This is a genomic window from Gemmiger qucibialis, from assembly GCF_027689445.1.
GTDB lineage: Bacteria > Bacillota > Clostridia > Oscillospirales > Ruminococcaceae > Gemmiger > Gemmiger qucibialis.
This window is the reverse complement of sequence record NZ_JAQFEN010000011.1, coordinates 1-57671: the sequence shown is the minus strand read 5'-3', so window position 1 is coordinate 57671 and position 57671 is coordinate 1. Positions and strand designations below refer to the sequence as shown.

The 57671-nt window shown below is 53.8% G+C and carries 54 protein-coding genes, 1 other RNA gene and 3 riboswitches (1 of these 58 running past the window's edge); of the genes, 11 read left to right on the top strand and 44 right to left on the bottom strand.

Annotated features, from left to right (window positions below; all coding sequences use genetic code 11):
- The 5 genes from PG062_RS12985 to queA form a co-directional block, all read right to left on the bottom strand.
- Nucleotides 1–389, bottom strand: partial view of a hypothetical protein gene (locus PG062_RS12985; protein ID WP_270752574.1) — the 5' portion only. The gene continues 277 nt to the left of window position 1, outside the view; the window shows 389 of its 666 coding nt (coding positions 1–389); it begins with the start codon at nucleotides 387–389; the stop codon falls past the left edge of the window.
- Nucleotides 389–853 (bottom strand): TIGR04086 family membrane protein, encoded by a 465-nt coding sequence (locus PG062_RS12980; protein ID WP_270752573.1) that lies wholly within the window; start codon nucleotides 851–853, stop codon nucleotides 389–391. Before PG062_RS12980 ends, PG062_RS12985 begins: the two co-directional genes overlap by 1 nt.
- 77 nt (nucleotides 854–930) lie before the next feature.
- Nucleotides 931–1293, bottom strand: a complete 363-nt coding sequence (gene yajC / locus PG062_RS12975; RefSeq protein ID WP_113999820.1) for a preprotein translocase subunit YajC — start codon at nucleotides 1291–1293, stop codon at nucleotides 931–933.
- A gap of 101 nt (nucleotides 1294–1394) precedes the next feature.
- Nucleotides 1395–2528 (bottom strand): tRNA guanosine(34) transglycosylase Tgt, encoded by a 1134-nt coding sequence (gene tgt / locus PG062_RS12970; protein ID WP_113999819.1) that lies wholly within the window; start codon nucleotides 2526–2528, stop codon nucleotides 1395–1397.
- Between the two features lie 133 nt (nucleotides 2529–2661).
- Nucleotides 2662–3690, bottom strand: a complete 1029-nt coding sequence (gene queA, locus PG062_RS12965) for a tRNA preQ1(34) S-adenosylmethionine ribosyltransferase-isomerase QueA (protein WP_270752572.1) — start codon at nucleotides 3688–3690, stop codon at nucleotides 2662–2664.
- 89 nt (nucleotides 3691–3779) lie between these two features.
- A riboswitch (Lysine riboswitch) is annotated at nucleotides 3780–3957 on the top strand.
- A gap of 218 nt (nucleotides 3958–4175) precedes the next feature.
- On the opposite strand from queA, the gene asd reads away from it, so the two are divergent.
- From asd to PG062_RS12940, 5 genes are all read left to right on the top strand, one after another.
- Complete coding sequence (asd, locus tag PG062_RS12960) at nucleotides 4176–5255, top strand: aspartate-semialdehyde dehydrogenase (protein ID WP_270752571.1); 1080 nt, start codon at nucleotides 4176–4178, stop codon at nucleotides 5253–5255.
- Nucleotides 5256–5287: 32 nt separating this feature from the next.
- Nucleotides 5288–6178 carry a 4-hydroxy-tetrahydrodipicolinate synthase gene (gene dapA / locus PG062_RS12955; RefSeq protein WP_270752570.1) on the top strand — a complete coding sequence of 297 codons (891 nt, stop codon included), beginning with the start codon at nucleotides 5288–5290 and terminating at the stop codon, nucleotides 6176–6178.
- An 85-nt stretch (nucleotides 6179–6263) separates the two neighbouring features.
- Complete coding sequence (gene dapB / locus PG062_RS12950) at nucleotides 6264–7034, top strand: 4-hydroxy-tetrahydrodipicolinate reductase (protein ID WP_113999815.1); 771 nt, start codon at nucleotides 6264–6266, stop codon at nucleotides 7032–7034.
- A gap of 50 nt (nucleotides 7035–7084) precedes the next feature.
- Nucleotides 7085–8269 carry a CapA family protein gene (locus PG062_RS12945; RefSeq protein WP_270752569.1) on the top strand — a complete coding sequence of 395 codons (1185 nt, stop codon included), beginning with the start codon at nucleotides 7085–7087 and terminating at the stop codon, nucleotides 8267–8269.
- 23 nt (nucleotides 8270–8292) lie between these two features.
- Entirely contained in the window at nucleotides 8293–8748 is a 456-nt protein-coding gene (locus PG062_RS12940; protein WP_113999813.1) for an ACT domain-containing protein, read from the top strand.
- 341 nt (nucleotides 8749–9089) lie between these two features.
- Here the strand turns inward: PG062_RS12940 and PG062_RS12935 are convergent, their stop codons facing one another.
- The 3 genes from PG062_RS12935 to PG062_RS12925 form a co-directional block, all read right to left on the bottom strand.
- Entirely contained in the window at nucleotides 9090–9851 is a 762-nt protein-coding gene (locus PG062_RS12935) for an esterase family protein (protein ID WP_113999812.1), read from the bottom strand.
- A gap of 78 nt (nucleotides 9852–9929) precedes the next feature.
- Nucleotides 9930–10745, bottom strand: a complete 816-nt coding sequence (locus tag PG062_RS12930) for a YdcF family protein (protein WP_270752568.1) — start codon at nucleotides 10743–10745, stop codon at nucleotides 9930–9932.
- 41 nt (nucleotides 10746–10786) lie between these two features.
- On the bottom strand, nucleotides 10787–11962 hold the full coding sequence (locus PG062_RS12925) for a phosphopentomutase (RefSeq protein ID WP_113999810.1): 1176 nt from the start codon (nucleotides 11960–11962) through the stop codon (nucleotides 10787–10789).
- A 416-nt stretch (nucleotides 11963–12378) separates the two neighbouring features.
- Between PG062_RS12925 and pyk the strand changes: the two genes are divergently transcribed.
- Nucleotides 12379–14127 (top strand): pyruvate kinase, encoded by a 1749-nt coding sequence (gene pyk / locus PG062_RS12920; protein WP_270752567.1) that lies wholly within the window; start codon nucleotides 12379–12381, stop codon nucleotides 14125–14127.
- An 11-nt stretch (nucleotides 14128–14138) separates the two neighbouring features.
- The gene (locus tag PG062_RS12915) at nucleotides 14139–14600 is read left to right on the top strand and encodes an S-ribosylhomocysteine lyase (protein WP_113999808.1); all 462 of its coding nucleotides are present in this window, start codon (nucleotides 14139–14141) and stop codon (nucleotides 14598–14600) included.
- A 148-nt stretch (nucleotides 14601–14748) separates the two neighbouring features.
- Here the strand turns inward: PG062_RS12915 and PG062_RS12910 are convergent, their stop codons facing one another.
- The 13 genes from PG062_RS12910 to PG062_RS12850 all read right to left on the bottom strand — a co-directional run bounded on the left by PG062_RS12910 (nucleotide 14749) and on the right by PG062_RS12850 (nucleotide 26778).
- Nucleotides 14749–15237, bottom strand: coding sequence for a hypothetical protein (locus PG062_RS12910; protein ID WP_270752566.1), 489 nt, complete (start codon nucleotides 15235–15237; stop codon nucleotides 14749–14751).
- A 224-nt stretch (nucleotides 15238–15461) separates the two neighbouring features.
- Nucleotides 15462–15983 carry a hypothetical protein gene (locus PG062_RS12905; RefSeq protein ID WP_242979512.1) on the bottom strand — a complete coding sequence of 174 codons (522 nt, stop codon included), beginning with the start codon at nucleotides 15981–15983 and terminating at the stop codon, nucleotides 15462–15464.
- Nucleotides 15984–16070: 87 nt separating this feature from the next.
- Nucleotides 16071–17300: a glutamate-cysteine ligase family protein gene (locus PG062_RS12900; RefSeq protein WP_270752565.1), complete on the bottom strand. Its 1230-nt coding sequence runs from the start codon at nucleotides 17298–17300 to the stop codon at nucleotides 16071–16073.
- Between the two features lie 205 nt (nucleotides 17301–17505).
- On the bottom strand, nucleotides 17506–18471 hold the full coding sequence (locus tag PG062_RS12895) for a P1 family peptidase (protein WP_270752593.1): 966 nt from the start codon (nucleotides 18469–18471) through the stop codon (nucleotides 17506–17508).
- A gap of 147 nt (nucleotides 18472–18618) precedes the next feature.
- Entirely contained in the window at nucleotides 18619–19122 is a 504-nt protein-coding gene (locus tag PG062_RS12890) for a CarD family transcriptional regulator (protein ID WP_270752564.1), read from the bottom strand.
- Nucleotides 19123–19274: 152 nt separating this feature from the next.
- Nucleotides 19275–19961, bottom strand: a complete 687-nt coding sequence (plsY, locus tag PG062_RS12885; protein WP_270752562.1) for a glycerol-3-phosphate 1-O-acyltransferase PlsY — start codon at nucleotides 19959–19961, stop codon at nucleotides 19275–19277.
- Nucleotides 19962–19982: 21 nt separating this feature from the next.
- Complete coding sequence (gene der / locus PG062_RS12880) at nucleotides 19983–21314, bottom strand: ribosome biogenesis GTPase Der (RefSeq protein WP_270752561.1); 1332 nt, start codon at nucleotides 21312–21314, stop codon at nucleotides 19983–19985.
- A gap of 60 nt (nucleotides 21315–21374) precedes the next feature.
- Entirely contained in the window at nucleotides 21375–22727 is a 1353-nt protein-coding gene (locus tag PG062_RS12875) for a DUF512 domain-containing protein (protein ID WP_270752559.1), read from the bottom strand.
- Between the two features lie 83 nt (nucleotides 22728–22810).
- Nucleotides 22811–22999 carry a 50S ribosomal protein L32 gene (gene rpmF / locus PG062_RS12870; RefSeq protein ID WP_113999801.1) on the bottom strand — a complete coding sequence of 63 codons (189 nt, stop codon included), beginning with the start codon at nucleotides 22997–22999 and terminating at the stop codon, nucleotides 22811–22813.
- Nucleotides 23000–23023: 24 nt separating this feature from the next.
- Nucleotides 23024–23524, bottom strand: coding sequence for a YceD family protein (locus PG062_RS12865; protein ID WP_113999800.1), 501 nt, complete (start codon nucleotides 23522–23524; stop codon nucleotides 23024–23026).
- Nucleotides 23525–23735: 211 nt separating this feature from the next.
- Nucleotides 23736–24140: an ATP-binding protein gene (locus PG062_RS12860; protein ID WP_113999799.1), complete on the bottom strand. Its 405-nt coding sequence runs from the start codon at nucleotides 24138–24140 to the stop codon at nucleotides 23736–23738.
- Between the two features lie 38 nt (nucleotides 24141–24178).
- Complete coding sequence (locus tag PG062_RS12855; RefSeq protein ID WP_270752558.1) at nucleotides 24179–25510, bottom strand: glucose-6-phosphate isomerase; 1332 nt, start codon at nucleotides 25508–25510, stop codon at nucleotides 24179–24181.
- 104 nt (nucleotides 25511–25614) lie between these two features.
- A complete protein-coding gene (locus PG062_RS12850) occupies nucleotides 25615–26778 on the bottom strand; it encodes a D-alanyl-D-alanine carboxypeptidase family protein (RefSeq protein ID WP_270752557.1) in 1164 nt (387 codons plus the stop codon).
- 214 nt (nucleotides 26779–26992) lie between these two features.
- On the opposite strand from PG062_RS12850, the gene mtaB reads away from it, so the two are divergent.
- Nucleotides 26993–28291, top strand: a complete 1299-nt coding sequence (gene mtaB, locus PG062_RS12845) for a tRNA (N(6)-L-threonylcarbamoyladenosine(37)-C(2))-methylthiotransferase MtaB (protein ID WP_270752556.1) — start codon at nucleotides 26993–26995, stop codon at nucleotides 28289–28291.
- 421 nt (nucleotides 28292–28712) lie between these two features.
- Nucleotides 28713–30236: a 4Fe-4S dicluster domain-containing protein gene (locus tag PG062_RS12840; protein ID WP_113999880.1), complete on the top strand. Its 1524-nt coding sequence runs from the start codon at nucleotides 28713–28715 to the stop codon at nucleotides 30234–30236.
- Between the two features lie 517 nt (nucleotides 30237–30753).
- Here PG062_RS12840 and rlmH read toward each other — a convergent pair.
- The 5 genes from rlmH to PG062_RS12815 all read right to left on the bottom strand — a co-directional run bounded on the left by rlmH (nucleotide 30754) and on the right by PG062_RS12815 (nucleotide 36577).
- Nucleotides 30754–31239, bottom strand: coding sequence for a 23S rRNA (pseudouridine(1915)-N(3))-methyltransferase RlmH (gene rlmH, locus PG062_RS12835; RefSeq protein WP_113999881.1), 486 nt, complete (start codon nucleotides 31237–31239; stop codon nucleotides 30754–30756).
- Between the two features lie 8 nt (nucleotides 31240–31247).
- The gene (locus PG062_RS12830) at nucleotides 31248–32036 is read right to left on the bottom strand and encodes an MBL fold metallo-hydrolase (RefSeq protein ID WP_270752555.1); all 789 of its coding nucleotides are present in this window, start codon (nucleotides 32034–32036) and stop codon (nucleotides 31248–31250) included.
- Between the two features lie 127 nt (nucleotides 32037–32163).
- Nucleotides 32164–33444 carry a UDP-N-acetylglucosamine 1-carboxyvinyltransferase gene (gene murA / locus PG062_RS12825; RefSeq protein ID WP_113999883.1) on the bottom strand — a complete coding sequence of 427 codons (1281 nt, stop codon included), beginning with the start codon at nucleotides 33442–33444 and terminating at the stop codon, nucleotides 32164–32166.
- A gap of 222 nt (nucleotides 33445–33666) precedes the next feature.
- Nucleotides 33667–35568, bottom strand: a complete 1902-nt coding sequence (locus tag PG062_RS12820; RefSeq protein WP_270752554.1) for a LysM peptidoglycan-binding domain-containing M23 family metallopeptidase — start codon at nucleotides 35566–35568, stop codon at nucleotides 33667–33669.
- Between the two features lie 67 nt (nucleotides 35569–35635).
- Nucleotides 35636–36577, bottom strand: a complete 942-nt coding sequence (locus PG062_RS12815; protein ID WP_270752553.1) for an RluA family pseudouridine synthase — start codon at nucleotides 36575–36577, stop codon at nucleotides 35636–35638.
- A gap of 109 nt (nucleotides 36578–36686) precedes the next feature.
- Here PG062_RS12815 and rnpB point away from each other — a divergent pair.
- An RNA gene (rnpB, locus tag PG062_RS12810) (RNase P RNA component class A) lies at nucleotides 36687–37046 on the top strand.
- Nucleotides 37047–37299: 253 nt separating this feature from the next.
- On the opposite strand, the gene PG062_RS12805 is transcribed toward rnpB, so the two are convergent.
- The 18 genes from PG062_RS12805 to PG062_RS12720 form a co-directional block, all read right to left on the bottom strand.
- Nucleotides 37300–37548 carry a pro-sigmaK processing inhibitor BofA family protein gene (locus PG062_RS12805; protein WP_113999885.1) on the bottom strand — a complete coding sequence of 83 codons (249 nt, stop codon included), beginning with the start codon at nucleotides 37546–37548 and terminating at the stop codon, nucleotides 37300–37302.
- A 224-nt stretch (nucleotides 37549–37772) separates the two neighbouring features.
- Complete coding sequence (gene spoIVA, locus PG062_RS12800) at nucleotides 37773–39248, bottom strand: stage IV sporulation protein A (RefSeq protein WP_270752552.1); 1476 nt, start codon at nucleotides 39246–39248, stop codon at nucleotides 37773–37775.
- A 14-nt stretch (nucleotides 39249–39262) separates the two neighbouring features.
- On the bottom strand, nucleotides 39263–40828 hold the full coding sequence (locus PG062_RS12795; RefSeq protein WP_270752551.1) for a LysM peptidoglycan-binding domain-containing protein: 1566 nt from the start codon (nucleotides 40826–40828) through the stop codon (nucleotides 39263–39265).
- A gap of 261 nt (nucleotides 40829–41089) precedes the next feature.
- Nucleotides 41090–41731: a thiamine diphosphokinase gene (locus PG062_RS12790; RefSeq protein WP_113999889.1), complete on the bottom strand. Its 642-nt coding sequence runs from the start codon at nucleotides 41729–41731 to the stop codon at nucleotides 41090–41092.
- Nucleotides 41731–42594 (bottom strand): ribosome small subunit-dependent GTPase A, encoded by an 864-nt coding sequence (rsgA, locus tag PG062_RS12785; protein ID WP_270752550.1) that lies wholly within the window; start codon nucleotides 42592–42594, stop codon nucleotides 41731–41733. The genes PG062_RS12790 and rsgA overlap by 1 nt, the downstream gene beginning before the upstream one ends.
- Nucleotides 42594–44492: a Stk1 family PASTA domain-containing Ser/Thr kinase gene (gene pknB / locus PG062_RS12780; RefSeq protein WP_270752549.1), complete on the bottom strand. Its 1899-nt coding sequence runs from the start codon at nucleotides 44490–44492 to the stop codon at nucleotides 42594–42596. The genes rsgA and pknB overlap by 1 nt, the downstream gene beginning before the upstream one ends.
- Nucleotides 44485–45234, bottom strand: coding sequence for a Stp1/IreP family PP2C-type Ser/Thr phosphatase (locus PG062_RS12775; RefSeq protein ID WP_113999892.1), 750 nt, complete (start codon nucleotides 45232–45234; stop codon nucleotides 44485–44487). The genes pknB and PG062_RS12775 overlap by 8 nt, the downstream gene beginning before the upstream one ends.
- Entirely contained in the window at nucleotides 45231–46355 is a 1125-nt protein-coding gene (rlmN, locus tag PG062_RS12770) for a dual-specificity RNA methyltransferase RlmN (protein WP_270752548.1), read from the bottom strand. Before rlmN ends, PG062_RS12775 begins: the two co-directional genes overlap by 4 nt.
- Before the next feature lie 70 nt (nucleotides 46356–46425).
- Nucleotides 46426–47748, bottom strand: a complete 1323-nt coding sequence (rsmB, locus tag PG062_RS12765; RefSeq protein ID WP_270752547.1) for a 16S rRNA (cytosine(967)-C(5))-methyltransferase RsmB — start codon at nucleotides 47746–47748, stop codon at nucleotides 46426–46428.
- Nucleotides 47745–48665, bottom strand: a complete 921-nt coding sequence (fmt, locus tag PG062_RS12760) for a methionyl-tRNA formyltransferase (RefSeq protein ID WP_270752546.1) — start codon at nucleotides 48663–48665, stop codon at nucleotides 47745–47747. Before fmt ends, rsmB begins: the two co-directional genes overlap by 4 nt.
- Before the next feature lie 57 nt (nucleotides 48666–48722).
- Nucleotides 48723–49238 (bottom strand): peptide deformylase, encoded by a 516-nt coding sequence (gene def, locus PG062_RS12755; RefSeq protein ID WP_113999895.1) that lies wholly within the window; start codon nucleotides 49236–49238, stop codon nucleotides 48723–48725.
- A gap of 21 nt (nucleotides 49239–49259) precedes the next feature.
- The gene (gene priA / locus PG062_RS12750; protein WP_270752545.1) at nucleotides 49260–51515 is read right to left on the bottom strand and encodes a replication restart helicase PriA; all 2256 of its coding nucleotides are present in this window, start codon (nucleotides 51513–51515) and stop codon (nucleotides 49260–49262) included.
- A 36-nt stretch (nucleotides 51516–51551) separates the two neighbouring features.
- The gene (gmk, locus tag PG062_RS12745; RefSeq protein ID WP_113999897.1) at nucleotides 51552–52130 is read right to left on the bottom strand and encodes a guanylate kinase; all 579 of its coding nucleotides are present in this window, start codon (nucleotides 52128–52130) and stop codon (nucleotides 51552–51554) included.
- Nucleotides 52131–52163: 33 nt separating this feature from the next.
- Nucleotides 52164–52418 (bottom strand): DUF370 domain-containing protein, encoded by a 255-nt coding sequence (locus tag PG062_RS12740; RefSeq protein ID WP_113999898.1) that lies wholly within the window; start codon nucleotides 52416–52418, stop codon nucleotides 52164–52166.
- Between the two features lie 9 nt (nucleotides 52419–52427).
- The gene (locus tag PG062_RS12735; RefSeq protein ID WP_270752544.1) at nucleotides 52428–53306 is read right to left on the bottom strand and encodes a YicC/YloC family endoribonuclease; all 879 of its coding nucleotides are present in this window, start codon (nucleotides 53304–53306) and stop codon (nucleotides 52428–52430) included.
- A 17-nt stretch (nucleotides 53307–53323) separates the two neighbouring features.
- A complete protein-coding gene (locus tag PG062_RS12730; RefSeq protein WP_158538848.1) occupies nucleotides 53324–53470 on the bottom strand; it encodes a hypothetical protein in 147 nt (48 codons plus the stop codon).
- 108 nt (nucleotides 53471–53578) lie between these two features.
- Nucleotides 53579–54730 carry a methionine adenosyltransferase gene (gene metK, locus PG062_RS12725; protein ID WP_270752543.1) on the bottom strand — a complete coding sequence of 384 codons (1152 nt, stop codon included), beginning with the start codon at nucleotides 54728–54730 and terminating at the stop codon, nucleotides 53579–53581.
- Between the two features lie 94 nt (nucleotides 54731–54824).
- A riboswitch (SAM riboswitch) is annotated at nucleotides 54825–54923 on the bottom strand.
- Nucleotides 54924–55074: 151 nt separating this feature from the next.
- Entirely contained in the window at nucleotides 55075–55692 is a 618-nt protein-coding gene (locus tag PG062_RS12720) for an ECF transporter S component (RefSeq protein ID WP_113999901.1), read from the bottom strand.
- 143 nt (nucleotides 55693–55835) lie between these two features.
- A riboswitch (FMN riboswitch) is annotated at nucleotides 55836–55973 on the bottom strand.
- Nucleotides 55974–56284: 311 nt separating this feature from the next.
- Here PG062_RS12720 and PG062_RS12715 point away from each other — a divergent pair.
- Nucleotides 56285–57367: a mechanosensitive ion channel family protein gene (locus PG062_RS12715; RefSeq protein WP_270752542.1), complete on the top strand. Its 1083-nt coding sequence runs from the start codon at nucleotides 56285–56287 to the stop codon at nucleotides 57365–57367.
- Nucleotides 57368–57671: the final 304 nt, after the last annotated feature.

Genomic DNA, 57671 nt, shown 5'->3' with positions numbered 1-57671 from the left:
GCGGAAGCGCACACACCTAATACAGTGCCCTTGAACGCAAAATAAGCCCCCATAAAAATGCTGCCCCACAAATGAAAACCGCAGAGATAAATCAGCGATGCCTGCAAAAATGCCGCGGCAAACCAACTGCACCAGACAGACCAGAATGCCGTATAACTTTGTGCGGCCATGACATGCTCTGTAAGCGAAGTGAAAGCACCGTGGAGCTCAAACCGGCCGAGCGGAATGCCGGCGAGATACCCGGTCAGAAACGCAGAAGAGAAAGCGAATAGATCGTTTTTGCCCGCAAGTTTTTGTGTGCCCAGGGCAGCAGCCGCACCGGCGGATGAACCGCTGTTAAGAGCCCTTTTGGGCGTGTAAGGGGCCGGTGCTGGTCGCGGGGCGCGCATCAGCGTTCGGGCGCAGTGTTCCCTACTGCGCCCAATGCACTCAGCACGCCGCCTGCGGTGCCGCCGAACAGCAGCGCTGCAAGTAAGGCGAGGTTCACATGATCAAATACAAGCGGTTTGCCGCTCAAAGCGGTGGTGAGGCTCAAACACAGCGCATAAAAGACGCCCACGGAAACACCGCATAAGAGCCGTTTTTGAGCAATACCGTTCGCAAGAACGAGACCGGAAAGAACAGCCCCCACCGCCACGCTGGCACAGGTTGCCGGTTTGACAAGTTCCAGCGAGAGTGCAGTATGGGCAAAAATCTGTGCGGCCAAAGCGAAAAGCAGGATGGCGGTACCCACGCCGCAGCCGAAACTTTTGATCAGCAGCCAAGATAAATGGCCGCTGGATTTACTGCGGACTTTGCAGATATGACTTGATCGAAGTTTGGCAGATGAAGCCCTTGAATTAGCAGCAAACATAAAGAAAACGCCCCCTTTGCATGGTACAAACTATGCAAAAGGGGCGTTTGTTATTCAGGTAATACAGTCAGAACCAATCAGTTCTTCTTGGCAGGAGCATCTTTCTTGGCGGTATCTTTTGCAGTGTTGCCCATGTCCAGCTTCTCAACGGAGGAAATAGCGGAACGGCGGAAGCGAATCTTCACACGGTCGCTGGTGGTTTCCAGAACAAAGGTATCATCCTTATCATTGATAGCAGCAACGCGGCCAACAACACCACCAATGGTAATAACGGTATCGCCTACTTCGATGGAAGCGCGCATGGCAGCATCTTTCTTGTCCTGCTTTTTCTGGGGCAGGTACAGGATGATGTACATGAACACAAGGATCAGAACCATCGGCAGGAAAGTGACAAGCAGGCTGGCGGTGCTGGAAGTATCAGCGGTCAAAAATTCGATCATAATGTGGAACTCCTTAAATTTTGATTTTACAGTATTTCTATTATTATATAGGCTTTCGCCATAAACCGCAAGAGGGTAAAGCAAGGAAACACGGAATCCGCTTAAATTCTGGAATCCAGAAGATGCACATACTTATCATGGAACTGCTGGAATGTGCCGTTATCCAACGCTTCACGAATCCGCTCCATCAAATGATTGTAGAAATACAGGTTGTGCATAACAGCCAAACGCATACCCAGCATTTCATCTGCCTTTTGCAGGTGGCGGATGTAAGCGCGGCTGTAATTGCGGCAGACCGGGCAATCGCACTGCGGGTCAATGGGCTGTTCGTCACGCTCATATTTCAGGTTTTTAATGTTGATGATGCCGTTCCATGTGAACAGGTGGCCATGGCGGGCGTTGCGGCTGGGCATAACGCAGTCAAACAAATCCACACCGCGGTACACACCCTCAATGATGTTGCCGGGGGTGCCAACGCCCATCAGGTAGCGGATCTTATCCGCCGGGGCGTAAGGTTCTACCGCGCTGATCACATCATACATCACTTCGGCAGGTTCGCCAACAGCAAGGCCGCCGATTGCATAACCGTCCAGATCATATTCAGCAATCTGCTTCATGTGCTCAACGCGCAGGTCTTTGTAGGTGCAGCCCTGATTGATGCCAAACAGCAGCTGGTCCGGGTTCACGGCCTTGCCCTCGTGCTTCAGGCGGGCCATTTCCGCCTTGCAGCGCAGCAGCCAGCGTGCGGTACGCGCGCAGCTGTTTTTGGCGTAATCATATTCAGCGGGGTTTTCCACGCATTCATCAAAGGCCATGGCAATGGTGGAGCCAAGGTTTGCCTGAATCTGCATGCTCTGTTCCGGCCCCATAAAAATGCGGTGGCCGTCCAGATGAGAGTTGAACGTTACGCCTTCCTCGGTAATGTGGCGCAGCTTGGCAAGGCTGAACACCTGAAATCCGCCGCTGTCGGTCAGGATCGGGCCGTCCCAGCGGGTAAACTTGTGCAGGCCGCCCATATCGGCAACGACCTGATCACCGGGACGCAGGTGGAGATGATAGGTGTTGCACAGCATGACCTGTGCGCGGATTTCTTTCAAATCATGTGCCGAAAGCCCGCCTTTGATCGCGGCAGCAGTGGCAACGTTTTGGAAAGCAGGTGTCTGAACCGTGCCGTGCACAGTCTGGAACTCGCCGCGGCGGGCTGCACCCTCTTTTTTAATCAGACGGTATGGCATAAATGATGGTCTCCCCTGTTTTGCTGTTTCATTTTGTTCAAAAACATGCGGCGCCAGAGTGTTTTCCTGCGCCGCTTTGTGATTTTATTATACTGGAAGCAGTAGGATAAGTCAACTGTTCTGCGAGGCAGGCTTATTGGATGAACATGGCATCGCCAAAGGAGAAAAAGCGATATTTTTCCTGTACGGCAACCTTATATGCAGCCATGGTTTTCTCATACCCGTAAAACGCAGAGATCAGCATAATCAGAGTGCTTTCCGGCAGGTGGAAGTTTGTCACCAGGCCGTCAATAGCGTGCAGCTCTACACCGGGGTACAGGAAAATATCGGTAGTACCGCTGCAAGGGACAATCTTGCCGTACTTGGCCCAGACGGCTTCCAGCGTGCGGCAGCTGGTGGTACCGACAGCAATTACGCGATGGCCGCTGGCGCGTGCTGCGTTGATGGCCTCGGCTGCAGCATCATCCACGCAGTACCATTCGGTGTGCATCTGGTGCTCCTGAATATTATCTTCGCTGACAGGGCGGAAGGTGCCAAGGCCAACGTGCAGGGTCACTTCCACAATGTTGACCCCCTTGGCACGGATGGTATCCAGCAGTTCCGGGGTAAAATGCAGCCCGGCTGTGGGGGCAGCCGCGCTGCCAAGCTCTTTGGCGTATACGGTCTGGTACTGGCTCTGATCCTCTAGCTGGCGGGTGATGTACGGCGGCAGCGGCATTTTGCCGAACTCATCCAGCTTTTCGTACAAAGTCTGGGTATCGTATTGGAAGGTTACATATTTGTTGCCATCCGGCAGGGTCTCGTCTACTGTGGCCGTCAGGGAGCCGTCGCCAAAGCTCAGCTTGGTGCCAGCCTGCATCCGGCGGCCGGGGCGGGCCAGGCATTCCCAGGTGTCACCGTGGGCCTGGCGGAGCAGCAGGACCTCGCACACGGCGCCGGTGGGCACTTTAACACCCATCAAGCGGGCAGGCAGAACCTTAGAATTGTTGACGACCAGCACATCTCCGGCGTTCAGGTATTCCGGCAGGTCATGGAAGATGCGGTGTTCAATCGTATCATTCTTGCGGTCAAGCACCATCAGGCGGGCGCTGTCACGCGGGTCAGCGGGCTCCTGGGCAATCAGTTCTTTGGGCAGGTCATACCAAAAATCTTTCTTTAACATTGTTTTGCTTCCTTTTTGCGTTGACAAGTTGGCCGCGCAATGCTATTATTGAGGCATGCAGGCGGCGATTGTATCTTACAGCAGCCGCCATGCGGCACAGAGGCGCGGATTTCATCAGTATATTCCCTTTTATGCCAGCCAAAGGCTTGTGGGGAATGGAAAGGGACGTCCGCCGAAGGCGGTGCACGGCACGCATCGTTCCTGGGCCCGCAGCCGAACAGGGGCGGGACTGTCACGTTAGGATTAACGTGTTGCGCTGTGCTCATGCAATGTATCATTATATTGCATTTTGTGCCGGTTTTCAAGCCGGTTTTTTTATTATCTCGTGTTTGGCAGCAAAATGGCTTGAATGCGGCGGCAGGTTTGTGTTTACCCCCTGCAAACCTGCGGCGGTAGCTGCATATAGGTAATGGTATGGGGCTGGGAACAGAAGCAGAATCCCCAAATGTGCGTTGGGGTTCTGGAGGAAAGGACGGCAGTTTAAGATGAAACAGTACAAAGTTGGTGTTGTTGGTGCAACTGGCATGGTGGGCCAGCGTTTTATTACCCTGCTGGAAAATCATCCCTGGTTTAAGCTTACGGCTCTGGCTGCATCGGCACGCTCCGCAGGCAAGACCTATGAGGATGCTGTCGGCAGCCGCTGGCTGATGAAAACACCGATGCCGGAAGCAGTCAAAAAGATGGTGGTTCTGGATGCTTCCAAGGTGGAAGAAGTTGCTGCACAGGTGGATTTTGTGTTCTGTGCAGTCAACATGAAAAAGGACGAAATCAAAGCGCTGGAAGAAGCTTACGCCAAGGCAGAATGCCCTGTGGTTTCCAACAACAGCGCACACCGCATGACACCGGATGTTCCGATGGTAGTGCCTGAAATCAATGCAGACCACCTGGAAATCATCCCCGCACAGCGCAAGCGCCTGGGCACCAAGCGTGGCTTTATTGCCGTCAAGTCCAACTGCAGCCTGCAGAGCTATGTGCCTGCCCTGCACCCGCTGATGAAGGATTACGGCGTAACCAAGTGCCTGGTCTGCACCTATCAGGCAATCTCCGGTGCTGGCAAAACGTTTGAGACTTTCCCCGATATCCTGGATAACGTGATTCCCTACATCGGTGGTGAAGAAGAAAAGAGTGAGCAGGAGCCGCTGAAGCTGTGGGGCCACATTGATGGCGATAAGATTGTGCCCGCAACTGCACCTTCCATTACGGCCCAGTGCCTGCGCGTACCGGTATCCGATGGCCACATGGGCGCGGTGTTCGTAAGCTTTGATAAAAAGCCCACCAAAGAAGAAATCCTGAAAACCTGGAAAGAATTTCATGGCCCGGCGCAGGATCTGAACCTGCCCAGCGCACCCAAACAGTTCCTGCATTACTTTGAAGAAGATGACCGCCCCCAGCCCAAGCTGGACCGCATGATTGAAAACGGCATGGCTGTCAGCATTGGTCGCCTGCGTGAGGATACCCAGTACGATTACAAGTTTGTCTGCCTGTCCCACAACACGCTGCGCGGCGCAGCAGGCGGTGCAGTTCTGCTGGCAGAACTGTTGGCCGTTAAGGGCTATTTTGACTAATCATCCCCTAGATTGAAGGAGAAACATTCCCTATGAAACAACCTGTATTTACCGGTGCTGCTGTTGCCATCATTACCCCCATGCACGCAGACGGAACCGTCAACTTTGAGGAACTGGGCCGCATTATTGATGATCAGATTGCACACGGCACGGATGCCATTGTGATCTGCGGCACCACGGGTGAATCCGCAGCGCTCAGCCACGAAGAGCATGTGGAGTGCATCCGTTTTGCTGTGAAGCATACCGCAAAGCGCGTTCCTGTTATTGCGGGCACGGGCTCCAACGATACGGCCTTTGCCATTGAAATCTCCAAAGAGGCCGAGGAAGCCGGTGCAGATGCCCTGCTGCTGGTTACCCCTTATTACAACAAAACCAGCCAGGCGGGCCTGATTGCCCACTATACGGCCATTGCAAATGCCGTTACCCTGCCCTGCATCATTTACAATGTTCCGTCCCGTACCGGTGTGAATCTGCAGCCCGCCACACTGGCGGAGCTTGCCAAGCTGCCCAATGTAAACGCTGTAAAGGAAGCCAGCGGCAATATCTCCCAGGTTGCGGATGTTGCAGCCCTGTGTGGCGAGGAACTGAACATTTATTCTGGCAACGATGACCAGATTGTGCCGATCTTGTCCTTGGGCGGTAAGGGCGTCATCAGCGTGCTTTCCAATGTTGCGCCGCAGCAGGCACACGATATCTGTGCCGCATGGTTTTCCGGTGACACGGCAAAGAGCCTGGAACTGCAGCTGAAAGCGCTGCCGCTGTGCCATGCCCTGTTTGCTGATGTAAACCCCATCCCGGTCAAATGGGCAATGAACCGCCTGGGCTGGAATGCGGGTCCATTGCGCCTGCCTCTGGTGGAGCCTTCGGCTGCCGTGCAGCAGTCCCTGGAAAATGAGATGAAGGCTTACGGCGTTCTGAAATAAAATAATCACGACCAGGCCCGCAGTACCGCGGATTTGTTGCGGCGCCGCGGGCCTGTGCTTTGGAAAAGGAAGGAACCAAATTAAGATGACGGATTTGATTATTCAGGGCATTAACGGCCGTATGGGCCATACCCTTGTGGAAAAGATCTCTGCCCGCAGCGATTGCCGCATTGTTGCCGGTGTGGACCAGAAAGCCGGTCAGATCGGGGATATCCCGGTTTACGCTTCGCTGGAAGATTTGCCGGAGGCAAAGGGAATCGTAATTGATTTTACTTCCCCTGCCGGTACGGTGCACGCGGCACAGTTCTGCGCGGCACATGGTATGCCTTGCGTGCTTTGCTCGACCGGTTTGAGCAAAGAAGACGAGGCTGTGGTGGAACAGGCCAGCGAGAAGGTGCCGGTGTTCCGCAGCGCCAATATGTCGGTTGGCATCAATGTGTTGATCGAGCTGGCCCGCCGTGCTACCAAGCTGTTTGATGGCGAGTTTGATATCGAAATTGTGGAGAAGCATCATCACAACAAGCTGGATGCCCCCAGCGGAACCGCTTTGATGATCGCAAATGCCATCAACGAGGAAGCTGGCGGCAAATATGAGTATGTCTATGACCGCCACGCTGTGCGCCAGAAGCGCGGCGCGCAGGAATTGGGCATCAGCTCCGTGCGCGGCGGCGGCATTGTGGGCGACCATGATGTGCTGTTCTGCGGCCCGGAAGAGGTTGTGACCATCAGCCATGTGGCCCAGAGCCGCGGTGTGTTTGCCGATGGCGCTGTACAGGCAGCACTCTTCCTGGATGGGTGTGAGCCGGGTTACTACACCATGACGGATATGCTCAAGGGTAAAATGCAATGTCTTTAAGGTCCCATGAAGCTGCTGCGTGCGCAGTAATTGCAATTGGCGTGTGCGGTGTGTTGGTTGGTTCCCTGCTGGTAGAATCCATGCGGAACGGTCAAAGCAGTGCAAAAGCCACGGTAAGCACAGCACAAAGCACCGAAGAAGTCCAGGCACAGACAGAACCGACACAGACGCCCGCGCCAACACCTGAACCGGAACCGGTCGTACAGACAGTACACTTTTCTGCAACCGGGGATAACCTGATCCACGAGGGCATTTACAACCAGGCCAGGGCGCGCGGCAGTGATGGCCACTATGACTTTATCCCTGCCTATGAAAATCTGCGGGATTTTTACGCCGGGTTTGATGTGAACTGGCTCAACCAGGAAACGCTGGTCAATGATGATTATGAACCTTCCGGTTACCCGATGTTCTCTACGCCTGGGGATATTACCAATGCGCTGTATAATGTTGGCTTCCGGGTGTTCAGCCTTTCCAACAACCACAGCTATGATAAAGGCGCTGGCGGCATTGCCTCTTCGATGGCACACTGGGCGGCTATGCCGGATGATGTGGTGTCCATGGGGTTTTATAATCTGGAAACCTATGATGACTATGTGTACCAGACAGTAAACGGCGTTACCATCGGCTATCTTTCTTATACGGAGATGACCAACGGCCTGCCAACGCCGTCCGGCAGTGAATACGGCGTGGTTTATCTGGACCAGAGGGATGTGATTGAAAAGCAGATCACGGATATGCGCCCCAACTGTGACGTTCTGGTCGTCAGCTGCCACTGGGGTGTTGAAGGCAACCATACAGTTACGGATGCACAGCGCGAAACAGCCCAATGGCTGGCTGACCAGGGTGCAGACCTAATCATTGGCACCCACCCGCATGTGACGCAGACGGCGCAGTGGCTGACAGGAACGAATGAGAATAAGTCGTTTGTTGCCTATTCGCTGGGGAACTTTATCAATGCGCAGGATATGCCGGACAATATGATCGGTGCCATTCTGGATGTGACGTTCCAGAAAACAACCGCAGCAGATGGTACCGTTACCGTGGAAATTCAAAACCCGGTACTGCACCCGGTGATCACCCAGTATGAGCCGCATTATGCAAACATTCGGGTTTGCCTGTATAAAGACTATACGGATGAACTGGGCGCTGCACATGGCAACTTTGCATTGAGCAGGGCTTCCATTGAACAGGTTTTGAATGGTTCAATCGATTCTGAGTTTTTATCGTTAGAATAAAACAAAACGAAAGGGGTATTTTTATGTACGGTGTCAGCAAAATCAGCAGCGAGCAGAATATTATGCTTACCACCTTCCCCGCTGCCCAATACAGCGCACAGAGCCTGGCAGAGCATTTGGAGGTGTTTGCCAAGGCAGGTATTGTGGTGGATATGATCTGCCAGAGTGCCCCGCGCGGTACGGCGGTGGATTTCAGTTTTACCACCAGCTACAGCAATTTTGCCGCAGTCATGCAGGCCATCCCGGCGGCTGCCAAGGCCAATCCCCCGCTGATTTCTGGTGGCTATACCAAGATCAACCTGTTTGGTGAGGATATGGTTACCAGTTGCGGCGTTGCAGCACGCGCTTTGGCCGCGCTGGCAAAAGTGAACGCAGAAGTTGTTCTGATCACCACCAGTGACCTTGACATTTCCCTGTTGATCCATCAGGAAGATGAAGATGTGGCACTGAATGCGTTGAATAAGGCGTTTGAGCTGTAAGCGCGTATACAGGGCAAAAATCTCATATAAAATTAGAACAGCACCCCGGCGGTTTTATCCCTTTTTGTTGGGATATCCGCCGGGGTGCTGTTTTATTTAGGTTGAAAATGACTTATGACAACACCGCACAATTCCCGCCTTACGGCTTAAGCACCGCTTCGGCGGCTGCGGCACGGCATCTGCGTTGCCAAAATGCTCGATAAGACATCCAGTATTATCTGCGCTTTTGGCTTAGCAGCTGCCGCACCTCGCTCGCCGTATCGGTACTTAGAATTATGCGGTATTGCCTTATATTGAGTTTTGCTTGAAACGATTCGCATGCGGAGATACAACGATGTGCTTCAGGCTTTACCAAGAGTCATTTCCAGGAAATAAACCCACTGTTTTTCCCACCAATACCAGTCGTGGGAAACATCCTGGCCCCAGATGTCAACAATGGGATGGATATCCTTGCTTTCCAGAATATCCCGCAGCTGCAAGGTGGAACGCAGTAGTTCTTCTTCCCACTGGCCCTGGCCGCAGCACATAATGAACTTGTCCGCTTTGGCATACAGTTCTTTGTATGGGTGGTTATCCGGGAAATTGCGCATGTAATCACAGGGACTGTTGCGGTAAACAAGGTCATCCATATAGCCCTTAAAGAACATATCCGCCTGGTATAGGCCGCTCAAGGCAATGGTGCCGTTATACAGGTCGGGACGGCGCAAAAATAGGTTGACGGCATGCCCGGCACCCATGCTGGCACCACCCACAAGAACTTTGCCCATGTGGTCCGGCCCCTGCTCCCGATTGATTTCCAGCGCACGGGGGGTCAATTCCTCGCAGACATAATTATACCAGCGCTCCTGCATTTCAATGCGGGGGCGCGCGGGGCCGTCATTGTCCCAGCTTTCGCGGTCAATGCTGTCTGCCGCGATGATCTGCAGCTTTCCGGCATCAATCCAGGGCGCTGCAAGGTTGCACATGTTGCGGTCTTCCCAGTCAAAAAAGCGGCCGCTCTGGCAGGGAAAAATCAAAATGGGCCGCCCGGCGTGGCCGTATACCTTGAATTCCATATCGCGGTTCAGGTAGCGGCTGTATTCTTTGTAATAACGGATCTGCATGATACTCTCCCGTCTTGTACGGCAAAGCCGCACATTGTATTTTTCGGCAGCGCTGGAATAGCAGCAAACTGCTTTACATCATTTGTAAAAGAACTTTTTATTTAGGCTTAACAACCCCACAAGCGGTTGCATAAACCCTGTGCGTGAGGATTTGAAAAGCCAGTAATAGATAACGGCAGCAGCTTCCCGCAGGTAACAGGTGAGCACACTGCGTAAAGGAATCCCGGCGGGCAGTGCGTGGGCTATGGTAAAACCAGCCATAGCCGCGTATACCCCGCCGCGGTAGCAGTGGAATGCGTTGGTTACATAGACGACCGGCTCCTGAGCACTGATGCCCTGCTGGACAAGAATCTCTTTGGCAAAGAGAAAATTTTCCTCGGTGGAAGTGGATTTGCATTCCGCGAGAACGCGCTGGGAATCCAGTCCTTTTTCAATCAGATAATTCCGCATAGCCTGGCCTTCCGGCACCCATTCATCCCTGCCTTGTCCGCCGGTGGTGATGACCAAGGCATCTGGATGGGCAACGGCGTATTCATAGGCTTTGTTGAGCCGGTAACGCAGCAATAGGCTGGGGCGGTCCTTGCGCAGACCAGCACCTAGGACGATCACAACTTTTTCTTGTCCGGTGGCGAGGTTGGCATAGCCGCTGAACGCTACAAAGCCGAGCAGCGCAGCATACAAAATGCCAAACACAAGCAAAAAGACGAACACAATTTTGCCGGGTATGGTACCGTGCAGCCAATGATGGATGGGCTGCTGCCAGATGGCATAGACATCTACTGCTGCGGTAAGCAGCCACACCAACAGGTTGCCCATGTTAAAGTTGGAAGTGAAAACCAGAGAAACGGAATAAATAAACAGCGCCAAGGCCAGCAGGCGGAGCAGAAATAACATGAAATGGCTCAATCCTTTTGTGGTGGTAACGTGTTTCGACATCATGCCTTGATTTCATTCCATACGCTGCACCCGGCCAGGCAGGCTTTTACATCCAGGGCATCGCATACGGTGTTGGCAATGGTGCCAAAGCAGTACCGGGTGCCAAGGTCAACACCGTGGCGCAGGTTCTTGCCGTAAATCAGGAACGGAACATATTCGCGGGTGTGGTCGGTTGTTTTGGTGTAAGAAGGATCACATCCATGGTCGGCCGTTACCATCAGAATGTCATCGGGGCGCATCTTGTCCATAAATGTGGGCAGCCAATCATTGAATTCGGCTGCTGCTGCGGCATAACCGGCCACATCCCGGCGGTGACCGTACAGCATGTCGAAATCAACCAGATTCACAAAAGCAAGGCCGTCAAAATCACGGTCAGCCAATTCCATGGTCACTTTCAGGCCCTCCGTATTGCCGGAGGTGCGGATGGTTTCGCTCACACCCTTGCCAGCGAAAATATCGTGGATCTTGCCAACGCCGATGGTGGATTTACCAGCCTGCTGCAAAACATCCAGCATGGTATCTGCGGGCGGCACCAGGCTGAAATCATGGCGGCGCGGGGTGCGGGTGAAGTTGGCGGCACAATCCCCGACAAAGGGACGGGCAATCACGCGGCCAACGCCGTATTTGCCAACCAGCATGCGGCGGGCTTCGGCACAGATTTCATACAGCTTTTCTACCGGGACGATCGCCTCGTTGGCGGCAATCTGGAACACGCTGTCTGCGGAGGTGTATACGATCAATGCGCCGGTTTTCATATGTTCCTCACCATAGTCTTTGATGACTTCGGTGCCGGAGTAAGGCTTGTTGCACAGTACCTGATACCCGGTGCGGGCGGTAAACTCATCCAGAACTTCTTTCGGGAATCCATTCGGGAAAGTTGGCAGTGGCTCCGGGCTGAGCAGACCGGCAATCTCCCAGTGACCGATGGTGGTATCTTTCCCGGCGCTGGCTTCCCGCAGGCGGGCATAGCAGCCGACAGGGGCATCCAGCTTTGTGCCACAGGTTACACCGTCCAGATTAAACATGCCAAGGCGGGCCAGTTGGTCCCACTTGAAATTGGGGTGTCCGGCAATAGCGCCCAAAGTGTTGGTACCGGCATCGCCAAAAGCAGGGGCATCAGGCTCGGCACCAATGCCAAAGCTGTCGAGAACGATTAAAAAAATACGTTTTGCCATAGTGTTCAAGCTCCTTGTATTGTACTATGTTCCGCGGGAAAACAAAACGAGAACACGGATTTGTGTAAAAAAGCATGATCCTTTACGCCGTTCGCAGGGATAAGAAACTCAAATGGCTGATTTTTTGCATTGATTTTATTATACCCTATTCCCAACCAAAAGTAAAACAAAACCTTTTATTGTGCTTTGCAGTGTAAATTGAAGAGAAATACAGGATGACAAAACCGCAAGACGTACGTTGTGAAATCTGCGCAAAAAATGTTTGCGCAAAGGAATGCGCGGCTTGTACTGGCTTGACCTTTGTATTATAATGTTTGTGTTAAGATGTTGTATGGAAAGTACCTGCTGGAATACTGGACTTAAAACTCTGGCAGATAAAAATCCTGTACAATAGCATATTTTCAGGAGGGGTATTTATGCGCAAAACTAAAATTGTATGTACTTTGGGGCCGTCTACCGACCAACCCGGCATTCTGCGCCAGCTGCTGGAAAACGGGATGAATGTTGCACGCTTCAATTTTTCGCATGGCGATTACGCGGAACACAAAGGCCGTTTGGATCAGCTGCGCGCACTGAGCAAAGAGCTTGACGTTTCCATTCCGGCAATGCTGGATACCAAAGGCCCGGAAATCCGCCTGGGCGAATTCGAGAACGGCAAGGAGCAGCTGACCGCTGGGCAGAAATTCATCCTGACCTCCCGCAATGTTAAGGGCACGAAGGAAATCAGCTCCATCACTTACAAGGACCTGCCGCATGATGTCAGTGTTGGTGGCCGCATTATGCTGGATGATGGCCTGATTTCCCTGCGCATCGAAAGCATTACCGATACGGATATCGTCTGCACCGTGGAAAATGATGGTGTGATCAAGACTAAGAAGGGTGTCAACGTTCCCGGTGTGCACCTGTCCATGCCGTATATGAGCCAGCGTGACCGCGATGATATCCTGTTTGGTATTGAACAGGGGTATGATCTGATCTCCGCCAGTTTTACCCGCAGCGCACAGGATATTATGGATATCCGCCACCTGCTGGATGAGCATAATGCCAATATCCGCATCATTGCCAAAATTGAGAACCAGGAAGGCATTGATAATATTGATGAGATCCTGAGCGTTGCCGATGGCATTATGGTTGCCCGCGGCGATATGGGCGTTGAAATTGACTATGCCGAAATCCCGTCCATCCAGAAGCACCTGATTGACCATGCCATGCAGATGGGCAAAATCTGCATTACGGCAACCCAGATGCTGGATTCCATGATAGTGAACCCCCGCCCCACCCGTGCAGAAATTACCGACGTTGCCAACGCCATTTATGACGGCACCGGTGCTGTTATGCTGTCCGGCGAAACTGCCGCAGGCAAGTATCCAGTAGAGGCCCTGAAAGCCATGGCAATGATTGCCAAAACCACCGAGAGCGATACCAACTATGAATCCCTGTGCCACCATGTCGGTATGGATTCTACCCGCCTGACCATCAGCGCCGCTGTCAGCCATGCGGCCTGCACCACGGCTTCGGATATCGGAGCTTCTGCCATCATTACGGCATCCAAGAGCGGTGAAACTGCCCGTCTGCTGAGCCGTTTCCGTCCGGATGCCCCCATTATTGCCTGCGTACTGGATGAAACGACATGCCGCCAGATGAACGTTTACCGCGGCGTGACTCCCCTGCTGATGGATTATGCCCATTCGACCGATGAGCTCATCAGCATGTCCGTCAAGGCGGCGGAGGATGCTGGCTTGATTCATTCCGGCGACCGTGTTGTGGTTACGGCCGGTGTTCCCGTTGGCGTTTCCGGAACCACGAATATGATTAAGGTACACTTGGTTGGGGATACCCTGCTGACCGGCATCGGCATCAATCCGGGCCTGAATGCCAAGGGTGAAGTTTGCGTTTGCCGCAATGCCGAGGAAGCCGCCAAGAAGTTCAAGGCAGGTCAGATTTTGGTGGTCCCGTTCACCACCAACGATACACTGCCGTATATGCGCCAGGCTGCCGGTATTATTGCCGAGGAAGCCGGTGCAAATAGCCATTCCGCCATTGTTGGTCTGACATTGGGTAAGCCGGTTATCATTGGTGCAACCCACGCAACCCGTACCCTGAAGGATGGCATGAAAATTTCGATGGACTGTGCCCGCGGTGTTGCACAGGCAATGTCTGAATAAGGAGTAAAAACATGGAACGCATTGCAAGCTTTTGTGTTGACCATAATACCTTGGTTCCGGGCATGTACCTTTCCCGCAAGGATGGAGATGTGCTGACCTGGGATATCCGCATGAAAACGCCGAACAAGGGCAGTTATCTGTCCCCTGCCTGCGCCCATACGATAGAGCATCTGTTTGCCACCTATGCCCGCAACAGTAAATGGAGCGAGCATGTGATTTATGTTGGGCCGATGGGCTGCCTGACCGGTTTCTATCTGTTGACCCGCGGCCTGACGGACGCCGAAGCGCTGGCGCTGACCCAGGAAAGCTTTGCCTGGATGGCAGAGTATGATGGTGATATTCCGGGCGCTTCCGCCGTTGAATGTGGCAACTACCTGATGATGGACCCGGTGGCAGCACGACTGGAATGCAAGGCTATGAGCGAAGTTCTGCAAAAACTGGATGCCGACCATATGCGCTACCAGGAGAAGTAAGGCTCCGATAGCGAAACAGCGTAAAAGGCCAAAAGAATAAAGAAACAAAAAGCACATCCTGACAGGATATGTCACTGGCCAAATGCCGGCAGCAAAACCCTGTTGGGATGTGCTTTTTTGTATGATTTTCTATGAATGGAATGGCAAATTATTCGACCGAACCATATCCGTTCCGGGCACAGATAATCAAGAACTGGTCAATCTGGTCGCCGCTGGTAACCGTGACGATAAAATTATAAATGGTATCAAAGCGGACACGCGTGCTGTTATCTTCCGGTTGGGTCAGGAATACCATATCGACCTGCTCGACCGGCAGCGCCAGATCATAAGCGGCCATGCCGCCTGCCACCGGCTGTACGAACTGGATATCGACCTGCGCCTTTGGTGCGGCAATTTCAAGCAGCGGAGCACTGTCGGTAGCGTATAACTCCATGATAGACTGCGGTTCCCCTGCTGCGCCGGGATTGGCCCAGTAAGAGGCAGTTTTCTCTTCCAGTGTGCAGCCGGATACCTGTACCGTGATGCCAGTATTTGGCAGTTCAGCCTGCCAAACAGGTTCGGTCGTTGATGTGCTGCCGCCGCATGCGGTCAATAGCAGAAAAAGGCATGCGGCAATAAAAGCCCAGAAACGTTTCATAGGATTTACCTGTTATGTGTTATGAAAGAAAATCAAAGGCAATACCGCATAATTCTAAGTGCCGATACGGCGAGCGAGGTGCGGCAGATGCTAAGCCAAAAGCGCAGATAATACTGGATGTCTTATCGAGCATTTTGGCAACGCAGATGCCGTACCGCAGCCGCCGGAGCGGTGCTTAAGCCGTAAGGCGGGAATTATGCGGTGCTGCCCAAAGAATAACGGCGCTATTCATATGGATCATACGGCCCGGTTGGAATATCAGTGCTCGGTGGTAACGTGCGGGGGCACAAACCGGTGTCCGCCTGTACAAAACCCATCAGCATCCCCAAATGCAGGTGCCAATGCCGGAACTGTGCCAAAATCAAGGTGAAGCGGGTCCAGGTACAGTTTTCCGGCCGCTGCAAAAGATCCTCGTCATGCAAGGAAGTCAGATACAATGAAAGCTTGGCCTTAATGGTATAAAAGTAGTCATCAATCTGGCGGCGGTCCAGGTGGGCTGCGGGGTAAATCGATAGATTCTGCAAATGTGGGTGGTGCACGGGCGGTTCCACAAAATCAGGGTCATCGGGGTTAATGAACCACTGATCCAGCTCATGCAGCATATGGTAAATATGCTGCCAGACGGGCGCCCCGCCAAACCGGATGTCCCACAGAGCATCTGGGATGCAGTCCAGAACATTCTGCGTTTCCCAAAGGGCACGCACGGTCATTTCTGTAATTACTACATGGTACGATGTTTCCCGCATGGCTGACACCCCGCTTTTGCTGCTTTGCGTTAGTATACCGCAAAAACGATGGCTTGATACATGGCGGAACTGATGGAAAAGTACGGCTTAAACGCAGCCGGAAATCTCGCGCGGGGTGCGCTTTTTTGCGGCCAACTCTGCCAACGGCTCCAAAAGGCGGCGGTCATCCGGGGCGGCGGCATGGCTTTTGGCCTGGGCCAGCAGCCAGCTGACTTCGCCAGCGGCGGCGCGGCCATATACCTGGGCCTGGTAGCCGTTGCAGCAGATACCAACCTTAGCGGCTTCGATCTGGGCGGAATTTGCCCCGGCATACCGGCGCAGAATGCCCTCCTGCGCGGCATGGCTGGAGAACAGAGTCTTGATCAGTTGTGCATAAGATGCTGCATAACGCGGCGCAAGGCTGTCTGCAGTGCGAAGTTCAATGCCGTTATGGTTCAGGCAGACATCGTAATAGAACATCGAAAGGATCTGCTCAATATCGCCATGTCCCAAAAAGGAAGGATATACTTCAAAGGCGGATTTGCGCCCAACGCCGACAATGCGCGCCCCATGCCGTGCCACGACAAGCGGCTGCTGTAAAATATAGGCGGCGTAACTTTCAAAGCCAAAATTGGAATCCATCACGTTGGGGTAAATGCCGCAGCGGTCGGGGTCCACATTGTTCCAAATGTGGGTATGAATGCTGTAGTTATGGTTGGATTCCCCCTGGTACAGTGGGACATTGTCCGTCAGCAACGCCAGCAGCGGGGTGATCAGGCAGGCCACACGGAACTTACGGACAAAGTCAGCTTCGCTGGTGTAGCGGATAGTAACGCGGGTGGAAGCGGTGGCCCGCAGCATGACTCCACCCTGATTGCCGGTATTGCGGAAATAGCGGTCCATGATCATATAGCCGCTCTGCGGTACCAACGGCAGAAGCTCCGCCCGGCGGGATGGATGAACCCCTACGGTGCGGGCATACATGTTATTGGCCGCAAGGGCGTTGCACAGGCGGGTAAAGCAGCCCTCGTACACTGCCATAGCCTGCAACACAGTGGGATATGGTGCCAAAGAAATGGTAACCTGGCAGCCGGCCTGGATGGTAATGGTATAACTTGGGCAGCGGAACCCGAGATACACGTTATCCTCCCGCAGGGGCTCATCATGCCCCTGCATGGAGTAAATGACCTGTGCCAGCTGGGCATAGTCAACGGGGGTTCCGTCCAAACGGGTAATGAAATGCTCTATCGTAAGCGCAATGGGCAACACACCAGGACGGACGCAATCCGCCTGGAAATATGCTGTAAGTGCATCAATTTGTTTTTGAAGATTTGCCAATGGGGCCTCCTATACCAGTAAAACAGCGGCGATGAAACAGGATGATATGGTAAATTGAAATCAGCTTTTAAAATAAACATAAAACACCATTATAAATTATTCTACACCATAATGCCCGCAAAATCAACAATCGCTGCGCGAGGTTAAAAGCGGCTGGCAAAGCAAAAACCGCTATCCCGGCGGAATAGCGGCTGAATGTGGACCTTTATTGGAAATCTTTCGCGCAGGGCAGGCCATAAGCGGCATCAGCACTTTGTACGGCACGCAGGATCGCTTCGCTCATAACGCGAGCTCCCAATGCGCCGACAACATCCTGGTCCGCGGCAAGCTTGCCAAGGGATACGGCATAAATGCTGTCACCGTCTGCCGAGGTGTGTACCGGGCGGATGGAACGGGCGTAACCATCGTGCGCCATACCAGCCAGTTTGCAGAGCTGGGTTTTCTGGAACGCTGCATTGGTGAGCACAACGCCGATGGTGGTGTTGCCGACAAACTTGTTTTCTACTACCTCATAGTCTGCGAAAACAACATCCTCGCTGTCCACAAAATGCTTGCAGTCAGGGGTTAGCATACCGGCGACTTTGTGCCCATCACGCCAGTTATAAATATCCCCCAGCGAGTTAACGGCAACAATGGCACCGACTTTCAAATCGCCCAGCTGCACGGCATAGGAACCGATGCCGGATTTCATGCAGGTGCCCATACCGGTCATTTTGCCAACGGAAGCACCTGTTCCTGCACCATAGTTGCCATCGCGGTAATTGTTGTGCTCAGCACCCAGGCAGGCGGCGTAACCCATGGCGGCATCAGGGCGCACATCCATGCGGCCGACCGTCAAATCAAACAGGTCGGACTGGCAGACAAGCGGCACCTTGGTAACGCCGACATCAAAACCAATGCCGCGTTCTTCCAGATACTTCTGTACACCCCCGGCAGCATCCAGACCGAAAGCACTTCCGCCGCTGAGCAGAATGGCATGGATGATCTGTGCTGCTGCCATGGGTTTCAGCAGCTCACTTTCGCGGGAGGCTGGTCCCCCGCCGCGTACATCCAGCCCGGCGGGCGCGCCATCTTTGCCAAACAGCAGTACCGTGCAGCCGGTGGCGGCTTCCGTGTTTTCAGCATTGCCGATCTGCAACCCCTCGAAATCGGTAATTTTAATTTCTTTCATAGCCATAGGTATAAGCCCCTTTCAAAGTGGCAGAATCTTATTTATATTGTAACGCAGCTGCCGCACCTCGTTCGCCGTATCGGCACTTAGAATTATGCGGTATTGCCATAAGCGTTGATGTTTCCTGCCCGATATGATTGCCAGACGTTAAGCAAGGGCGATGCGCTGGGCAATATAATCGGGAACGGCATCTTCCTCTATGCCAAGGGCATAAGCAAGCTCACTGTACAGCCGTTCCTGCGCCTGGCGGAAATAGCGTTCATCAGCGGCAGTATCATGCTTTTTGTGCTGTACACGGATTTCGTGGCGGTCATGCAGACCTTTTATCATCTTGGCAATCTCGCGGCAGTCACAAGTTTGCAGGGCCTCGCGGCAGCGGCTTTCCCGCTCTTTGGCATCCATGATGGGGACAACTGCATATTGGGGCATTTCCGAAATCAAAGTCTCCGCCTGCGCCCTGTTCAGCGGCTGACGCATCACAACGGTCTGGTTGTCAACGGGGGCATAAATTGTCATGCTTGGCTGTTTGCAGGTGTGCAGCGTGTAATAGCGTTTGCTTTTGTCCGCAAATTTCATGGGCAGTGGGCCGATCCCATCCACTTTGCATAAACCATGTGCGCCGTAAACGACAATATCACCAACACAAAACATAAAACAAACCTCCCATTCACACTTTTTAACGTCTTACAATACTATTATAGCACAAAACCCAAGGCCTGGGTAAGGCCTTGGGTTTGAAAACATCAATTTTGTGCGTTTTGGCAAGGCTGAGGCAATGGAAAAGAAGAGAAAATGCAGCAAAATTACTGGTTTTCTTTCTTTTTCTCGCCAAAGCGATATTCTGTGCCGTTCTTCAGGCGCTGGATGTTGGAACGGTGCAGCCAGATGACATAAGCGCCCATTAACACGCAACATACCGTGATGAACACAAGGGATGCAGCATCGGTGCCCTTCCAGAGCCAGTAGCAGAGCGTGAGCACAGGATACAGTGCAGCAATAATAATGCTGCCCAGGCTGACAATGTGGGTGATAGCAACTTCAACCAGAAAGATTACCAAAAGCACCAGGCAGGCAATCGGTTCGGTGGCTAACGCAGCACCGGCACCAACCAGCACGCCTTTGCCGCCGCGCAGGCCAAAAAAGACAGGCTTGCTGTGGCCCAGCATGCAGAAGATGGCGGCAAGGTAAGCGCCGCAGATCGGCTGCAAAAGCGGCTGGAAATCAGCCCCGGTGCCGGACAGCAACGAAGCAAAGATAAACTGCCCCAGCTTGACGGCAACCACACTTTTGCCCACATCGCCGATGGTAGTGATCACTGCGGGCAGCTTGCCATAGGTGCGCAGCACGTTGGTCATGCCGGCGTTGCCGCTGCCATGCAGGCGGACATCATCGTGGTAAAAAAGTTTGGAAACCAAAACGCCAAACAGCAGGCTTCCCAACAGATAGGCCTGCAATGCTGTAAGCAGGCAGGCTTCCATCAAATGAACCATCTGTTCTCCCCCTCGTGGTCCTCAGCGTGCCGAACCATCGCCGTGCTCACGAATCAGCAGGCGTATCGGTGTACCGGTCAGGCCAAAGTTTTCCCGAATCTGGTTTTCAATATAGCGCTGGTAAGAAAAATGGAACAACGCTTTCTGGTTGACGAACGCAACAAATGTTGGCGGGCGGGTGGAGCTTTGGGTGATATAGAAAATCTTGAGGCGCTTGCCCTTATCAGAGGGCGGCTGCACACGCGCGGTAGAGCGCGCCAGCATCTCGTTCAATGCGCCGGTCGGGATGCGGGTGCCGTTCTGCACGTCCACATACTGGATGGTTTCAAACAGTTTGTCCAGCCGCTGGCCGGTTTTTGCGCTGATGAACAGGATGGGCGCATAAGACATAAAGCTGAAATCCTCTTCCAGCTGCTTGCGCATCTTGTCCATGGTGTAGCTGTCTTTTTCAACGGCATCCCACTTGTTTACAGCAATAATGCAGGCCTTGCCCTGGTCATGGGCATAACCGGCAACCTTGGAATCCTGCTCCGTAAAGCCGACGGTTGCATCAATCATGATAACGCACACGCGGCTGCGTTCCACAGCAGCCAGGCTGCGCAGCACGCTGTAGCGCTCCACACCGCTTTCCACCTTGCCGCGCTTGCGCAGACCGGCGGTATCGGTAAAGATAAACTTGCCGTACTGGTTTTCCACCATGGTATCAATGGCATCACGGGTGGTACCTGCCTCATTGGCAACAATCAGGCGGTTTTCGCCCAAAATATGGTTGATCAGGCTGGATTTGCCCACGTTGGGGCGGCCAATGACGGCAACAGGAATGCGGTCCTCTTCTTCCTCATCGTTGTCATCAAAGTGCAGGTTCTCACACACGGTATCTAACAGGTCGCCGGTACCATGGCCATGAACGCTGGAAATCGGCACGATATCGCCAATGCCAAGACTGTAAAAGTCATACAGCTCCATCGGCGGTTCGCCGACTTTATCACACTTGTTGACTGCCAGAACCACAGGCTTGCCGCTGCGCATCAGCATACCGGCAATATCCTGGTCCTGGGCGGTAACGCCAGCGCCAATTTCGCCCACCATGATAATACAATCTGCGGAATCAATGGCGATCTGGGCCTGTTCCCGCATATGGGCCAGCAGGCCGTCGTCAATGTTGGGCTCAATGCCGCCGGTATCAACCAGCAGGAACTTATGGCCGCACCATTCGCAATCACAGAAAATACGGTCGCGGGTAACGCCGGGCGTATCTTCCACAATGGCAAGGCGCTGGCCGGTCAGCTTGTTAAAAAGCGTTGACTTGCCCACATTGGGGCGGCCAACGATGGCTACGATCGGTTTTGCCATAGTCAAATGCCTCCTTACATAATAAAGTTTATGCGGTTTACACCGCAAATACGGGCGGGATTACCGCCCACCAAAAGAAAAATGCAGCTTTTTGCGTTTGGGTTTTGGCTTCAGTTCCCCAAGGTAAGCTTTGCACCCACCGGCACCATCGGTTGGGATAACCTCAATCTCACAGCCAAGGGCCTCCCCCAGCTGCTTGACGGTGAGATCATCCAAAAAGCGGTCTTTTTCGTCCCGGAGCATCACTTCGGGAACACAAAGAATATTGCTGCTCAAATTGCCCTTGCATTGCTTGATGATATCCGTTCCCGTCACAAGGCCCGCAACGCTGACAGTGCCGCCAAAATAATCGTTCTGGATGGCGTGTACGGTAACGGAGATCTGCGGGTATTTGGCATGGGTGGCTTCTGCCATTTCGCGGATAAGCGGCGCGGCAAGGGTTCCGGTCACAACATCAATGCTGCGCGGTTCCACATTGCTGCGTGGGATCTGCAACTCATCCCGGAAGGAATCATGATACATCCGCCACATGCCAACGCCGTCTTCCAGCTGGTCATAGTTGTCATAGAATTCAGCAGGGGGAACTTCCCTCCCCGCCAGCAGATACCATTCATCACTGGGGTAAACAACACTGCGGCCGTACTGTTTCCGGCAGCGGGCACAATATTCCTCCATGATGTCCAGCGTTTCGGCGGCGGACTGCTGGTCGTAAGGCGTCAGCTTAAACAGCCCCTTACGGTAGGCTGTTACACCGGCGGGCACGGCAGCAATACTTTCCACCTGCGGCCGTAGCCGCAACAGGTCGTCCAGCGTGCGGCGTAGCTCGTCTCCATCATTGATGCCGCGGCATAACACCAGCTGGCAGTTCATATCAATGCCGCCTTTGGCAAACACGTCCAGATAGCGCAGGGTTTCGGCTGCGCGCTTGTTTGCCATCATGCGTACCCGCAGCTGGGGGTTGGTGGTGTGCACCGAGATGAAAATAGGGCTGATATGCAGCTTGATAATGCGCTCAACCTCACGGTCCGTCAGGTTGGTCATCGTGATATAATTGCCATACAAAAAGGAAAGACGTTCATCGTCATCCTTAAAGTAAAGCGGTTCCCGCATACCAGGGGGCAGCTGGTCAATAAAACAGAACATGCAATGGTTAGCACAACTGTGCTTTTCATCACCAAGGTATGTTTTGAAATTGCAGCCGAAAGGCTCATATTCCCCTTTTTCAACAGAAATTTGCTGCTGTGCACCATTCTGGCAGATCGTCAGAGTGAAATGCGGCGCAGAGGTATAGAACTGATAGTCCAATGCATCGTTCAGGGGGTTACCATCAATGGCCAACAGCGTACAGCCAGGTTCCAAGCCCAAACGCTGTGCGGGGGAATGTTCATCAACACTGACAAGATGTAGCGGCATGGTGGCAGCTCCTTTCCGGCAGAATAAAAAATGGGGATAAACAAGAAAAAGGGAGAGGCACAGCCCCTCCCTTTAAGAAGCAATTAAGCCTCTTTGCTAACCTTGACAACTTCGACGCCCTTGTAGTAGCCACACTTGCCACAAACCTGATGGGGCACCTTGAGTTCGCCACACTGAGGACATTTCACCAGCGTAGGAGCCTCCAGCTTCCAAACGTTAGAACGGCGTTTATCGCGACGGGCTTTGGATTGTTTTCTCTTGGGTACTGCCATTTTTAAGCACCTCCTTGGTGAAATTCAACTAAGCAGTTGTTTTAATATGCTAAGCCGGGCATCTGCAGGGGCAGCTTCGTCTGCCGGTTGGCAGTTACATCCTGCCGCCTTCCTTTTGCCACAGATGGGGCATAGGCCTTGACAATCGGGGCTGCATAAAAGTACCCGCGGAATTTTGAAAATCAATTCCTGGTACACGAGCTCCCGTATATCCAAGCAGCCTTTTTCATCCAGCGGTAACTCAAAGTCCGGGTCATCAAGCTCACGCTCTTTGACGAAATAATCCACACTAAAATTGTAACTCTGGTGAATGGGTGTAAGGCAACGTGCACATTCGGCATCGGTTTCAGCGGCAATCGTCAGCTGCATGACCACACCATCAGCAGTGGGCACAGCCTGAAAAGAACCTGTGACCGGTTCACGGATCACACTTCCATCAAAATTTTCTGTGGAGAAATCTTCAGAAAATTGCGCTGTATAGGGCGTTTTGCCCGTTTTGAAATAGTTCCGAATATCAAAGCGCATAGTTACACCTCAAAAGGTTGCTTATCTAGTATACACAAGTCGACCCATCTTGTCAACAAAAAAACAGAAAAAAGTAAAAGAATTTGATTTTCCCACTCTTTTCAATCGGATGGGCAGCTGTATTGCAGCAAAAGCCACTGCTTTTGCACGGCATACCAAAGGGGCAGGCTCTTGCAGCGCCTGCCCCCCAGTTACTTAAAGGACAATGCTTTTACAGGTACTTCTTGATGCCTTCCGGCAGAGAAGCCTGATCAGCGGATACGGTCACAACAACCTCAACACTATTGCCTGCAATCTTATCAATCTCAGCCAGGACCTTGGCGGCTGCATCCATGTTGTGGTCAACGATTTTCAGGATGCCGTCAATGAACAGTTCGGTGATATCATAGTTACCAGCCAGAACACCAGCAACAAAACCGTACAGCATATCAGCGCCGTTGATGTCGTATTCATCGGCGTCCAGCAGGCGGGCTGCGTGGTTAATCTCGGTGGTAAGTTTCATGGACTTCTCAATAACAACGATGTTGCCGGAAGTGGTCTTGGTTGCGTTGTTGATCATATCGATCATGGTCTTGGTTTTGCCGGAGCCTTTGGCGCCAACGATCAGTTTAATCATAAGAAGTGACCTCCTTTATATTGAAGCGGAAACAGGCATTAGCCAAGCTTTGCCTCCAGCTCCGCTTTGCGATCCTCATAACCAGGTTTGCCAAGCAGGGCAAACATGTTCTTTTTGTAGCTTTCCACGCCGGGCTGGTCAAACGGATTGACGCTCAGCAGATAACCGGAAACAGCGCATGCTTTCCAGAAGAAGTAAATCAGGTAGCCAACATTATAAGCATCCAGAGAATCTACTTCAATCACGCCGATCGGCACGCCGCCATCATTATGGGCCAGAATGGTGCCTTCCATGGCCTTGCGGTTTACAACGCTCATGTTCTGGTCAGCTAGGAAATTCAGACCATCAAAGTTGCCTTCCAGCGGTTCAATGTAAAAATCCTCACGGGTATTCTTGATATCGACATAAGTCTCGAACATCGTGCGGCTACCATCCTGCAGGAACTGACCCATGGAGTGCAGGTCAGTCGAGAAGACGCAGGAAGTCGGCATCAGACCTTTCTGGTCTTTGCCTTCGCTTTCGCCAAACAGCTGCTTGTACCATTCGTTCATCATGGTAAAGTCGGGCTCAAAAGCGGCCAGGGTTTCCACAACCTTGCCCTTGCGGTACAGGATGTTGCGGGTCATCGCATAACGATAAGCATCGTTATCCTTGCTGCAAACGCTGTAAGCTTCGCGGGCATCAGCAGCACCTTTCATCAGGGCATCAATGTCGATACCGGCACAGGCGATGGGCAACAGACCAACGGCAGTCAGAACAGAGTAACGGCCGCCAACATCATCAGGAACAACAAAGGTCGGCCAGCCCTGTGCATCAGCCAGCTGCTTCAGGGTGCCTTTGGCACGGTCAGTGGTGGCATAAATGCGCTTGTTCGCCTCTTCCGGGCCAACGGAATCTTCCAGCAACTTGCGCAGAACGCGGAACGCCAGAGCGGTTTCGGTGGTGGTACCGGATTTAGAAATAACATTGATGGAGAAACGCTTACCCTTGGTCACCTTAATGATGTCGTTCAGGTAAGTGGGAGAAATTGTGTTACCGCAGAAATAAATCTTCAGGCCGTCCTCGGTATCGTTGTGATACAGACCCTTGACTGCTTCGACAACAGCGCGTGCGCCCAGGTAAGAGCCGCCGATACCGGCGACCAGCAGCACATCGGAATCTTCACGGATCTTTTTGGCTGCTTCCTTGATACGGGCAAACTCTTCCTTGTCATAATTAACAGGCAGGTCCAGCCAGCCCAAAAAATCATTGCCAGCACCGGAACGGGATTCCAACTGCTGGTGGGCAAGCTCGACCTGCGGGAAGATCGTATCATATTCTTCGGGACGGATAAACTTTGCAAGATGTTTGCCATTGTATTTGACACTCATCGCTTAAATCCTCCTCATCCATAATTTAGTAACTTCATGATACAGTTTTTACGCTTGATTGTCAAGCCAAAACCTGGCGTTTTTCATCCGTTTTGCACAAAACCTTACGCTGTAAGCCATAAAGCATTGACAACACGCCGGAAACAACCGCTAAAACTGCGCGCGTCAACAGGTTTTGCCGCAATAATTGGGCAGCTTTGCAAAATGCCCTGGCTGTTTTTGATGTTTAGGCTGCCGATAACCGAACCTTCCCGGATGGGAGCCTCCAGCGTTTGCGGAAGCTCAACTTCAGCTTGCAGGGCGCTGCCCTGCCCTTTTACGGCCAGGCAGCGCTCCGGCGCGGTGTAACATAGTTCCAGCGTGGGCTCTTCACCCTTCTGCACGGGCAGTGTTTTGGGGGCGTCTGCCGGGATGGGAACCAACGCACTTTCAAACATAGCGAAGCCATAATCCAGCAGGCTGGTGGCAGCGGCAAAGCGCTCCTTGCCGCTGGAAGAACCCAGCACAACAGCAATCAGCCGCAAATCATCCCGCGATGCACTGGCGGAGATGCACACACCGGCCTTGCCGGTTGTTCCCGTTTTCAGCCCGGTGATGCCATTATAGCTTTTCAGCAGTTTGTTGGTGTTCACCAGTTGGGTTGTACCGCCGCGCAGGGTATCCATCCATACAGTGCAGTAATTTTCAATTTCCGGGTGGTTCAGCAGCATTTCCCGGCTCATGATGGCGACATCGCGCGCGGTGGAAAGGTGGCCGTCTTCATCCAGCCCGCAGGCGTTGCGGAACGTGGTGCTCTGCATACCCAGCTCTTTGGCGCGGGCGTTCATGCGCTCCACAAATACCGGCTCGCTGCCACCAATAAATTCGGCAACGGCTACTGCGGCATCGTTGGCGGAGGAAATACAGATGGCTTTCAGCATTTCATCTAATGTCAGCTGTTCGCCGGGTTCCAGCCAAATCTGGCTTCCACCCATATGATAGGCGTGTTCGGATACGGGGACGATATCACTCAGGCTGACCTTCCCTGCTTCCAGTGCTTCAAAGGTCAACAGCAGCGTCATAATCTTGGTGATGGAGGCGATAGGGCGGGACTCGTCGGCGTTCTTTTCATATAAGACTGTGCCGGAATCTTCATCAATCAGGATAGCCGCCTGGCAGGGAACATCAAAATCCCGATCGGTGGCCGGGTTAATATCCAGCGCTGCACAGGGCAGCGCATTCAAGATAAAAAATAATCCCAAAATCAGGGCTGCAACCCGCTTTTTCATGACCAAAGCCTCCCCTGCCATCGTCTTTGGCCGGGCGCTGCCCGGCAAGAATGTTTTTTGCTTTGGTGATATTGTATGCGGTATAAGGGATGTTTATTGCAGCCGCATGGTATTACCACTCATCTTTTTCTGTGTGGGCGGTGGAGCCTTGTCAGAATGGGCAGATTCTATTATAATACTAATAGAGCGTTAACCAATAGAAGGACGGAATACGATGAGAGTTTGTTTTTATACCCTCGGCTGTAAAGTCAACCAGAACGAAACGGGTGCGTTGGCCCAGCTGTTTGAGCAAAATGGGTTTACCGTAGTGGAAGAAAAAGACGGTGCGGATGTTTATGTGGTCAACAGCTGCACCGTGACGAACTTTGGCGACCAGAAAAGCCGCAAATGGCTGCGCCGCGCCAAACGCGAAAACCCCGGCGCGGTGACAGTTCTGACGGGCTGTTACCCGCAGGCGTTCCCGGAAGAAGCCGCTAAAATTGAAGAAGCCGATGTGGTAACGGGTTCCGGCAACCGCCACGCCATTTTGCAGGATGTGCAAAAAGTGTTGAACGGCGAGGAAACCAAGGTGGTGGACATTCGCCCGCACCAGAAGGGCGAAAGCTTTGAAGAACTGCCGATGGACCGCTTTGCAGATCACACCCGCGCATTTGTGAAGGTAGAAGATGGCTGCAACCGCCGCTGCGCTTATTGCGTGATTCCCCGCGCCCGCGGCCCGGTGCGCAGCCGCAGCGAAATAAGCATTCTGGAAGAACTGCGCCGCTTGGCGGCATCCGGTTACTGTGAAGTTGTGCTGACGGCAATCAGCCTGCCCAGCTATGGCAAAGATACCGGAACGGGCCTGGCGGAGCTGGTGGAACATGCGGCGGCTGTGGCGGGCATTGAGCGCATCCGCTTGGGCAGCCTTGACCCGGATATGCTGACGGATGACGATATCCGCCGCCTGGCTGCTGTGCCGAAGCTTTGCCCGCAGTTCCATCTGAGCCTGCAAAGCGGCAGCAGCAAGACTCTGCGCGCCATGCGCCGCCCTTATACCACGGAACAATATGCCGCCGTTGCCGCAAAGCTGCGAGAAGCTTTTGGCGAGGAAAACGTGAGCATTACGACCGATGTGATTGTGGGCTTTCCCGGCGAGACGGAGCAGGATTTTGAGGACAGCATGGCATTTGTGGCAGGACAGCGCTTTTTGAAAGTACATGTTTTCCCCTATTCTCGCCGCGAAGGAACGCCCGCGTTCGATTTTCCGAATCAGGTTCCGGAGCATGAAAAGGAATCCCGCAGCCGTCGCATGACCGCCGCTGTGGAGAAGGTACGCGCAGAACTGGCCCATGCAGCACAGGGGCGCACGGCACAGGTGCTGCTGGAAACCCCACTGTCCTCCACCTTGTTCACCGGATACACCAAACAGTATCTGCCAGTTGTGGTCAATGCGCCGGGGCACAAAAGCGGTGAAATCGTGACCGTAACACTGGGTGAATGGGACGGCAAGCGTTGCCGCGCCCAGGCACAGTGATGGACAAGGCGGGAAAACATAAAATTTGCGCGGTTTTTTCTTGAATTTCCGGGTTTTCCTCTTGTAATAAAGGCGGTTTCTTGGTAAAATCTTAACAGGAGCCGTATCGTTATTATTTTAACTTAGGGCAATACCGCATAATTCTAAGTGCCGATACGGCGAGCGAGGTGCGGCAGATGCTAAGCCAAAAGCGCAGATAATACTGGATGTCTTATCGAGCATTTTGGCAACGCAGATGCCGTGCCGCAGCTGCCGGAGCGGTGCTTAAGCCGCAAGGCGGGAATTGTGCGGTGTTGCCTTAGAGCATGGAAAACAGCAATTTCCATTGCGGCGCACATCCAGCGAATGTGCGTGTGCGGGGCCGAACCGCGGCTTTGCACATACGGCCAATTAGAAGTTTTGTGTAAGGAGCATAAGCACAATGAGAGGCATTTATACCCCTGTAACCGACATTCGGCGCAAGGTATTTACCGAAGTTGCCCGCATGTCCTATGAGAGCAATGAAATGGCAGATTACGCGAAGGAAATCCGGGACCTGCCCTTTAAGATCATGCCCGGCGAGGACTCTTCGCTGCGCAGCAGCATCTTCCTGGAGAGAGCGATTGTTTCTGAACGCATCCGTCTGGCTATGGGCCTTTCTCTGCGCCCGGTTACCGAGAGCGTTTCTGCTACCGAAGACCTGGAGCACAGCGTAATTGCTGACAAGTACTATGAGCCACCGCTGATCAACGTTATCAAGTTTGCCTGTAACAAGTGCCCGGAAAAGATCATAAAGGTTACCAGCATGTGCCAGGGCTGCCTGGCTCACCCCTGCCAGGAGGTCTGCCCCAAAAAGGCAATCAGCTTCCGCAATGGCCGCAGTCACATTGATCAGGATCTCTGCATCAAGTGCGGCCGCTGCGTAACCACCTGCCCGTACAACGCCATCGTCAAGGTGGAGCGCCCCTGCGCCAAGGCTTGCGGCGTTGGTGCTATTCGTTCTGACGAGCATGGCCGCGCAGATATTGATTACAACAAGTGCGTATCCTGCGGTATGTGCCTGGTCAACTGCCCGTTCGGCGCTATCGTGGATAAGGGACAGATCTTCCAGCTGATCCAGTCCATCAAGCGCGGAGATGAAGTCATCGCCATCGTGGCACCTGCCTTTGTCAACCAGTTCCCCAACATGACCCCCGCCAAACTGCGCGAGGCCATGAAGCGCCTGGGCTTTGCCAACACTGCAGAAGTTGCCATCGGTGCTGACCTGTGCACCATTGATGAAGCGCATGACTTCCTGGAGGAAGTTCCCTCCAAGCACCCGTTCATGGGAACCTCCTGCTGCCCGGCGTGGAGCGTTATGGCCAAGAAGAACTTCCCCAAGTTTGCTGACTGCATCAGCATGGCCATGACCCCCATGGTGCTGACTGCCCGCCTGCTGAAGCAGGATCACCCCGCAGCCCGTATCTGCTTTGTCGGCCCCTGCGCCGCAAAGAAGCTGGAAGCCAGCCGCCACAGTGTGCGCAGCGAGGTTGACTTTGTCCTGACATTTGAAGAACTGATGGGCATGTTTGAAGCCAAGCAGATCAACTTTGATGACCTGCCGGATGACCCGAATGATAACTTCAACAATGCCAGTGCCGACGGCCGCGGCTTTGCCGTCAGCGGCGGTGTTGCACAGGCGGTCGTCAATGTCATCAAGAAGGAAGACCCGACCCGCGAAGTGAAGGTCGTTTCCGCACAGGGCCTGGCAGAATGCAAGAAGATGATGCAGCTGGCTGCTGCCGGCAAGTACAACGGCTATCTGCTGGAAGGTATGGCCTGCCCCGGCGGCTGCATTGCCGGTGCCGGCACTTTGGCTGATCCTGCCCGCAGCGCAATGATGCTGAACAAGTACAAGGCACAGGCAACGATGAAGACCGCTGCCGATACCCCGTACAAGGATACCCTGGATAAGCTGAAGTACTAATTTTTGCGGCGTAGCGGAAGTCGAGCCGATAGGCTGACCCGGTAAGCCAAAACAAAATATAATATAACGTTCCCCGGAACTGGTTTGCTGTTAGGGCAGAATGGTTCCGGGGAACATTTTTGTTTTTTACATGCAGTTGTTAAAGCACTGCCCTGTGGATGACTTGTCTCTATCCACAAAAAGGAGTGTTAAGGAAAGCAGCACGCCCGGTAGATCAGGTTTTGGCTGTTTGATAATATAAGAGAGCTGACCGTCCATTTTCGCACAAAAAAATATAAGGCAATACCGCATAATTCTAAGTGCCGATACGGCGAGCGAGGTGCGGCAGATGCCAAGCCAAAAGCGCAGATAATACTGGATGTCTTATCGAGCATTTTGGCAACGCAGATGCCGTGCCGCAGCCGCCGGAGCGGTGCTTAAGCCGTAAGGCGGGAATTATGCGGTGTTGCCATAAGGCATAAAAACAGCAAGGCCAGACAGAACATTGGCGTTGTCCATCTGGCTTTGCTGTTTTATATTATTTGTGATATTTCATGCCATTGTTGATGGTGCAGGCGCGGTAGATCTGTTCCGTCAGTACAAGGCGGGCCAGTTGGTGCGGCATCGTGATGCGTCCCATGGACAGCTTTGCGTTGGCGGCCTTTTTTACAGAATCCGCCAGCCCGTGGGATGAGCCAATTACAAATGCAATATCCCCCGCCCCGCTATTGGCGCGGTCTGCAATCAGTTTTGCCAGCTCTTCACTGGAAAATTGTTTACCTTCCACGCAAAGCGCGGCGAGATATTCCCCTTTGCGCAGGCTGGAAAGAATGGCGGTGGCCTCTTTGTCCAGAGCTTTGCTGATTTGGGCGTCACTGGCGTTTTTATCTGCAATCGCAGCTTCTGGCAGCTCAATAATGCGGAAATTGCAGAAAGCGCCAAGACGCTTTTGATATTCGGCAACGCCTGCCGCAAAATAGGGCGCGTTCAACTTTCCAACACAAATCAAATCAATATTCTGCATGGGGTACCTCAGAACTCTATGTAGGGGCTTACTTCATTGCGGGACTGTGCCTGAATCAGCACATCCCGCCCTGGCTGGATGCCAGCGGCAAGCAAGACATTGTATACTGTGGTTAGTGCCAGCTCTGGCGAATTGTTAGTTTGGCTGAGATGGCACAGCGCAAACTTTTTGCAGCCGTCCTGAATCAGGTCCAGCAGCTCGGCCGCACAGGCGCGGTTGTCCAGGTGGCCGCGGTCGCTGGCAATACGCACTTTGAGATAATAAGGATACGGCCCACCGTGCAGGCTGAACGAGTCGTAGTTGGCTTCCAGCGCAACCAGGCTGCAACCGGCAAGGTTTTCCTGCACGACAGGAGTTAATACACCAAGGTCCGTGGCAAGCGCCATAATGTGGCCGTCCGGCGTTGTGACGCGGTAGCCACAGCACGGTACATCGTGGCTGGTGGGAAAGCTGGAAACACGGAATGTGCCAATATCCTCAGTGCGGCCATCCATGGCAATCGCGTCCAGTGCGGGCGGAATGGTTCCGCGGGAATAAAGCGTATCCAATGTGTCAGCACAGCCATAGACTGGCACCGAATAATGCTTGAAAAAAGTATCCAACCCGCTGACATGGTCTGAGTGTTCGTGCGTAATGAGAATGCCCTCACAGTCTGATACAGCAAGCCCCAGGCTGCGGAGCGCATTCAAGGTTGTACGGCAGCTTTTGCCCATATCGATCAGAAGGTACTTTCCCTCGTGCAAAATCAGGGCGCAGTTGCCGGAGGAACCGGAATACAGTGTGGTAAATAATGCCATAAAGAATGATATCCTTTTGAATTGCGGCTGCACGGGCGCATCAATGCAAAATACAGCCTTTGATGAAACGCTTTTGCCAACGGCCATAAAAAACAGGCCGCATTGCTGCGGCCCGTAAAAGCCAGTGTTACATTGCGCGAGTCATGCGTACAGGGACTTCTACACGGCGGATATCCGCGCCAAGTGCCTGCAGCTTTTCTACAATGTTTTCGTAACCACGCTCAATGTGTGCGGTCTCGTCAATTTCGCTGACACCATCCGCGGCAAGGGCAGCCATGACCATCGCCGCGCCGGCACGCAGATCCAGCGCACGCAGCGGGGCGGGATACAGCTTTTTCACACCCTCAATAACGGCGACCTGGCCATCGACCTGGATGTTAGCACCCATACGGATCAGCTCGTCCACATAGCGGAAGCGGTTTTCCCAGATGCCTTCCGTTACAATGGAAGTGCCATCGGCCAGCGTCAGTAGCACTGTCATCAATGGCTGCATATCCGTCGGAAATCCGGGGTGCGGCATGGTCTTGATTTTAACCGGATGGATGGCACCGTGGCGCACAATGCGCATGGCATCATCGTATTCGGTCACTTCGCAACCAGCGGCGCGGAGCTTTGCGGTAATGGGCTCCATATGTTTAGGAATCACATTGTGCAGGGTCACATCGCCGCCGGTAATAGCTGCACCAACCATATAGCTCCCCGCTTCAATCTGGTCCGGAATGATGGAATAAGAGCAACCATGCAGCTGCTTGACGCCACGAATCTTGATAACATCCGTACCGGCACCGTGCACATCAGCACCCATCATGTTCAGGCAGTTGGCAAGGTCTACAACATGCGGCTCACGGGCAACGTTTTCCAGAATGGTCAGGCCCTCCGCTTTCACAGCGGCCAGCATGGCGTTCATGGTGGCGCCAACGGAAACCGTATCAAAAAAGATATGGCTCCCAGTCAGGTGCTCTGCACGAACACGGATCATGCCGTATTCAACGGAATCATCGGCACCCATAGCGGTAAAGGCTTTCAGGTGCTGGTCAATCGGGCGCGGTCCCAGATTGCAGCCACCGGGCATGGCAACCTGACCGGCACCAAAGCGGCCCAGCAGCGCGCCCAAAAAATAATAACTGGCACGCATCTGGCGGGAAAGCTCGTTCGATACCTCGGTGCAGTTCAAATGGGTCGTATCAATTTCATATGTGCTTTTGCTAATCATGCGGATGCTGGCCCCCAGCTCGCTCAGGATCTGGAGGGAGGCCATAACATCGCTGATACAGGGAAGGTTTTCGATGGTACATTTATCTGCCGCGAGAATGGTGGCCGGCAAAATTGCCACAGCGGCATTCTTGGCGCCGCCGATAACGACATCGCCGTTCAGGGGCTTGCCCCCATGAATCACAAACTTTTCCAAGCAGCTACTCTCCTTTTAGGGTAAAACGTGCGAAACAGCCCACAGCAATCAGGAGCCACCGCACACATATATTGTATTATACACCATCCAGTGTACTTTGAAAAGCGCTGACCCTATTATTTGTAAAAAAATAGATAAATTGTAACCTGAATGAAATCTTTTTGCGCCAAATCTACAGGAAAATACCGGTATAACAGGGATGACTTGCATCATTCCCGCCGCTTAGCGGGAAGCACGCATGCCGCCAAAGTAGGTCTGGGCGCTGAAACGAGCACCATTATAATACATCTCAAAGTGGCAGTGGTTGCCGGTAGAGTCACCCGTGGAGCCAACCAGGCCGATGACATCGCCCTGGTTCACGGCCTGGCCTGCTGTGCATTTCAGCTGCGACATATGCGCATACAGCGTGCGGTAGCCGTTGCCGTGGTCGATAATAACATAATTGCCATAGCTGTAATGCCAACCGGCAGTAACGACCTTGCCGGAATCCGATGCAATGATGGGGGTACCGTAAGCGGCACAGATATCGGCACCCTTATGGTAAGAGCTCATCCAGCGGCTGACATAGGTATAGTTCGGAACAGGCCATACAAATGTGCCGCTGCCAATGCGGGCAACCATGCCGCTGGCAAGCTTAGTACCTTTAACAATCAGCTGTGTGGTAGGGTTCTGCAAAACTTTATAATTGACAACTTCGCTGGAGCTTTCAACGCCGTCAATATAGGTGGTTTCGCGGGTAATCTCCTCGGTGCCGTCGGCACCTTCCTGCACAACAACCGTCTTGCCGAAATCATATTCGTCCGATTCACTTGTCTGGGTGTCAAACGGGATCGGCTCGGTATAGGTGCTGCGCAAGACCTCTTTGATCTGCAGCATATCCGGGTGCGAAACACCAGTCATAACAGCGGTTCCCTCATCCAGAACTTCATCGGTCCCGGTCAGATCGGGGTTTAATGCGGCCAGCGTATCCCAGGATACACCGGTATTATCCACAACTGTCTGAACAGTATCCCCTGCTGCTGCGGTGTAATAGGTGGGGCCGCCGCCCTGGTTCAGGGTACTGATCACATTGTTGTAATCCAAAATGGAAGAAAGCAGATAAATGCCGTCAACCAGCTTGATGTCATGTACAAAGCTGACGCGCTTGTTCTGGTCCATTGCGTTGACGTAAGGCGCTTTAATACTTTCCAGATAGGTGCGCAGATGGTCGCCTTCCGTGGTGACAAAACGCAGGGAATCATCCACATAGACAGCGGTTGCTTCGCCGATCTGGTCACTGGAAGCGCACAGAATGGCGTCCGCAGCTTCGGTTTCCGTCATGGTGCTGCTGCCGGATTCCAGCGTGTAGGTAGGGGTAACATCCCAGCTGTCATCCGAAACCTGTGCGCCGGTGGAAGCCATAACAGCTTCCGCATTGGTGATACGGGAACGCACATCTTCACGGGCGCTTTCAAATACCTGTTCGCTGGCTACCGTGCCGACAGACGTTCCATTAACCTGAACATTTAGAACAAAGTTCTGGTTCAGCCCGCTCTGCACCACATACAAAAAGCCTGCCGCCGCAGCAACCGGCATAATGTAAGAAAGCGCGTTCAGCAGCAGCGGCAAAAATTGCCGTGCGGCATGGGCGAAATAACGGAGTTTTTCCTTGCGGATGGTATGGGCGCTTTCGTCAGAAAGTTCATCCGAAATTGCGCGGAAATGGCGTATGCCGGAGCCAACCACCTGGAACGGCTCGACGATATCCTCGCACAGGGTAATGATACCGAGAGCAAACGGGCGGATGATTGTGACAAGCAAACGGGCTGCGTTCATGCCAATGGTAGAAGCAACTTTGTAAGTGCCGCGCACAGCGCAAACCACGGCATACTCGACCCAAAAGCCGATCATGTACAAGGCATCGCCAATCAGGTTCGCGTGTGGAACACGCGCCAGTACCTGACGGAAGCTGTGATGGCGGCGGGCTTTTTTTGTTCTGCGCCGCCAGGCGTGTACGGTCAGCTTGCAGCGCAGGCCGTCCAACCAGAGGGTAAAACCGCTGTGAGTACGGATAGAAGATACAGGTGCTTTATTTTGTTGTTCAGTTTGATTCTGTTGTTCCAAATGGGTAGGATTTGTGCTCAAAAGGGGCTCCTTTCCGCGCGTAAAGGCGCGTGCATGGGGTTATAGGGCGCAATGTAGGCATTTTGTGCTACTCAGCGCAGGGCAGCACGGATTGTAACATTGTTTGAATCTCTTCTTTGTCTGGCAGATAGGCTGCGCAGCAGGCGGCCAGAAAATCCTCCGGCAAAGGGCTCTGCACCCGGCGGGGCTCATGGTCCGCGGGGCGGTTGAACCGCAACACTGCGCAATGCAGGGCGTGACGCGCAATGATATCCGTATGGCCGCCGTACAAACTATCCCCCGCCAGCGGGTGGCCGAGCCAGGAAAAGTGAACGCGGATCTGATGGGTACGGCCCGTTACCGGAAAACAGGAAACCAATGCATGGGAAGCGCTGGTGGCCAGCACGGTGTATTCCGTCACGCTGGGCTTGCCGTCTTCCCTTACACAGCGGCCAATGATGGAATCGCCGCGGCGTGCAATCGGGACGTCAATGCGGCCCGACCCAACGGGCAGCGGGCCTTCCACCAGGGCAAGATAACACTTTTGTGCAGTCTTGGCGAGTTCCGGCGCGGCAAAGGCATTCTGCGCACACAGCACAAGGCCGCTGGTGTTTTTATCAATGCGGTTGACCGGGCGGAATACGCCATCCTCGCCGCGGCATTTCAGGCGGTACAGCCAGCCGTTCGCAAGGGTCCCGCTGGTATGGTTTAATGTGGGGTGTACCGCAATGCCGGCAGGTTTGTTCAATACAGCCGCAAACTCATCCTCATAGATAACATCAATAGGCAGCGGCTCCGGCTGAACAGCGGTGGGAGGCTCAGGAGGCAGAGCGAACGAAACAATCTGCGCTGTTGCAACGCGGTAATCTGTATGGACGGGGATGACCTCATCCCCCAGCCGCACACAGAAGCCGGTGCCCTGATATTTGACCGCCTTGATGCAGGCGGAGCTGACACCCATGGTGCGCAGAAAAATATTCAGGCGCATGCCATTGCAGGATGTGGGCACGCGGAAATGCAGCATCTGCATCAGTTTGACCTCCGTTCGGAACCACCGGAGCGGCTCATACGCAATGTATTATAACACAAAAAAACAGCAGTTGCAAATGATGCAAAAATATGGTATGATAATACACAAACGAGTGGAACATACGACGGCGGGGCGGCTTGACCGCCCTGAGGAAAGTCCGGGCTTCACAGAGGCATGGCAACTGCTAACGGCAGCCGGGGGTGACCCTAGGGATAGTGCAACAGAAATAGACCGCCGCCCCCAACAGGCGGTAAGGATGGAAAGGCGAGGTAAGAGCTCACCAGCGCACTGGCGACTTTGCGGCTATGTAAACCCTGTCAGAAGCAACAACCGTATGGGACATATGTGGAAGCCTCGCACGTCCCGGAGTTGGCGTGACGGCCCTTTGGGGCCGCGGAGTTTTGCGGCAACGTAAAACCAAGATAGATCGTCGTTTAATACAGAACCCGGCTTACGGTCCAGTCGTTTTTTATAACAAATCAGCCCCGCACGCAGTAAAAATACTGTGCGCGGGGCTTTTTCGTGTTCTGAACTTAAGGCAACACCGCATAATTCCCGCCTTACGGCTTAAGCACCGCTCCGGCGGCTGCGGCACGGCATCTGCGTTGCCAAAATACTCGATAAGACATCCAGTATTATCTGCGCTTTTGGCTTAGCATCTGCCGCACCTCGCTCGCCGTATCGGCACTTGGAATTATGCGGTATTGCCTTAAAAAGTAACACTATAACAGGTTTAGCACCATCAATAGAATTACACCCGGCAGCCCTAAGATAACGGCGGTTCCCGCAGTCAGGGCGTTCAGCGGCAGAGCGACGCCCGTTAAAGGGCCAAGCAGTGCCACTGCCCCCAGCCCGGCCAGACCGCATGCTGCCCCACCAAAAATGCCAAGCAGCGGCCAGCGGCGGCAGGCAGCCGCGCGGGCAGTGACCAGCAGACAGAAAATACCCACAGCGATTATAGATGCAGGCATGTGCCACTCCCCCTCAGTTCTCGCAAGATTGCCCGGCAGTGGCACATTAAGGCAGCGTGCTCATAAATGGTGCGTTCGATGGCAAAGTCTTCCTGCGCCTGTTGGAAGGCGGCTTCGTTCTGGCGTAGTTGCTGCAAAGAGAGATGGAACGCCCGGCGGGTGTTCTCACACCGGATTTGTGCAGCTCTGGCCAGCCTTTTTTGCCTGAACAATGCGGCACCTCCTTACAGCAAAATGCAGATCAGCCCATCGCAGCCATCATTGATAATGCGTTCCAGTGTCTGCTGCAGGCGGGTGCGGGCTTCGGCGGGCATATGCATAAGTTTGGCCTGTAAACCCTCATTCACCAGTTCGTTCAGACTTTTGCCAAAAATATTGGTGCTCCACAACTTGCTGGGGTCGCTCTCAAAGTCTTTCAAAAGCCCCTGGATCAGTGTTTCTCCCTGCTCCTCGCTGCCAACGGTTGGCGAAAGCTCGGTGTGGATGGTCGCGCGCATCAGGTGCAGGCTGGGGGCACTGGCGGAAAGCCGTACCCCATACTGCCCGCCTTGGCGGACGATTTCGGGCTCTTCCAGGTGCAGTTCCTCAATACCGGGCATAACAATGCCGTACCCAGTGGCCTGAACCTGCTCCAAGGCGCTTTTGATTTTGTCATACGCCGCTTTGGCTTTAGCCAGCTCCAGCATACAGGGCAAAAGGCTGGCTTCATCTGTGATGGGAAGGTCGGTTTCCTCGCCCAAAATCTTGAAAAAGATGTCAGGCTCAATACCAACCCGCAGCTGCACCTGGCCGCAGGCAAGGTCCATGCCGGTCAGGGTAACGCCGGTTGTGTTGGCACAGTTCAGCTGGGGCTTGCCGCGGGTCATATCTCCCATTTTGTGCACGCTGCCGGCCAGTTCCAGCAGGGCCTGGTAGACAGAACTTTGCAGCCAGTGCCCCGGTTCCAGCATGGTGACCCAGGACGGCATCGAAACGGCAATTTCCCGCAGTGGGAACTCATAAAGCAGCTCTTGCAGGATATTGTTTAGTTGTTCCGCTGTCAGGTTGACGGCATTGATGGGGCAAACCGGGTGATGATAGGCTTCTTCCATCTGGGCAGCAAGCGCATGGGCAGGTTCGCTGTCCGGTTCTGTGCAGTTCAGCAAAATCAGATACGGCTTGCCGATTTCATCCAGTTCGGCAATGATGCGGCGTTCCGCGGGCAGATACTTTTCACGTGGGAGTTCCGCCACACTGCCGTCCGTTGTTACAACAAGACCGATGGTGGCGTGCTCGCGGATGACCCGGCGGGTGCCGGTTTCAGCTGCCTGGTCAAAGGGAACCGCTTGGTCAAACCAAGGGCTTTTGACCAACCGCGGGGCGTTGTTTTCTTCGTGCCCAAGGGCACCATCCACCATATATCCCACGCAGTCGATTAGCCGTGCGCGGAAGCTTCCGCCGGCTTTCAGGTCAATGCTGACCGCTTTTTCCGGGATAAACTTTGGTTCGGTTGTCATGATCGTCCGCCCGGCGGCGGATTGGGGCAGTTCGTCCTTGGCGCGGGCGCGCTGTGCTTCGTTTTTGATGCGGGGCAGCAGCATCAGCTCCGCAAAGCGCTTGATGAAACTGCTTTTGCCGCTGCGCACGGGACCGACCACGCCGATATAAATATCGCCGCCAGTACGCTGTGCAATGTTCTGATAAATTTGATCCTGTGTCATTGCAGCATCCCCTTTCACAAAGCTGCCGGTATCAGCAGACAGGTTGCGTCAGCAGTAAGCTCCTGGGCGCTCTGCCCTTCCGGGATGGTCAGGTGGTTAGCCGTGGCGAGGTCGCTGGCGCGGGCATGGTAACGGCGGGCAATATCAAAAATGGCCTCCCCTTTTTGGGCATAGTACAGGTAGAGCGCAGGCCCATCCTTACTGTCAGGGTATTCTTCTCCCGGCGTGGCGGAGAAAACGACCTCGTGCGGAATCCCCTGCAGCAGAATGCCGCTTACCTGCAGTTCCAGCTCGACCCGCGCTTTGCTTCCGGCGCGGCTGCTGGCAATATGCCGTACCGCTGCGTGCAAGTGCGGGATGCTTTGCCCGATAGAACCGTGGAAGGTCTCCGCCAGGGCCCAGGGGAAGATTTTATCATAGCAGGTCAGTTCGCCGCGGTCATCCGCACAAATCAGGTGCGCAGTACCGCGCCCGGCAACTTGGATGACATCACCCTTTTCTGCGGCGGTCAGCTGTGGGGCTCCAATCGTGACAAAACAGCCCAGAATGGAAACATTGGCATCCGGCATGTCATCTTCGATCATAACCGGGATAGTGGTATCTACACTGGCAAGAGGCATGAACTGGTTGAAAGTCCGCTTTTCAAGCGTCATGTTACAGATCGTGGAATAAGCATCCGAAACCGCCATGTACACTGTCGGGCGCCAGAGTTCAGCGTGCAGCTTCCATGTGATGCTCAAAAGCGGCTCTTCTTCCTGCTTTGTCGCAGTCAGGGTGCAGGCCAATACTTCGCCCCAAAGTACCGCACTGTCGCCTTCTGCGGCGTTGGGCAGGTCAAGCGTCTGGGTGACGGGAACATCTTTGGTTTGAATTGTAAGCTGTTCTGTACCGGCAGCGCGGGAGCAAAGCTGCATGGCAAGGGTTCCGGCTGCATCCAGCTGGCCGGTATGAACGCTGGATGTGCCGGGCAAAAAACTGCCCGTAATGTCCAGGACTGTTTCACCTTCACCGGGCAACGGAAACGGCGTTTCTGCAGTAAAGGTGCGTTCCTCGCACGCAGCGCAGATGATGCCGTTAAGCTGTTGGCTCCACTGCTCAACGCCGCAGCCGGTCAGGTTGGTGATAAACTCTACCGGCTCAACCATGCCAATAGCAGCATTTAAGGTATAAGCGCCGCGGATGTCAATGCGGTGCTCGCTGACAGAGCGGCAGTTGCAGTATTCAAGTTCGCCCCACAGGCGGGCGGCGCCGGGCAGATAATTGCCTTCCGGCAGGTCAATGGTTTTTTCAAAAGCGTATTTCTGCTCAGTGCGGTACAGGCGAGTTCCGGCTTCATCGGACTGATAGTACACAGTGCAGCGCAGGTAGCCGCTGCACTGCCAGCGGCGGTCAGCCACGCTGTTTTGCATGATAACGGGTTCCAACAGGCACTTTACAATTTTGAACACTGCGGGCAGGTAATCCGGAATCAGAATCTCGGTTTCAACAGGCAGCTCCTGCCGGGTTTCCCAGCGGCCAGTATTGGCAAGGGCCTGGCCGGTTTCAATGGTAAGCGGTTGGTTGGCGGCTTTGCTTTGCATGGCGGTATACCCCTTTCCTTGCCCCGATACGGGGAAAGTTTTTGATTGCCTCTTGTGTACTATATGCGCGGGGGTAAAAAAATAGCCCTGTCGGAACCGTACAAACATACGGCCCGGCAGGGCTACAATGGAAAAATTAAACCTTAAATACAGCGCGCAGCAGCCAGCGCAGGGCATGCGGACATTTTACCACAACAATCTGCATGGCATATTCCCCCTTCCAGGTTTGTAAGCCATACTATGCAGCAGGTGCAGGCAATGTTACCCGTCAGCGCGGGTCAAAATCACAAGACCATGGCCGCTTTGGCAGCAAAGTTCAGCTTCAGGTGCAGTAAATTCATTGCTGATGCCAAGGGGGTAATCCGGTGTCAGCGTTGCATCTTTCAATGGATAAAACACGCCGTGAATCGATACACCGCCCAGCGGCCCATCCAGCGGGAACACGGAAAGATACATCCAGTCTTTCTTTTGCAATGTTAGCGGCTTGCCTGGACACAAAATATGCAGCTCGCTGTGCTCGTCTGCAAGGGTGACATCAACGCCGTTGCTTGCCAAGTACAACGCGGTGGATACGTTGGAAAACGTGTGTTCCATCCGCTTGCCGCCAAGGGCACCCAGCATGACGATATGACGGTACCCCCGTTCACACAGCCATTTTGCAGCATAGTGGGTATCAGTATCGTCCTTTACATGGGGCAGAATGATCATATCACCGGTGGTTTCCGGCTTGGGGGCAGAATCAAAATCCCCCACGATCAGATCCGGCTGAATGCCCAGCACAGCCGCATTGCGGTACCCGGCATCACAGGCAACAACGGTATCCCCCGGCTGCAGGTACGCGGACAAAGCGGGCGTAACCGGCATGGCCGAAAGAATAACGGCACGTTTGGTAAGATCCTGCATCAGCGTTCCCACTCCTTTAACTGGCTGGCTTCCTCGTACATGGTCAGGTAGCTCTGATAGCGTGTATCCGAAAGCTTGCCCTCTTCCAAAGCCGCGCGCACCGCACAGCCTTTTTCACTGCGGTGGGAGCAGCCGGTAAAACGGCATTGCCCAAAATACGGCTCAAATTCCGGGAAAGCATGCTGCAGCTCTTCCGGCGGAATGCGGCAAATCTTGTTGGCATCCAGGCTGGCAAAACCGGGGGTATCGGCAAGCAGACCACCACATACCTCAAAAATCTCCACTTCACGGGTAGTATGACGGCCACGGCCCAATTTTTGGCTGATACCGCCGGTCTGGCGTTCCAGCTGGGGAGCCAGCGCGTTCAACAGTGTAGACTTGCCCACACCGGAGTTGCCGCAGAATGCACACAAGTTCCCTGCAATGCGCGCACGAATTTGATCCAGACCTTCGCCGGTATCGTAATCCAGCCGGATCAAAGGAATCGTGCTGTCCGCATAAGCTTTCTCCAAGGCATCCGCAGCGGCAAGGTCGGCTTTTGTGATGACAATAACCGGCTGCACGTCTTTATAAACGGCGGCAGCAGTCAGTTCATCCAGAATCAATGTGCTGGGCACCGGCTGGGTGGTGCTTGCCACAATAAACAGCACATCAAGGTTAGCAACCGGAGGGCGGATAAAAACATTTTTGCGCGGTAGAATTTCGTCAATCGTGGTGCGGTCGGCGCTTAATACAACCTGATCTCCCGCTACCGGCGTAATACCGCGTTTGCGGAAAATGCCGCGGGCGCGGCACTCCACAATGCCGGTTTCGGTTTTAACATAGTAAAAACCGCCAATGCCCTTTGTGATATAATTTGTCATTACCACAGCATTTCACCAGTATCCACGCGGTAAACATGGCCATCGCGCTGTTCTACATCGACCCACCATGTATTACCGTTATCGTCAGTAATTTCCTGAGACCAACGTGCACCATCACCAGAGGACGGAGAATCCGAGGTGCTGGGGTCTTGCACAACTACCGGCATTGCGGTAGCCACATACAGGCGCACCGTGCTGCGGATGCGTACCTGGGTGCCTGCAGCGGGTTCCTGGTTCAGAATAGTGCCCTCGGCCTCGCTGCTGGGCTGTTCCACAACGCTGACCACCAGGTTCTGGCGCTGCAGGTCGGCGGTGCCTTCGCTGACCTGCAAACCTGTCACGGAGGTAACGGAAACCATGTTGTCTCGCTTGGAGCGCGCAATATACATGTTTACGGTGCTGCCGCCCTCTACCGTTTCGCCGCCGGCGGGTTCGGTATACACAACGGTGCCTGCGGCAACGCTCTCGTCCTCCACATATTTGCTTACAACCTGAAGGCCGCTATCCTGTAAGGTCTTTTTGGCATCATCGCTTACATATGTTTTTACATCCGGCACAGTGACCCACTGGGTGCCAAGGCTTACCTTCAGGGTCACTTTCTGGCCTGCCTTTACAGTGCGGCCCTGCTTAGGGTTTTGCTGAAAAATCGTTCCTTCCGGTGCATCGTTGTATTCGTACACCCACTTGGCGAGCAGGCTGGAATTATAATCCGATGCACGGAACTCATCCTCCGTCATGCCGACAAAATTGATGAGCTGTACGTCAGCATGCTTGGAGAAGAAAGAGTTTGTGGAGTTGGTGAAAATAAGATAGACCAGAATGGCAGCACCGATCACAAAGGCGACCGCCATACCAAAGAAGATGGGCAGCATGCTGAACCCCTTGGCTGCCTTGGCTTTCTGCTTTTTCACGTTTTTGCCTTTCCCACTGTTCATGGTGCCGGCACGGCGTGCCTGGCTGGTGCTGACAGCGGCTTTGCCCGCTGTTTTGGCTGTGCTGCTGACAACACGGTTAATGGTTTTATCCGGGTTGTCCTGCGTGTTATATTCGTATTCAAAGCTGATGCTGGGGTCGCGGCGGAACGCAGCAATGGCATCCAGCATTTCCTGCGCGGATTGGTAACGGTCGGCGGGATCCTTTTCCATGGCCTTCTCGGTGATTTGGCGCAGCCCAACCGGGATATTGGGGGCAACCTCAGCCAGCGGCTTCGGCTTTTCACTGATCTGCATGATGGCGATGGAAACTGCCCCAGTACCATCAAACGGCAGCTTGCCGGACAGCATCTCGTACATCATAACGCCAACAGAATAAATATCAGTGCGGGCATCGGTATGGTCGCCTTTGGCCTGTTCCGGGCTGATGTAATGAACCGAGCCGATGGCCTTGTCGCTGACAGTCTGGCTCTGTGCACGGGAAAAGCGTGCAATGCCAAAGTCCATCATTTTGATGGAGCCATCCGCCTGCAGCATAATATTCTGCGGCTTCACATCGCGGTGAACAATGCCCTTGGAGTGTGCATGATCCAACGCGCTGAGCACCTGTGTGGCAAAGTGGACAACCTCTTTCCAGGTTAGGGCACCGTTGCGTTGCTTCAGGTATTCTTTCAGCGTAATGCCGTCAATATATTCCATCACGATGTACTGCAATTGATCTGTTACAGAGACATCATACACCTTGACAATGTTGGGATGGTTCAAAATCGAGATAGCTTTGGATTCGTTCTTGAAGCGGCGGACCAGCTCTTCGTTATCAAGAAACTCTTCTTTCAGCACCTTGACGGCGATTTGGTTGCCGGTGCGGACATCGCGGCCTTTATAAACATTGGCCATGCCGCCAACGCCGATCAGACTTTCAATCAGATAGCGGCCATCCAGCTTTTTGCCGATCAGATTATCCATTTGTTTCCTCCGTAGTTTCAACGCCCAGCAAAAGGACGGTGATGTTATCCTGCCCGCCGCCTTTCAGGGCACGGTCAACCAGTACCCCCGGCGCGTCAAAAAAGGCGGACTCCTGCAAAAGCAGCGCAAGCTCTGCATCGGGTACCATGTTGGTTAATCCATCGGTACAAAGCAGCAAAAGGTCACCGGGAACCACCTCGCAGCGGTTATATTCCGGCACAATATTGGCCGAAACGCCAAGGGCACGTGTAATCAGATTTTTCTGCGGATGCAGGGCGGCCTGTTCGCGGGTGATCTGCCCGCTGTCCACCAGCTGCTGCACCATGGAATGATCCCGCGTCAGCTGGCGGATTGCTCCGCCATGCCACAGGTATGCGCGGGAATCCCCTGCGTGTACAATATGCGCCAGGTTGCCGCGCTGTAAAGCACATACCCCCGTGGTGCCCATACCGAGCACTTCAGGATCAGAGGTCGCTTTTTCATATACGGCGCGGTTGGCATTATCAAATGCGCGCATCATAAAGGCTTTTTCTTCGCCGTTTTCAATCGTGCGCAGGGAATGGTCAAAATAGCGCAGCATGGTTTGGGTGGCAAGGGTGGAAGCGACCCGCCCGCCGTTGGCCCCGCCCATGCCGTCACAGACAAGGCCCCAGCCAGTACCATCGACCAACTGACGGGCACAATAATTATCCTGGTTTTCCTGGCGGCAGCTGCCAATATCTGTTAGAGCTGCAATTTTCATTGTGCGTTGGTCCTTTCGCTCGTCGTTTGCCGTGTTGCTTGTTCGGCCTGTTTGGCATCTTCGCGCCGGAGCTGGCCGCAGGCAGCGCTGATATCGGTACCAAGGCGGCGGCGGATGGTGGCATTTACACCCAAATCTTCCAGCATTTTCTGGAACCGGCGCACATTGGCTTCATCCGTTGCCGAGTAAGGGCTGCCATCGACCGGGTTAATGGGAATCAGGTTGACATGGGCCCCCATGCCACGGATCAGATCGGCCAGTTTTTTTGCCATTTGGGGCGAATCATTGACACCATTGACCATGGAATATTCAAAGCTGATGCGCCGCCCGGTCGTTTTCTGGTAGCGGCGGCAGGCCGGGATCAGCTTTTCCAGCGGGAACGCATCGTTAACCGGCATCATGGAGCTGCGGGTCACATTGTCCGGCGCGTGCAGGGATACCGAAAGGGTCAGCTGCAATTTGCGCTCTGCCAGCTTATCAATTCCCGGCACAAGGCCGCAGGTGGAAAGGCTGATGTTGCGCATCCCGATATTGACGCCTTCCGGGCAGGAGATAATGTCCAGAAAGTCCATCACGTTATCAAAATTGTGCAGCGGCTCACCAATGCCCATCAGGACGATATGGGAAACGCGCTCCCCGGTATCCTTTTGCGCGGTATAAATTTCCGCAGCAATCTCGCCGGAGGTCAAGTCCCGCACGCGGCCCGCCTGGGTGGAGGCGCAAAAGCGGCACCCCATAGCGCAGCCCACCTGTGTGGATACACATACAGTGTTGCCGTAATGGTAGCGCATCAAAACCGTTTCAATGCAGTTGCCGTCCGCAAGCTGAAGCAGATATTTGACCGTACCGTCTTTGGACTGCTGGCGGCGGCGGATGGTGGGCACAGCCAGGGTGCAGTTTTGTGCAAATTGGGCAAGCAGGGCTTTGGGTTGATCTGTCATGGCAGAAAAATCCGTAGCCTGCTTTTGGTGGATCCACTTAAAAATCTGCTTGGCGCGGAAAGCCGGCTGGCCGATGGATTTAATGTAATCCGTCAGCTTGGGCAGCGTCAGGTCCGTCAGACATTTTTTTTCGGTTTCTGCCTGGGGTTCGTTCTGTGGCTGCATATGTGCTTGCTGCATGCGGTGCTTTCCCTCCAAATATTATATACCTTTTCTCTAATTTTTGAATAGACGATTTGTGTATTTTGCGTCAGCAGTTCTTTTGGCGCTCCAAAATAGCGGCAAAAAAACCGTCTGTGGATGTTTCGTGCGGCAGAAACAGTGTGCCGTACTCCCCCACCCGCATACCGGACAGTGTGATTTGTGGCGCTATAACGGAAAAATCTTGATTGTCTTGCAGGAACTGGCGTACTTGGGCTTCATTTTCGTGATGATTCACCGTACAGGTAGAATACACCAAACGGCCGTTCGGGGCAAGATATTTTGCGCCGTTTTGCAGGATTTTTTGCTGTGTTAATAGTAAATTTTCAATCCCATCCAGCGTTTTTTCCCGGATGTCCGGCTTTTTGCCGATGACACCAAGGCCGGAACAGGGCACATCGCATAACACGCGGTCAAAGCTGCCAAGGCCAAAGGCGGGGTTCAGGATAGTGGCATCCCCATGGTAAGGCTTGGCGCGCTCAATGCCGCAGCGGTCAAAGGCCTGCTTCAGCAGTTTGACGCGGCCTGTCATGGCTTCACCGCTGAGCAGCTCACCGCGGTTCTGCATCTGCTCGGCAATCGTCAGGCTTTTGCCCCCAGGGGCGGCGCACAGGTCCAGCACCCGCATACCGGGGCGGGCATCACAGCACAAGGCAGCAAACTGGCTGGCTAACCCCTGCACATGGAATTGCCCGGCGTGGAATGCTTTGGATGCAGCGGGATTACCGTTGAACATAACCAGCAGACAGTGCGGCCATGGGCCAGCCGTTACGGTGTGACCTTCCTGTTGCAATGTCTGCGTCAGGGCTTCATCGGTCGTGCGCAGCGGGTTGACCCGGATGGCGGTGGGGCGGCGCTGATAAAACGCAGCAGCCATTGCCTCGGCATCCTGCGGATACTGTGCTGCAAACAACGCGGCAATCGGCTGAGAGAGACAGTAATAGGTGCGCAGCCGTTCTTCCAGATCCGGCCAATGTTCCGGCTTGGGGTCCAATGCGGCCGTGCGGCGCAGCATGGCGTTGACCATACCCGCAGCACTGGTTTTGCCAAATGCTTTGGCTAGCTTGACCGATTCATTGACAGCCGCAGGCAGCGGAACATCCATAAACTTGGCCTGTGCCAGCCCGGCGCGCAGAATGGCCCGCACAGGGGAATCCAGCTTTTCCAGCGGGCGCTTGGAAAACTGTGCCAGCATCCAGTCCAGCAGGCTGCGGCGCTCCAGCACGGTATAAAAAATACCGGAAGCAAAAGCTGCATCCCGCGGGGAAAGCGGCGGCTTGCAGGCTTTCAGCTCAGAATCCAGCACAAGGTTTGCATAGCCGTTTTGCTCCTGCCGCATAAGGGCCTTGACGGCCAGGTAACGCGCGGTCACAGGCTGTCCCCCGCTTTCAGGCGGCGGCCGGCAGCCCATGCGGTACCCGCCATCGACTTGCCGCCTTCCGGCGTGACGGAATCCAACACGATTGCGCCATCCTGGCAGGCAATGGTCAACGGCTTAACCGCCAATACAGAACCCGGCGCAGCGTTGGCGGGATTTTCAGAAAGCTTGCTGGCGGTGACTTTGATTTTTTTGCCATCGTGCATAAAGAACGCCATTGGCCATGGGTTCATACCGCGCACCCAGTTGTGGATGTGGGCAGCAGGCTGGGTAAAATCGAACTGTGCCATCTCTTTGGTCAGGGACGGCGCCTTGGTGGCGAGAGATTCTTCTTGCATTTTTGGGGTCAGCTTCCCTGCTTCGATTTTGGGCAGGACCTCAACCAGCGTTTTGGCACCAATCGCGCTTACGCGGTCAAACAGCTCGCCGCTGGTCATGTCCGGGTCAATCGCAACCGGCTGCACATACAAAATATCGCCGGTATCCAACCCTTCGTCCAACTGCATAATAGTCACGCCGGTTTCGGCATCGCCGTTCAGCACGGCCCACTGGATGGGGGCGGAACCACGGTACTTGGGTAACAGCGAAACATGCAGGTTGATGCAGCCATATTTGGCCACATGCAAAAGCTGCGGCGGAATAATGCAGCCGTAAGCTACCACGACAATAATATCGGGTGCCAGGCTTTTGATCAGCTCATCCGAGCTGCCATCGCGCAGGGTGCGCGGCTGATAAACAGGGATGCCGTTGGCCTCAGCCGCCTGCTTGACCGGTGGGGCGGTTAAAATCTGTTTGCGGCCAACTGGCTTATCTGCGCGGGTAAACACAGCGCAGATATCGTACCCGGCGGCAATCAGAGCGTTCAGACTTTCAGCAGCAATATCAGGGGTGCCCATAAAGAGGATACGCATAGAAGTTATTCCTTTTCTTATCGTAAGCGTATGAGAAAATTGATGTACAAAGCGGGATCAATCCTCCGCATCTTCCGGGTAGTCATCCTCATAAAAATGGGTGGCACGGTCCATGATGGTAACGCCGTTTAGGTGGTCGTTCTCGTGCTGGATGCAGCGGGCCAGCATGTTTTCGGCTTCCAGTTCAAACCAGTTGCCGTTGCGGTCCTGTGCCTTGACCTTGACCTTTTTGGAGCGGGTAATAGCGCCGTTGTGGCCGGGGAAAGACAGGCAGCCTTCATACAGTTCATCGGTTTCGTCGCTCAGGTATTCGATTTCGGGGTTGATGAACTCAATAAAAGTATCTTTGTAATCGGCGGGGGCATCTTCCGGGCGATTGCGGTCATCCAGGCAGATGAAAATGCGGCGCATCATGCCAACCTGGGGGCCGGCAAGGCCAAGACCGTCAGCATCCACCAAGGTATCCTGCATATCATCCAGCAGAGTGGCAAGGCGGTCATCAAATTTGGTAACGGGGCGGCAGACCTTTTTCAGAATGGGGTCACCATCTTTTACGATTGTACGAAGAGCCATAATAAAAATCCTCCTTAAAATTCAATCGCCGTCGGAATTAAAGTCCAAAGCGATCCCGGCTTTTGCGGGCAGCTTTTCGGCGGCGTAAGCATCCAATGCGGCGTGCATCAGGGTACGGAACCCCGCATCGTTGCGGCATTTCAATGTTAGTTTATAGCGGTATTTCCCGCTGATCATGGCAATGTTCATGGGGGTGGGGCCAAGCACACGCAGCGGCTGGCCGGGGTGTGCAGCGAACTGCTGCCCCAAAATGGCGGCAAAACGCCGCGCAGCCTGAAATACTTCCATCTCCTGCGCACCGGAAAAACCGACCACGCAGAATGAGCAAAACGGCGGATAGAGCGAGAACTTGCGGAACATGATCTCCTGCTGGTAAAACGCGGGGTAATCCTGCGCTGCGGCCAACTGGAGCACAGGGTGATCCGGCACGGCGGTTTGAATCAACGCCCGACCCGGCAGTTCCGCCCGGCCGCCGCGGCCAACGACTTGAGTGATCAGGCTGAACACATTCTCATAGGAGCGGAACCCCTGCCCAAAAAGCAGGGAGTCGATGCCCAGCACACCAACCAGGGTGACATTGCCGAAATCCAAGCCCTTGGCAACCATCTGGGTGCCAAGCAGAATATCATACTCCTGCTTGGCAAAACGGGCCAACATTTTTTCGTGGGCGTTTTTTTGCATGGTCGAATCCTGATCCATGCGCAGGATCCGCGCACCGGGCAAAAGTTCGGCCAGCTCCTCCTCCACTTTCTGGGTACCAAAACCGCTGTACACGATTTTGCCGCCGCATTCCGGGCAAAGCCCTGGTACAGGGCTGATCCGGTGCCCACAGTAATGGCAAAGCAGCGCGTACTGCGCTTTATGATAAACCAGCGGCACGGAACAGTTGGGGCACTTCAGCACATGGCCGCAGGTGCCGCACATGCCAACGGTCTGGTAGCCGCGGCGGTTCAGCAGCAAAATGCTCTGTTCCCTGCGCTGCAGATTAGCAGCGAGTTCCTGTACCATCCGCTGGCTGACTTCCCGCGGGTTCCCAGCGGCAAGTTCGGCGCGCATATCAATAAAATCAACCGTTGGCAGCGGGCGACCGCCATAACGGTGGGTCAGCGTAACAAGCCGCATCCGGCTGCTTATGGCGGCGTGATAGGTTTCGGTGCGCGGCGTGGCGGAGGAAAACAGCAGCAGCGAATGCTCCATCATGGCGCGCTTTTTGGCAACGTCATGGGCGGAATAGCGTGGGGCGGATTCGCTTTGGTAGGTGTGTTCCTGTTCCTCATCTAAAATGATCAGCCCAATGTTTTGCAGCGGTGAAAAGATAGCGCTGCGGGTGCCGATCACGATATCAGCATCGCCATTTTGGATCATCCGCCATTGCAGCAGGCGCTCGGTGTTATTCAACGCGGAGTGCTGCACCGCAAGGCGGCTGCCGAACATGGATTTCAGGCGGCGTGTCATCTGCGGGGTCAGGCTGATTTCCGGCACAAGTACCAGAGCCCGCCTGCCCTGCGCCAATGTCTTTTCAATCAGCTTTAAGAATACAGCGGTTTTGCCGCTGCCGGTAACGCCGTGCAGCAATGCCGCACGGGTCTGTCCGCTCAGCAAATCCTGTTCCAACTGGTCGTAAGCGGTTTGCTGCTCCGGCGATAGTTCCAGCGGCTGTGGGTCAAAGGGGATATCAGCAAATAAATCCAGCGATTTATCCCGTTGTTCGGCTTTCAGAATGCCTTTCTGGCATAACCCGTTCAAAGTGGAGGAAGATATCCCCTGCGCTTCCAAAGCGGATTTGGTGCAAGGCCCTGCGCGCAGCGCTTCCACGGCCTGAATCTGGCGTGCGCCAGGTTTTGGTTTCTCCGGCAGCTCGTCAACCAGGGCATAAACGGTTTCCAGCGTGCGGGTTAGGCGGCTTTTTAATACGGGCTTTCCGTTTTCCATACCGGGCTGGTACTGCGCGCCATACGGAATGACCGCCTTGACTGCCTCGTACCAGGTGCAGAAATAACGATCTTTCAAAAAATGCACGAGCTCCAACAGGTCCGGGGTCAAGCGGGCTTTTTCCGGCGCGGCGGCCAGCAGGCTTTTTAAACGTGGATCGGGGGCTTCTTCCGTTCCTACTTCCAGAACAACAGCCATCCGTGGGTGATTGCCACGCCCAAACGGCACCAACACAATGCTGCCGGGCCAGAGGGATTCCGAAAAATCTGGCGGAACCAGATAGGAATACAGCTTGTCAAAATGGATGGTGGCGTCGTTTACCGCCACTTTTGCAATGCAGGGCAAACACGCACCTCCTGTTTTGGCGTTTGGGGCAGCGGATTATTCGGCATCGGGCTCGGCAATGCGCTTTTGAATGATGGAATAAATCTCTTCGGCGCAGGTGTCGACAACATCGTTGACCACATGCTCGTCATAATCAGCCGAACGGGCAATCTCAGTTTCGGCACGGCGCAGGCGCTTCTGAATGACTTCCTCCGCTTCGGTCCCACGGTAACGCAGGCGGCGTTCCAACTCTTTCATATCCGGCGGCATGACAAAAATGGTGGTGGAACCGGGATACATCCGCTTGATGTTGCCGGCACCCTCCACTTCGATCACCAGAATAACCGGGATCTGCTGCTCCATATGACGCTCAACTTCGGAACGCAGGGTGCCGTAATAGTTTTCGCAATAGCAGGTGTGCTCAACAATATTGCCTTCTGCCAGAGCGGTTTCAAACTGCTCTTTGGTCAAAAAATGGTAGTTTTTACCGTTTACTTCCCCTTCGCGCATGGTGCGGGTGGTGGCGGAAACGGTCTTTTCGATTTCTGGGTGGCTGCCCAGCAGCTTTGCCACAACGGTATCCTTGCCGGTGCCGGAAGGCCCGGAGACAACAAACAAATATTTTTCGCCTTTCATGCAAAATCCCCCTAACACATATTATACAGGCGGTTACACGGTTGGTTTATCCTGTTCTTTTTCAAAACGTCCTAAAACTTCCTCCGGCTCGAAAGCCGAAAGCACCACATGGTCAGAATCCGTAATAATCACCGCGCGGGTGCGGCGGCCATAGGTTGCATCAATGGCCGCGCCTTTGTCGCGCGCATCCTGCACAATACGCTTGATGGGTGCAGAATCCGGGCTGACAACGGCGATCACACGGTCCGCGTTGACCATGTTGCCAAAGCCGATGTTGATAAGCTTCATGGCCGGGCCTCACTCAATGTTTTGAATCTGCTCGCGAATTTTTTCAATCTCAGATTTCAGCTCAACCACAAGGCGGGTGATGTTGATATCCTGGCACTTGGAACCGATGGTGTTGGATTCGCGGTTCAGTTCCTGCGTCAAAAAGTCCAGCTTGCGGCCAACCGGCTCGTCCAGCTCCAGAATAGAGCGGTACTGGGCCACATGGCTATGCAGACGGACAGTCTCTTCGTCGATGGCAGTTTTATCGGCAAAGATAGCAGCTTCTGTCACGATGCGGGCATCATCAATGTTGCGGTCTTCCAGCAGCTCTTTCAGGCGGGTGTACAGCCGTTCGGTATATGCCTGCACACGCCCGGCGCTGTTCTGCTCGATTTGAGCAACCAGCGTTTCAATCGTTGCCAAGCGGTTCAGCACATCGGTGCGCAGCTTCTCACCCTCCACGGCACGCATGGAAACAAACGCAGCAATCGCCTGCTGGGCAACCTGCTCCACATCAGCCCATAGGGTATCCGGGTCTGCGGGCGCAGCGGTCTGGGTCAACACATCTGGGAAACGACAGATGGTGCTGACGGTAACATCGTTTTTCAGGTCCAGCTTTTCCGACATTGCCTGCATGGCGGTCTGGTAGCTTTTGGCTAACTGCCAGTTGACCTGAACAACGGTATCTGCCGCCGCAACATTCTGAATGCTCAGGTTCAGCTCAACCTTGCCGCGGCTAACCTTGGCAGCCACCAGCTTTTTGAGCTTATCTTCCAAAAATGAGCAGGTTCGGGGCACACGGGACGAATATTCAAAAAAGCGGGAGTTGACACTGCGCAGTTCCACAACGATATCGCGCCCGTTCAAAACCTGCTCCGCGCGGCCATAACCGGTCATACTAAGTACCATATTCCTACACCTCGTTATCAAAGCATTACAAGGCAGCGCTTGCCGTAACCTGCAATCAGGAGCGCTCCAAAGGCAGCAAACGCCAATACATATTTGCTATTTATTTTACTATTGTTGGCCGCTGTTTGCAAGGCAATGCGCAGGAAAAGCGGCAGTTTTTTCATTTTTGTAACCCCTTTGATAGAATCAATCAAGGTAAAATAAAAAGGCCTGTACAGCTTTGATGGCAGTACAGGCTTGAATGAATCTGAAAAAATCAGGATAAATACGATTTACAGCTCAGCAACAGCGGCTTTCAGTGCTTCCACGCGGTCGGTGTTCTCCCACTTCACGCCTAGCTCCTCGCGGCCCATGTGGCCGTAAGCAGCCAGCTGGCGGTAGATGGGCCGGCGCAGATCCAGGTCACGGATGATGGCTGCCGGGGTTAGATCAAATACTTTGCGCACAGCGGCTTCCAGTTTGTCGTGCTCGATGGTGCTGGTACCAAAGGTATCAACCATGATGGAAACGGGCTCGGCAACGCCGATGGCGTAAGCCAGCTCAACTTCGCACTTATCGGCCAGGCCGGCAGCGACAACGTTCTTGGCAACCCAGCGGGCAGCATATGCGGCCGAGCGGTCAACCTTGCTGGGGTCCTTGCCAGAGAAAGCGCCGCCGCCGTGGCGAGCATAACCGCCGTAAGTATCAACGATGATCTTGCGACCGGTCAGGCCGGTATCACCCTGCGGGCCGCCGACAACAAAACGACCGGTGGGGTTGATGTAATACTTGGTGTTCTCATCCAGCAGTTTGGCGGGGATGATGGCTTTGATGACATGCTCCATCACATCGGCATGCAGCTGTTCCTGACTGACGGAAGGGCTGTGCTGGCTGGAAATAACAACAGCATCCACGCGCACGGGTTTGCCGTTATCGTATTCGACGGTAACCTGGCTCTTGCCATCAGGGCGCAGATAATCCATCATGCCATTCTTACGCACTTCGGTCAGGCGCTTGGCCAGCTTGTGGGCCAGGCTGATGGGCAGAGGCATCAGCTCGGGGGTTTCGTTGCAGGCATAACCGAACATCATACCCTGGTCGCCAGCACCGGCAACATCATCGTTGGTGCCAAGGGCAATGTCGGGGCTCTGGCCGTCAATGTTGGTGATCACGCCGCAGGTATCGCAGTCAAAACCATACTTGGCACGGTTATAACCAATCTCGCGGATGACCTGGCGTGCAACACCGGGAATATCAACATAGCAGTCGGTCGTGATTTCGCCCATGATGTGGACAAGACCAGTGGAGCAGGTGGTCTCGCAGGCAACGCGGGCACCAGGGTCCTTTTCCAGGATGGCATCCAGAATGGCATCAGAAATCTGGTCGCAGATTTTGTCGGGATGGCCTTCGGTAACGGATTCGGATGTGAACAAAACTTTGGACATAAAAAGCTGCCTCCTTAAAAAATATAGGGTCAGAAAGGCAACTTGCCGAGAACAAAAAAACGCGCGCCGGGTGTGGACCCAAAGCGCACGTGAACGCTTATCTTTCGGTTCCCCGCAGGAATTGGCACCTTACGCTTGCGCGCAGGTTGCCGGGCTTCATAGGGCCTGTTCCCTCTGCCACTCTTGATAAGTTGCTATTCTGATGTAACGTGCTTATGTTACCATAGGCAACCGGCAAAGTCAACGATGTGGCGTTGGGCAAATTGTCAGCTTTGCACAAAATGGATTGAACTTTTGTCAAAACGGGTAAAAATGACCAATGATGGCTGCCCAATCAGCAGCAATTAAGCGGTTACGCTTTTGCCACCGCTGTTGCGGCCATGCAGAATGGGCGAAAGCGGCTTGTAAATTGCAAAGCAGATTACGGCGTCCAGCATCCCTTTGAAGAAAGTGAACGGCAGGTTGAACACCAGCAGGCAGTTCAAAAGGCCATTGACATTCGGGTTAATGGCCTGGTACATGCCGATGATGGCATCCAACGGCAGATGATACATGACCACATAGGCCGGATAGACGATGAAGTAGTTGTACGGAACGCTGACGATTGCCATAACCAAAGCGCCGAGCACTGCGCCCAGGATAGCGCCGCTGCGGGTTTTCTTAAAACGGTATACCATACCGGCCACGCCGACAAACAGAGCGCCCATCACAAAATTAAACAGCTCCCCCACCGCAGCGGTGCTGGTGCTGGGCAGTTTGATCAGGTTTTTGATCAGGCACACCACAATACCGGCAACCGGGCCGTAAGCAAAGCTGGCAATCAGGGCTGGCAGTTCCGAAACATCCAGCTTGATAAAGGCGGGCATGATGGGAATGGGAAACTCCATATACATCAATACTGTGGCAACGGCAGCAAGCATGGCGGTTCCGGTTAATACGCGGGTGTTGAATTTGGTTTTCATAAAAAATACCTCCCTGGGGGCGCGGCCCCAAATAAAATGATTTGGAAAGCCAGTAACAGCTTCGGGAGGCTGATAATTGCAAATAAAAACGCCCTGTTGCAAGCTATACTTACAACAGGGCGCAGAAAAGCAAATAGAACAGCTTTCCGTTTCTTTCATCCGGACTATACCGTCGGCCCCGGAATCACACCGGATCAGCGGCTGCATCAACAGCCGGTCGCGGGCTTGTGGCAATGCCATTTACCGCCGGTGGGGAATTGCACCCCGCCCTGAAACAGACTTTCTAGCTTTGAGTATAGCACAGGTTTTACAAATTGCAAGAGGGTGTGCTATAATTGACAAAAATAAATTTGGAGACTGGGTGGTGTTTCCCTGCTGCTTGGTACACTCAGGAGGTTTAGGGCAATACCGCATAATTCTAAGTGCCGATACGGCGAGCGAGGTACGGCAGCTGCTAAGCCAAAAGCGCAGATAATACTGGATGTCTTATCGAGCATTTTGGTAACGCAGATGCCGTGCCGCAGCCGCCGGAGCGGTGCTTGAGCCGTTAGGCGGGAATTGTGCGGTGTTGCCTTAGAAAATGGAGGTTGCAATGGAAATAGGAGAGATTTCGCTGCTGAGCATTGTCACGGCGGTGGCCCCGATGGCACTTTTTGTGCTGCTGGCGCTGTTTGCCCCACTGGTTTACCGCAGAATTGCGGGCAAACTGATTGAAAAATTCCGTCCACATCAGCCGCAGTGGATCAGCATCATTCTGGATAGCTACCTGAGCCCAACAACGATCTTGCTGCGCGCTGTGTTTATTTATGCTGCACTGTGGGTTTTGCCGCTGGAACTGAACACCCCCACATACCGCAGCGTATTGGCGCGCATCATGCAGGTAACCGCAATCTGCCTAATTGCCTGGGGCGCATGGATGGCTGCCCCCGTGTGCCGCCTTTTGCTGCGCAGCGCAGAAAACAAGCTGGATATTGCTACCAACCGCACAATGGGGCGCTTTTTTGAAAATATCTTCCGAGCTGTTGTAGGCGTTGTGGCGGGCATTGCGGTGTTGGATGCATTGGGCATTCCCGTTACCGGCCTGCTGACAGGTGCTGGCGTTGCCGGTATCGGTATTACCCTGGCGGCGCAGTCCACCATGTCAAACCTGATTGCAGGGGTAGCGCTGGTGCTGGAACATCCCTTTGGCATTGGTGACTATGTGATTCTGGGCAGCTATGAGGGCACGGTGGAAGATATCTCGTTCCGCTCCACCCGTATCCGCACGCCGGACCATGCAGTGATTACGGTAGAAAACTCCAAGGTGTGTGGCGAATACATCCAGAATGTTACTGACCGGACCAACCGACTGTGGCAGTTTACGATCGGTGTCACCTATGATATCCCGCGCGAAAAAGTTGAAACGCTGTGTGCAGATCTGAAAGAACTGCTCAGTGCGGATGCACAGATCAGCTCGGATGCAATGACTGTTACCCTGAATGAATTTAGCGCTTCCAGCATGGATATTCTGGTACGTTGCTATGTGACGGCGGTGGATTATACGGGCTATTTACAACTGAAAAGCCGCATGAATCTGGCCATCATGGACCTGATGAAGCGGGATGGATGCGACTTCGCCTTCCCTTCCACCAGCGTTTACCTGGAAAAAATGCCGCCGCAGAAAGGCAAATCCTGATTTGGCAGAAACAGCTCATCAAGTGCCCAAGTTAGGGCAATACCGCATAATTCTAAGTGCCGATACGGCGAGCGAGGTGCGGCAGATGCCAAGCCAAAAGCGCAGATAATACTGGATGTCTTATCGAGCATTTTGGCAACGCAGATGCCGTGCCGCAGCTGCCGGAGCGGTGCTTAAGCCGCAAGGCGGGAATTGTGCGGTATTGCCTTAGCAATTTGAACCAAACAATATAACAAAACCGCCACGAACCAATCTAATGAACAGCACCCCATTTGTTAGACAGTATGATATACTATCTAACAAG

Coding starts and splice junctions, on each gene's coding strand:
- PG062_RS12980 (WP_270752573.1), bottom strand. CDS start 853: ATGTTTGCTGCTAATTCAAGGGCTTCATCTGCCAAACTTCGATCAAGT.
- yajC (WP_113999820.1), bottom strand. CDS start 1,293: ATGATCGAATTTTTGACCGCTGATACTTCCAGCACCGCCAGCCTGCTT.
- tgt (WP_113999819.1), bottom strand. CDS start 2,528: ATGCCATACCGTCTGATTAAAAAAGAGGGTGCAGCCCGCCGCGGCGAG.
- queA (WP_270752572.1), bottom strand. CDS start 3,690: ATGTTAAAGAAAGATTTTTGGTATGACCTGCCCAAAGAACTGATTGCC.
- asd (WP_270752571.1), top strand. CDS start 4,176: ATGAAACAGTACAAAGTTGGTGTTGTTGGTGCAACTGGCATGGTGGGC.
- dapA (WP_270752570.1), top strand. CDS start 5,288: ATGAAACAACCTGTATTTACCGGTGCTGCTGTTGCCATCATTACCCCC.
- dapB (WP_113999815.1), top strand. CDS start 6,264: ATGACGGATTTGATTATTCAGGGCATTAACGGCCGTATGGGCCATACC.
- PG062_RS12940 (WP_113999813.1), top strand. CDS start 8,293: ATGTACGGTGTCAGCAAAATCAGCAGCGAGCAGAATATTATGCTTACC.
- PG062_RS12935 (WP_113999812.1), bottom strand. CDS start 9,851: ATGCAGATCCGTTATTACAAAGAATACAGCCGCTACCTGAACCGCGAT.
- PG062_RS12930 (WP_270752568.1), bottom strand. CDS start 10,745: ATGTTATTTCTGCTCCGCCTGCTGGCCTTGGCGCTGTTTATTTATTCC.
- PG062_RS12925 (WP_113999810.1), bottom strand. CDS start 11,962: ATGGCAAAACGTATTTTTTTAATCGTTCTCGACAGCTTTGGCATTGGT.
- pyk (WP_270752567.1), top strand. CDS start 12,379: ATGCGCAAAACTAAAATTGTATGTACTTTGGGGCCGTCTACCGACCAA.
- PG062_RS12915 (WP_113999808.1), top strand. CDS start 14,139: ATGGAACGCATTGCAAGCTTTTGTGTTGACCATAATACCTTGGTTCCG.
- PG062_RS12910 (WP_270752566.1), bottom strand. CDS start 15,237: ATGAAACGTTTCTGGGCTTTTATTGCCGCATGCCTTTTTCTGCTATTG.
- PG062_RS12905 (WP_242979512.1), bottom strand. CDS start 15,983: ATGCGGGAAACATCGTACCATGTAGTAATTACAGAAATGACCGTGCGT.
- PG062_RS12895 (WP_270752593.1), bottom strand. CDS start 18,471: ATGAAAGAAATTAAAATTACCGATTTCGAGGGGTTGCAGATCGGCAAT.
- PG062_RS12890 (WP_270752564.1), bottom strand. CDS start 19,122: ATGTTTTGTGTTGGTGATATTGTCGTTTACGGCGCACATGGTTTATGC.
- plsY (WP_270752562.1), bottom strand. CDS start 19,961: ATGGTTCATTTGATGGAAGCCTGCCTGCTTACAGCATTGCAGGCCTAT.
- der (WP_270752561.1), bottom strand. CDS start 21,314: ATGGCAAAACCGATCGTAGCCATCGTTGGCCGCCCCAATGTGGGCAAG.
- PG062_RS12875 (WP_270752559.1), bottom strand. CDS start 22,727: ATGCCGCTACATCTTGTCAGTGTTGATGAACATTCCCCCGCACAGCGT.
- rpmF (WP_113999801.1), bottom strand. CDS start 22,999: ATGGCAGTACCCAAGAGAAAACAATCCAAAGCCCGTCGCGATAAACGC.
- PG062_RS12865 (WP_113999800.1), bottom strand. CDS start 23,524: ATGCGCTTTGATATTCGGAACTATTTCAAAACGGGCAAAACGCCCTAT.
- PG062_RS12860 (WP_113999799.1), bottom strand. CDS start 24,140: ATGATTAAACTGATCGTTGGCGCCAAAGGCTCCGGCAAAACCAAGACC.
- PG062_RS12855 (WP_270752558.1), bottom strand. CDS start 25,510: ATGAGTGTCAAATACAATGGCAAACATCTTGCAAAGTTTATCCGTCCC.
- PG062_RS12850 (WP_270752557.1), bottom strand. CDS start 26,778: ATGAAAAAGCGGGTTGCAGCCCTGATTTTGGGATTATTTTTTATCTTG.
- mtaB (WP_270752556.1), top strand. CDS start 26,993: ATGAGAGTTTGTTTTTATACCCTCGGCTGTAAAGTCAACCAGAACGAA.
- PG062_RS12840 (WP_113999880.1), top strand. CDS start 28,713: ATGAGAGGCATTTATACCCCTGTAACCGACATTCGGCGCAAGGTATTT.
- rlmH (WP_113999881.1), bottom strand. CDS start 31,239: ATGCAGAATATTGATTTGATTTGTGTTGGAAAGTTGAACGCGCCCTAT.
- PG062_RS12830 (WP_270752555.1), bottom strand. CDS start 32,036: ATGGCATTATTTACCACACTGTATTCCGGTTCCTCCGGCAACTGCGCC.
- PG062_RS12815 (WP_270752553.1), bottom strand. CDS start 36,577: ATGCAGATGCTGCATTTCCGCGTGCCCACATCCTGCAATGGCATGCGC.
- PG062_RS12805 (WP_113999885.1), bottom strand. CDS start 37,548: ATGCCTGCATCTATAATCGCTGTGGGTATTTTCTGTCTGCTGGTCACT.
- spoIVA (WP_270752552.1), bottom strand. CDS start 39,248: ATGACACAGGATCAAATTTATCAGAACATTGCACAGCGTACTGGCGGC.
- PG062_RS12795 (WP_270752551.1), bottom strand. CDS start 40,828: ATGCAAAGCAAAGCCGCCAACCAACCGCTTACCATTGAAACCGGCCAG.
- PG062_RS12790 (WP_113999889.1), bottom strand. CDS start 41,731: ATGCAGGATCTTACCAAACGTGCCGTTATTCTTTCGGCCATGCCGGTT.
- rsgA (WP_270752550.1), bottom strand. CDS start 42,594: ATGACAAATTATATCACAAAGGGCATTGGCGGTTTTTACTATGTTAAA.
- pknB (WP_270752549.1), bottom strand. CDS start 44,492: ATGGATAATCTGATCGGCAAAAAGCTGGATGGCCGCTATCTGATTGAA.
- PG062_RS12775 (WP_113999892.1), bottom strand. CDS start 45,234: ATGAAAATTGCAGCTCTAACAGATATTGGCAGCTGCCGCCAGGAAAAC.
- rlmN (WP_270752548.1), bottom strand. CDS start 46,355: ATGCAGCAAGCACATATGCAGCCACAGAACGAACCCCAGGCAGAAACC.
- fmt (WP_270752546.1), bottom strand. CDS start 48,665: ATGCGTATCCTCTTTATGGGCACCCCTGATATTGCTGCTGAAAGTCTG.
- def (WP_113999895.1), bottom strand. CDS start 49,238: ATGGCTCTTCGTACAATCGTAAAAGATGGTGACCCCATTCTGAAAAAG.
- gmk (WP_113999897.1), bottom strand. CDS start 52,130: ATGAAAGGCGAAAAATATTTGTTTGTTGTCTCCGGGCCTTCCGGCACC.
- PG062_RS12740 (WP_113999898.1), bottom strand. CDS start 52,418: ATGAAGCTTATCAACATCGGCTTTGGCAACATGGTCAACGCGGACCGT.
- PG062_RS12735 (WP_270752544.1), bottom strand. CDS start 53,306: ATGGTACTTAGTATGACCGGTTATGGCCGCGCGGAGCAGGTTTTGAAC.
- PG062_RS12730 (WP_158538848.1), bottom strand. CDS start 53,470: ATGAAAAAACTGCCGCTTTTCCTGCGCATTGCCTTGCAAACAGCGGCC.
- metK (WP_270752543.1), bottom strand. CDS start 54,730: ATGTCCAAAGTTTTGTTCACATCCGAATCCGTTACCGAAGGCCATCCC.
- PG062_RS12720 (WP_113999901.1), bottom strand. CDS start 55,692: ATGAAAACCAAATTCAACACCCGCGTATTAACCGGAACCGCCATGCTT.
- PG062_RS12715 (WP_270752542.1), top strand. CDS start 56,285: ATGGAAATAGGAGAGATTTCGCTGCTGAGCATTGTCACGGCGGTGGCC.